At 49.2% G+C, this 57671-nt stretch carries 52 protein-coding genes and 1 other RNA gene (2 of these 53 cut by a window edge); 23 read left to right on the forward strand and 30 right to left on the reverse strand.

Annotated features, from left to right (window positions below; genetic code table 11):
* The 4 genes from ABXJ76_RS13905 to ABXJ76_RS13920 form a co-directional block, all read left to right on the forward strand.
* A protein-coding gene (locus ABXJ76_RS13905) for an efflux transporter outer membrane subunit (protein WP_432741329.1) crosses the window boundary here: on the forward strand, window positions 1-390 show its 3' portion. 1083 nt of this gene lie to the left of the window's left edge; 390 of the gene's 1473 nt are visible here — the last part of the coding sequence; its start codon lies off the left edge, out of view; the stop codon is at window positions 388-390.
* A gap of 81 nt (window positions 391-471) precedes the next feature.
* Window positions 472-1026 carry a cytochrome b/b6 domain-containing protein gene (locus ABXJ76_RS13910; protein WP_432741330.1) on the forward strand — a complete coding sequence of 185 codons (555 nt, stop codon included), beginning with the start codon at window positions 472-474 and terminating at the stop codon, window positions 1024-1026.
* 2 nt (window positions 1027-1028) lie between these two features.
* Window positions 1029-2387 (forward strand): deoxyguanosinetriphosphate triphosphohydrolase, encoded by a 1359-nt coding sequence (locus ABXJ76_RS13915; RefSeq protein ID WP_432741331.1) that lies wholly within the window; start codon window positions 1029-1031, stop codon window positions 2385-2387.
* Window positions 2388-2838: 451 nt separating this feature from the next.
* Window positions 2839-3018, forward strand: coding sequence for a hypothetical protein (locus ABXJ76_RS13920; RefSeq protein ID WP_432741332.1), 180 nt, complete (start codon window positions 2839-2841; stop codon window positions 3016-3018).
* A gap of 44 nt (window positions 3019-3062) precedes the next feature.
* On the opposite strand, the gene ABXJ76_RS13925 is transcribed toward ABXJ76_RS13920, so the two are convergent.
* The 8 genes from ABXJ76_RS13925 to ABXJ76_RS13960 form a co-directional block, all read right to left on the reverse strand.
* Window positions 3063-3368 (reverse strand): hypothetical protein, encoded by a 306-nt coding sequence (locus tag ABXJ76_RS13925; protein WP_432741333.1) that lies wholly within the window; start codon window positions 3366-3368, stop codon window positions 3063-3065.
* A gap of 46 nt (window positions 3369-3414) precedes the next feature.
* Window positions 3415-4278, reverse strand: a complete 864-nt coding sequence (locus ABXJ76_RS13930) for a multicopper oxidase domain-containing protein (RefSeq protein ID WP_432741334.1) — start codon at window positions 4276-4278, stop codon at window positions 3415-3417.
* A 61-nt stretch (window positions 4279-4339) separates the two neighbouring features.
* Window positions 4340-5017, reverse strand: coding sequence for a respiratory nitrate reductase subunit gamma (gene narI, locus ABXJ76_RS13935; RefSeq protein ID WP_432741335.1), 678 nt, complete (start codon window positions 5015-5017; stop codon window positions 4340-4342).
* A gap of 13 nt (window positions 5018-5030) precedes the next feature.
* A complete protein-coding gene (gene narJ / locus ABXJ76_RS13940) occupies window positions 5031-5750 on the reverse strand; it encodes a nitrate reductase molybdenum cofactor assembly chaperone (protein ID WP_432741336.1) in 720 nt (239 codons plus the stop codon).
* Window positions 5751-5759: 9 nt separating this feature from the next.
* Window positions 5760-7394 (reverse strand): nitrate reductase subunit beta, encoded by a 1635-nt coding sequence (gene narH, locus ABXJ76_RS13945; protein WP_432741337.1) that lies wholly within the window; start codon window positions 7392-7394, stop codon window positions 5760-5762.
* On the reverse strand, window positions 7395-11144 hold the full coding sequence (locus tag ABXJ76_RS13950; RefSeq protein WP_432741338.1) for a nitrate reductase subunit alpha: 3750 nt from the start codon (window positions 11142-11144) through the stop codon (window positions 7395-7397). It lies immediately after the preceding gene.
* A gap of 120 nt (window positions 11145-11264) precedes the next feature.
* On the reverse strand, window positions 11265-11579 hold the full coding sequence (locus tag ABXJ76_RS13955; RefSeq protein ID WP_432741339.1) for a hypothetical protein: 315 nt from the start codon (window positions 11577-11579) through the stop codon (window positions 11265-11267).
* 73 nt (window positions 11580-11652) lie between these two features.
* The gene (locus ABXJ76_RS13960; RefSeq protein WP_432746526.1) at window positions 11653-14319 is read right to left on the reverse strand and encodes a nitrate/nitrite transporter; all 2667 of its coding nucleotides are present in this window, start codon (window positions 14317-14319) and stop codon (window positions 11653-11655) included.
* A 186-nt stretch (window positions 14320-14505) separates the two neighbouring features.
* On the opposite strand from ABXJ76_RS13960, the gene ABXJ76_RS13965 reads away from it, so the two are divergent.
* From ABXJ76_RS13965 to ABXJ76_RS13985, 5 genes are all read left to right on the forward strand, one after another.
* Complete coding sequence (locus tag ABXJ76_RS13965) at window positions 14506-15750, forward strand: alginate export family protein (protein ID WP_432741340.1); 1245 nt, start codon at window positions 14506-14508, stop codon at window positions 15748-15750.
* Window positions 15751-15951: 201 nt separating this feature from the next.
* On the forward strand, window positions 15952-16335 hold the full coding sequence (locus ABXJ76_RS13970; protein WP_432741341.1) for a response regulator transcription factor: 384 nt from the start codon (window positions 15952-15954) through the stop codon (window positions 16333-16335).
* Window positions 16332-16946 (forward strand): chemotaxis protein CheC, encoded by a 615-nt coding sequence (locus ABXJ76_RS13975; RefSeq protein WP_432741342.1) that lies wholly within the window; start codon window positions 16332-16334, stop codon window positions 16944-16946. Before ABXJ76_RS13970 ends, ABXJ76_RS13975 begins: the two co-directional genes overlap by 4 nt.
* A complete protein-coding gene (locus ABXJ76_RS13980; RefSeq protein ID WP_432741343.1) occupies window positions 16943-17920 on the forward strand; it encodes a diguanylate cyclase in 978 nt (325 codons plus the stop codon). The genes ABXJ76_RS13975 and ABXJ76_RS13980 overlap by 4 nt, the downstream gene beginning before the upstream one ends.
* A 114-nt stretch (window positions 17921-18034) precedes the next feature.
* Complete coding sequence (locus ABXJ76_RS13985) at window positions 18035-19492, forward strand: M48 family metalloprotease (RefSeq protein WP_432741344.1); 1458 nt, start codon at window positions 18035-18037, stop codon at window positions 19490-19492.
* Between the two features lie 546 nt (window positions 19493-20038).
* Here ABXJ76_RS13985 and ABXJ76_RS13990 read toward each other — a convergent pair.
* The gene (locus tag ABXJ76_RS13990) at window positions 20039-22366 is read right to left on the reverse strand and encodes a TonB-dependent receptor (RefSeq protein ID WP_432741345.1); all 2328 of its coding nucleotides are present in this window, start codon (window positions 22364-22366) and stop codon (window positions 20039-20041) included.
* A 233-nt stretch (window positions 22367-22599) separates the two neighbouring features.
* Here ABXJ76_RS13990 and ABXJ76_RS13995 point away from each other — a divergent pair, with 233 nt between their 5' ends.
* Together ABXJ76_RS13995 and ABXJ76_RS14000 are read left to right on the forward strand one after the other, a co-directional pair.
* On the forward strand, window positions 22600-23553 hold the full coding sequence (locus ABXJ76_RS13995; protein WP_432741346.1) for a ZIP family metal transporter: 954 nt from the start codon (window positions 22600-22602) through the stop codon (window positions 23551-23553).
* 69 nt (window positions 23554-23622) lie between these two features.
* On the forward strand, window positions 23623-24330 hold the full coding sequence (locus ABXJ76_RS14000) for a TMEM165/GDT1 family protein (protein WP_432741347.1): 708 nt from the start codon (window positions 23623-23625) through the stop codon (window positions 24328-24330).
* Window positions 24331-24535: 205 nt separating this feature from the next.
* On the opposite strand, the gene leuB is transcribed toward ABXJ76_RS14000, so the two are convergent.
* Window positions 24536-25645 (reverse strand): 3-isopropylmalate dehydrogenase, encoded by a 1110-nt coding sequence (gene leuB, locus ABXJ76_RS14005; protein ID WP_432741348.1) that lies wholly within the window; start codon window positions 25643-25645, stop codon window positions 24536-24538.
* Between the two features lie 441 nt (window positions 25646-26086).
* On the opposite strand from leuB, the gene ABXJ76_RS14010 reads away from it, so the two are divergent.
* On the forward strand, window positions 26087-26512 hold the full coding sequence (locus ABXJ76_RS14010; RefSeq protein WP_432741349.1) for a hypothetical protein: 426 nt from the start codon (window positions 26087-26089) through the stop codon (window positions 26510-26512).
* Window positions 26513-26539: 27 nt separating this feature from the next.
* Here ABXJ76_RS14010 and ABXJ76_RS14015 read toward each other — a convergent pair whose 3' ends face one another.
* From ABXJ76_RS14015 to ABXJ76_RS14065, 11 genes are all read right to left on the reverse strand, one after another.
* Entirely contained in the window at window positions 26540-27223 is a 684-nt protein-coding gene (locus tag ABXJ76_RS14015) for an esterase/lipase family protein (RefSeq protein ID WP_432741350.1), read from the reverse strand.
* Window positions 27186-30284, reverse strand: a complete 3099-nt coding sequence (locus ABXJ76_RS14020; protein WP_432741351.1) for an efflux RND transporter permease subunit — start codon at window positions 30282-30284, stop codon at window positions 27186-27188. Before ABXJ76_RS14020 ends, ABXJ76_RS14015 begins: the two co-directional genes overlap by 38 nt.
* Window positions 30285-30491: 207 nt before the next feature.
* Window positions 30492-30953 (reverse strand): hypothetical protein, encoded by a 462-nt coding sequence (locus ABXJ76_RS14025; RefSeq protein WP_432741352.1) that lies wholly within the window; start codon window positions 30951-30953, stop codon window positions 30492-30494.
* Window positions 30938-31378 carry a type II toxin-antitoxin system HicB family antitoxin gene (locus ABXJ76_RS14030; protein ID WP_432741353.1) on the reverse strand — a complete coding sequence of 147 codons (441 nt, stop codon included), beginning with the start codon at window positions 31376-31378 and terminating at the stop codon, window positions 30938-30940. Before ABXJ76_RS14030 ends, ABXJ76_RS14025 begins: the two co-directional genes overlap by 16 nt.
* Window positions 31375-31623: a type II toxin-antitoxin system HicA family toxin gene (locus tag ABXJ76_RS14035; protein WP_432741354.1), complete on the reverse strand. Its 249-nt coding sequence runs from the start codon at window positions 31621-31623 to the stop codon at window positions 31375-31377. The genes ABXJ76_RS14030 and ABXJ76_RS14035 overlap by 4 nt, the downstream gene beginning before the upstream one ends.
* Before the next feature lie 213 nt (window positions 31624-31836).
* Entirely contained in the window at window positions 31837-32061 is a 225-nt protein-coding gene (locus ABXJ76_RS14040) for a helix-turn-helix domain-containing protein (RefSeq protein WP_432741355.1), read from the reverse strand.
* 275 nt (window positions 32062-32336) lie between these two features.
* Window positions 32337-32642, reverse strand: a complete 306-nt coding sequence (locus ABXJ76_RS14045; RefSeq protein WP_432741356.1) for a helix-turn-helix domain-containing protein — start codon at window positions 32640-32642, stop codon at window positions 32337-32339.
* A gap of 1 nt (window position 32643) precedes the next feature.
* The gene (locus tag ABXJ76_RS14050) at window positions 32644-32940 is read right to left on the reverse strand and encodes a transcriptional regulator (RefSeq protein ID WP_432741357.1); all 297 of its coding nucleotides are present in this window, start codon (window positions 32938-32940) and stop codon (window positions 32644-32646) included.
* Between the two features lie 80 nt (window positions 32941-33020).
* Entirely contained in the window at window positions 33021-33437 is a 417-nt protein-coding gene (locus tag ABXJ76_RS14055) for a type II toxin-antitoxin system VapC family toxin (protein ID WP_432741358.1), read from the reverse strand.
* A complete protein-coding gene (locus ABXJ76_RS14060; protein ID WP_432741359.1) occupies window positions 33434-33667 on the reverse strand; it encodes a hypothetical protein in 234 nt (77 codons plus the stop codon). Before ABXJ76_RS14060 ends, ABXJ76_RS14055 begins: the two co-directional genes overlap by 4 nt.
* Window positions 33668-33823: 156 nt before the next feature.
* Window positions 33824-35305, reverse strand: a complete 1482-nt coding sequence (locus tag ABXJ76_RS14065) for a RimK family protein (RefSeq protein ID WP_432741360.1) — start codon at window positions 35303-35305, stop codon at window positions 33824-33826.
* Between the two features lie 308 nt (window positions 35306-35613).
* Here ABXJ76_RS14065 and ABXJ76_RS14070 point away from each other — a divergent pair, with 308 nt between their 5' ends.
* The 7 genes from ABXJ76_RS14070 (at window position 35614) to ABXJ76_RS14100 (ending at window position 41317) form a co-directional block, all read left to right on the forward strand.
* The gene (locus ABXJ76_RS14070; RefSeq protein ID WP_432741361.1) at window positions 35614-36711 is read left to right on the forward strand and encodes a DUF2817 domain-containing protein; all 1098 of its coding nucleotides are present in this window, start codon (window positions 35614-35616) and stop codon (window positions 36709-36711) included.
* Window positions 36708-38006, forward strand: coding sequence for a GNAT family N-acetyltransferase/peptidase C39 family protein (locus ABXJ76_RS14075; RefSeq protein WP_432741362.1), 1299 nt, complete (start codon window positions 36708-36710; stop codon window positions 38004-38006). The genes ABXJ76_RS14070 and ABXJ76_RS14075 overlap by 4 nt, the downstream gene beginning before the upstream one ends.
* Window positions 38007-38216: 210 nt before the next feature.
* Window positions 38217-38313: signal recognition particle sRNA small type (gene ffs / locus ABXJ76_RS14080), an RNA gene on the forward strand.
* Between the two features lie 36 nt (window positions 38314-38349).
* Window positions 38350-39978, forward strand: coding sequence for a DNA polymerase III subunit gamma/tau (dnaX, locus tag ABXJ76_RS14085; protein WP_432741363.1), 1629 nt, complete (start codon window positions 38350-38352; stop codon window positions 39976-39978).
* A gap of 33 nt (window positions 39979-40011) precedes the next feature.
* Window positions 40012-40335 carry a YbaB/EbfC family nucleoid-associated protein gene (locus ABXJ76_RS14090; RefSeq protein WP_432741364.1) on the forward strand — a complete coding sequence of 108 codons (324 nt, stop codon included), beginning with the start codon at window positions 40012-40014 and terminating at the stop codon, window positions 40333-40335.
* Window position 40336: 1 nt separating this feature from the next.
* Window positions 40337-40933: a recombination mediator RecR gene (gene recR, locus ABXJ76_RS14095; protein WP_432741365.1), complete on the forward strand. Its 597-nt coding sequence runs from the start codon at window positions 40337-40339 to the stop codon at window positions 40931-40933.
* 45 nt (window positions 40934-40978) lie between these two features.
* A complete protein-coding gene (locus ABXJ76_RS14100) occupies window positions 40979-41317 on the forward strand; it encodes a histidine triad nucleotide-binding protein (protein ID WP_432741366.1) in 339 nt (112 codons plus the stop codon).
* 124 nt (window positions 41318-41441) lie between these two features.
* Here ABXJ76_RS14100 and ABXJ76_RS14105 read toward each other — a convergent pair whose 3' ends face one another.
* The 4 genes from ABXJ76_RS14105 to ABXJ76_RS14120 all read right to left on the reverse strand — a co-directional run bounded on the left by ABXJ76_RS14105 (window position 41442) and on the right by ABXJ76_RS14120 (window position 46962).
* Window positions 41442-42611, reverse strand: coding sequence for an ExeA family protein (locus ABXJ76_RS14105; RefSeq protein WP_432741367.1), 1170 nt, complete (start codon window positions 42609-42611; stop codon window positions 41442-41444).
* Entirely contained in the window at window positions 42611-43261 is a 651-nt protein-coding gene (locus ABXJ76_RS14110; RefSeq protein ID WP_432741368.1) for an OmpA family protein, read from the reverse strand. The genes ABXJ76_RS14105 and ABXJ76_RS14110 overlap by 1 nt, the downstream gene beginning before the upstream one ends.
* A gap of 770 nt (window positions 43262-44031) precedes the next feature.
* Window positions 44032-44628: an exosortase system-associated protein, TIGR04073 family gene (locus ABXJ76_RS14115; RefSeq protein ID WP_432741369.1), complete on the reverse strand. Its 597-nt coding sequence runs from the start codon at window positions 44626-44628 to the stop codon at window positions 44032-44034.
* A gap of 51 nt (window positions 44629-44679) precedes the next feature.
* Window positions 44680-46962 (reverse strand): Tex family protein, encoded by a 2283-nt coding sequence (locus ABXJ76_RS14120; RefSeq protein WP_432741370.1) that lies wholly within the window; start codon window positions 46960-46962, stop codon window positions 44680-44682.
* 187 nt (window positions 46963-47149) lie between these two features.
* Here ABXJ76_RS14120 and ABXJ76_RS14125 point away from each other — a divergent pair, with 187 nt between their 5' ends.
* The 4 genes from ABXJ76_RS14125 to ABXJ76_RS14140 are packed head-to-tail and all read left to right on the forward strand — an operon-like array spanning window position 47150 to window position 51542.
* Entirely contained in the window at window positions 47150-48181 is a 1032-nt protein-coding gene (locus tag ABXJ76_RS14125; protein WP_432741371.1) for a hypothetical protein, read from the forward strand.
* A complete protein-coding gene (locus ABXJ76_RS14130) occupies window positions 48181-48606 on the forward strand; it encodes a hypothetical protein (RefSeq protein ID WP_432741372.1) in 426 nt (141 codons plus the stop codon). The genes ABXJ76_RS14125 and ABXJ76_RS14130 overlap by 1 nt, the downstream gene beginning before the upstream one ends.
* 12 nt (window positions 48607-48618) lie before the next feature.
* Window positions 48619-50547, forward strand: a complete 1929-nt coding sequence (locus ABXJ76_RS14135) for an ATP-binding protein (protein WP_432741373.1) — start codon at window positions 48619-48621, stop codon at window positions 50545-50547.
* 2 nt (window positions 50548-50549) lie between these two features.
* Window positions 50550-51542: an HD domain-containing phosphohydrolase gene (locus tag ABXJ76_RS14140; RefSeq protein ID WP_432741374.1), complete on the forward strand. Its 993-nt coding sequence runs from the start codon at window positions 50550-50552 to the stop codon at window positions 51540-51542.
* Window positions 51543-51756: 214 nt separating this feature from the next.
* Here ABXJ76_RS14140 and ABXJ76_RS14145 read toward each other — a convergent pair whose 3' ends face one another.
* The 5 genes from ABXJ76_RS14145 to ABXJ76_RS14165 all read right to left on the reverse strand — a co-directional run.
* On the reverse strand, window positions 51757-52875 hold the full coding sequence (locus ABXJ76_RS14145) for a glycoside hydrolase family 5 protein (RefSeq protein WP_432741375.1): 1119 nt from the start codon (window positions 52873-52875) through the stop codon (window positions 51757-51759).
* A 27-nt stretch (window positions 52876-52902) separates the two neighbouring features.
* Window positions 52903-54591 carry an ABC transporter ATP-binding protein/permease gene (locus ABXJ76_RS14150; protein ID WP_432741376.1) on the reverse strand — a complete coding sequence of 563 codons (1689 nt, stop codon included), beginning with the start codon at window positions 54589-54591 and terminating at the stop codon, window positions 52903-52905.
* A 229-nt stretch (window positions 54592-54820) separates the two neighbouring features.
* Complete coding sequence (locus ABXJ76_RS14155; protein ID WP_432741377.1) at window positions 54821-55717, reverse strand: F0F1 ATP synthase subunit gamma; 897 nt, start codon at window positions 55715-55717, stop codon at window positions 54821-54823.
* Window positions 55704-57242 carry an alternate F1F0 ATPase, F1 subunit alpha gene (locus ABXJ76_RS14160; protein WP_432741378.1) on the reverse strand — a complete coding sequence of 513 codons (1539 nt, stop codon included), beginning with the start codon at window positions 57240-57242 and terminating at the stop codon, window positions 55704-55706. Before ABXJ76_RS14160 ends, ABXJ76_RS14155 begins: the two co-directional genes overlap by 14 nt.
* Window positions 57243-57603: 361 nt before the next feature.
* Window positions 57604-57671 carry the 3' end of a hypothetical protein gene (locus tag ABXJ76_RS14165; RefSeq protein WP_432741379.1) on the reverse strand. 679 nt of this gene lie beyond the right edge of the window, so the window shows 68 of its 747 coding nt (coding positions 680-747); its start codon lies beyond the right edge, outside the window; it ends in the stop codon at window positions 57604-57606.

Raw genomic sequence — 57671 nt, forward strand, 5'->3', positions numbered from 1 at the left:
CTGCCGATCTTTAATTGGGGAAAGCTGAACGCCAATATCAACAGCAAGAAAACGCAATTTGAACAAGCTTTCCTGACTTATCGATCCACGGTTTTATCCGCTTTTAAGGAAGTGGAAGATGCGCTAATCGCCTATAGCAACGAGCAGGCGCGGCACAAAGCGCTGGCAAAAGCCGTTGAAGCCAACCAACTGGCGGTTCAATTAGCCAACGAACGCTATCAAAATGGCTTGACCGCGTTTCTTGATGTACTGACCAGCCAATCGGCGCTTTATCAAGCCCAAAGCTTGCTGGTTGCCAGCGAGTCCCAGCTTTTCAGTAACAGAGTCGCCCTGTACAAATCTCTGGGCGGCGGCTGGCAAACCGAGGCTATCGTAGGTAATGTTAAATAATCGTGTGTCATGCTAAGCTCAACTGCATTTTTTATTTTTCCCAAAAATATGCCAACACTATAATAAATCTGGAGTACAAAAATGGAATCACAAGCATTAATTAAAGTATGGGATCTTCCGCTTAGAATTTTTCACTGGCTGCTGGTTGCCGGATTTTTTATCGCTTACCTGACTGAAGATGACTTATTAACGGTTCACGTTTGGGCCGGTTACCTGGTAAGCGGATTATTGGTGTTCAGATTAATCTGGGGATTTATCGGCAACGACTATGCCCGGTTCTCGAATTTCTTATGCAGTCCCGCCAAGTCGATTGCCTACCTTAAAGATTTGATCGCATTAAAAACCCAGCGTTACCTCGGCCACAACCCAGCGGGTGCGGCGATGATTGTATTATTGCTGGTCAGTTTATTAATGACGGTTATCACCGGCTTTGCGGTGTACGGTGCCGACCAGGCAGCCGGACCGCTGGCGGCTATAGGCTCCGCTAACGAAAAGATGTGGGAAGAAGTGCATGAATTTTTCGCCAACTTCACGCTGATTCTGGTGGTTGTACATGTTATAGGCGTAGCCGTTGAAAGCTATATCCACCATGAAAATCTGGTTCGAGCGATGCTGCATGGGTTTAAGAAAAAATAATTATGGAATGGAACACGCTATTAAACACTGACAAACTGGGTCATACAGCAGCCAAACAAGAGCTTGGGCGCTCGCCTTTTAATTCTGATCACGACAAGATTATATTTTCAGGCGCATTCAGGCGCTTGGCAAAGAAAACGCAAGTCCATCCGCTAGCGACGAATGATCATATACATAATCGTTTGACGCACAGCCTTGAAGTTGCCTGTGTTGGACGCAGCTTAGGCATTAAAGTCGGCCATGCATTACAGGATAAAGGCTGTCTTCCTGAGGCATTTGTACCTACCGATTTGGGAGACATTGTCCAATCTGCCTGCTTGGCACATGATATTGGCAATCCGCCCTTCGGTCACACCGGAGAAGAAGCCATTCGCAATTGGTTTAAATATGATGGCAACCATCATTTGACCGACCTTAGCGTTGAAGAAAAACATGATCTCCTGTTTTTTGAAGGCAATGCCCAGGGATTGCGCTTATTAACTTCATCAGAATATCACCCTGATGACGGTGGTATGAGATTGACCTACTCAACGCTGGCCTCGTTTATCAAATATCCGTGGACGTCACTACCTACTGCCGAAGGAAAGCGTCCAAAGCCAAATAAATATGGTGTTTTTCAGTCAGAATTGGCCATTTTTGATGAAATTGCCTTAGCGGTCGGATTGGAAAAACAGCCAGGCGATAACTGGTATTGTCGGCATCCACTGGTTTACCTCATGGAAGCCGCTGACGATTTTTGTTATGGCATATTGGATCTCGAAGACGGCCTTGAAATGGACATTCTTCGCTGGGATGATATTTTTGATATATTGAAACCGGTATTGAAGCCATCGGAAATCGATAGCCTGGAAGCGGATTTAGCAAAAGCTTCTGATAGGCAAAAACCGGCCCTCATTAGAGGGAAAGTTATTTCGGCGTACATTGACGCGGCAACCGAAGCCTTTATTAAAAATGAACAAGGACTCCTTCAAGGCAAACATAGCGATTTAATTTCTTTATGTCCTGCTAATATCAGAGAGTCTGTAGAGCAGGCTAAAAATACCGCAAAAACTAAAATATTTTCACATCCCCGAAAAATTGAACTGGAAATAGGTTCATACCACATCATTTCGACATTGTTAGATATTATGTGTAGCGCCGCTATAGAGCTGGTCGATAACCCCACTGAAATATCTTTTAGAAGTAAACGGGTAGTCGATTTGATTGGCAGGGATACTTTTGACCGTCAAACCAAAAAAGGCGAAAAATTAACGCCCAAATATCTGGCATTGATGCGGGTTATTGATTATATCAGCGGCATGACCGATAACTATGCGAGCTATTTGGCAAAACAATTTAACGGCATGGGCGAGTCCCGATGAGAAAAGCCAGATAGGATGGATGCAGGAGGCAGAGCACCCAAAGTAGGCGCTTTACGACTGAAATGATCCCGTCATTTCTCTGCATAGCCCACATCCCTGTGGGTTATGCAGAAGGTAGAGCAATGCAGGAGCAATTGCCGAGGCGACGCATGGAGCAGTAGCCGAAACCCATCATAATCCAATATCGCGCCGATGCGATGAGGTTCGCATTGCTCTACCTATTCTACCGCGCTGCATAGCTTGTTAATCTGCCATTAAGGAAACTTGCTCTATCATGAGTCCGATCTAAAATAATACCTAGATTGTGTTAATGAATGAATTAGCGAATTTAGCAATGAATCAGATTCAAATAAGGCCTTAGATCCGTTATTTTTATTGAACAATTAACTCGCGGTAATTTTAGACAACAATTTTTTTATCTTACCAATCTAACCAAATTAAAGGTATAAACATGAATTTAAATATCCTGCTGACAACTGGCATTATTAGCCTTGCTTTACTTAGCGGCTGTGATAAAGGCAGCGAACAACCCACCAACACAGCGGGTGGTGAGATCGCAATTCCAGCACCTACTCCAGCTCCTGAAGCAACCACTGCTCCAGCTGAAACGGCTACTCCTGCTGCCAAATAAATTGCGTAGGTTGGGTTGGAACAACACCAACCCAACCTATATCATTATCGCCCAATCGGCTGATAAAGCGCCGGCTGTGCAGGCTCTTCTATGATCAACTCAGCCAGCGCACCCTTATCAATCGCACGCGTCAGACTGTGATCAACCAACAGGTATGTTCCCGGCACTTCGGCAGTGAACTCAATCATCACCGCAGAACCTGGAGCTATGACGGTAGTCTGTACGTTTTTCAGCGGCGGATTCATGATCGCGCCATATGGATACAAGCTGTCGAATACGCCGCCGATAATATGAAAGTTGGCCGCGATATGTGAGCCGACTCCAACAAATAGACGGATTTTTTCACCCACTTTAGCTTTTAAAGCTCAATCGCCGCTGAGTGAGTTAACCCGGCCATTAAATAGAAAATATTCGGGCTTTTCCGCTAACATCTTTTCCTTGCTGAATGCTTGCAGGCCTTTGTCGCCATAGTTGCCGCTGGTGTAAAAATCGCCCTGCATCACGTAAAACTCGCGGTCGGCTTTTGCCAGGCCCTGTTCCGGTTCGACTAATATCATGCCGTACATGCCGTTGGCGATATGGGTAGGCACATGCGGACGGACTGGCGCAGTGATAAACATAAATCCCAGGATGCGTGGCTTTAAAGCTGAAGCTTTTTGCTTCGCCCTGCTCAACTTGCATTAACGGTGCTCCGCCGCCTGGACCGACCACCGCATGCAAATCGATAGAATGCGCCGAGTGACCCGAGGCATGCTCACTAGGTGCTGCACCCGCCATATTGGGTTTACCGCGACTCAGATGTATTTCTACCTGATCGCCCGCTCCGACACGAATAAACGGCCCCGGCACTTTGCCGTTATAAGTCCAATATTCATAGCTTACACCGGGCATTATTTCGGCGAGGATTTCATCGGTATAAAGATCGACGCTAACCCGCTGCGCTTGGGTTCTGTTCAACGGAGCAGGCAGATCGTCGGCGCGGCGGCCAATTTCGTCCATACCACTTTGATGAGTACCCGCCGGTTCGGCGGACATAATATGTTGCATTTGTCCATCGGCGGGCACCGGCATCGAATGCTGCATTCCGCCAGCTGAATGCCCTTCCATTTCTTCGACAGACATCGGTTTATGTTGTGCCTTCTCGGCCTGAGTAGCGGCGTATTTATCAAGTTGCGCTTTGGTTTGTGCTTCGTCGGTGCAGCCGGTAGTCAAGCCGTCCAATGCTATTGACAGTAATAGCAAACGGGATGATTTGTTCATGATTTTGCCTTTTGAATAATGGGTTTGAGCAGAGAAGGCGTACACAACAAGCCCTGATCTTTTAACGCTTACGTACGACTTGATAAGGTCGCGTGATGTAACCCAACGGCACACTCCAGACATGCACCAAACGACTGAACGGGAAAACCAGAAACAAGGTCTGTCCTAAAAACAAATGCAATTTGAAAATAATGCCGATCTCGCTGACTTGATCCGCTGCGCCGCTGCGAAACGTCACGATGCGTTGCGCCCATTCCGCCAGCAGCAACATATTAGCGCCGTCATAATGATAAAGCGAAATAGGCAGGGTCAGCAGACCCAGCACCAGCTGCACCCCAATCAGCAACAGAATAAAAATATCCATGCGACTGCTGGTGGCCCGAATGCGCGCATCGGTCAGGCGACGGCGTATCAAAATGATAATGCCTTTTAAGCACACGCCGCCGAAAACGCCACCGGCAATAACGGCCAGGATTTGTTTTGCCGACGTCGACAAGCCTAAGGCGTGATAAACCGCAGGCGGCGCCAGTAGGCCGACGAAATGCCCGACGAACAGCAACAGGATGCCGATATGGAATAAATTGCTGCCCAGCCTTAATTCGTCGGCGCGCAGAAATTGGCTGGAACCGGTGCGCCAAGTGTATTGATCGCGGTCGTAACGCGCCAGGCTGCCGATGAAAAATACACTGATCGCGATATAGGGGTAATAACCGAATAACAAGGTATTGAGATAATCCACGATTGACTCCTTCTTAAAGAGAACGATTTTGCAATTTTACGAACTGATCGCGCGGAACTGTAGGGGCGACCGGCCGGTCGCCCCTACAAACAGCGGCTGATTGGCTTTTACACGCATCCCCTGCCCCCATAAAACTGACGACTTCTTCTTCCCAGATTTCATCCATATTTACCACGGTTTCATCCTCGCCTTCGGTGGCGGCTTGTAGGCGGATTTCTTCCAGCGCTTCGGGTTCGCCTGCGAAACCTGCCAGCGCGTCGAAAATTGCGCGAAACTCGCTGCCGCGTTCGGTTAAACGCGCACCCAGCAAACTTAACACGGGCATCGCGTCTTGCAATAACTGCACCGCTTCGGCCTGTTCCTGCTGCGAGAGAAACTCCAGAAATAACGGGATGTAGTCCGGCAGTTCATGCGTGGACATTTCAAAGCCGTGCGCTTCATACATTTGCAGCAGGTTAACCATGGCCTGCCCCCGGTCTCGGGATTCGCCGTGGACATGCTCGAATATATGCAGCGACAAAAACCGTCCCCGGTCGAATAACGCCACATAATCCTCTTGGCTATCCATCAGGTCTGCGCCGCGATATGAGTCGATCAGCGCCAGCACGGATTTTTTATGGTCTTCCAGCAACAGGTTTTCCTGTTCGACGACCGCCGCCATTTCGTCTAATGCTTCAAGCATCTCGGCTTCGGGATAACTCAGCAGTAGCGATAAAACTTTTAATGTTTGCATCATGATTCCTTATTTTGCCGGTTCCACTTTAATCGGAATCTTGATCGGAATACTGCCGCTACGTTGCGGCTTTTTGTTGCCGCCAAACAGGTTGGTGTCATTATTACCCGTAGAACATCCGCTGCCGAAACTGAATCCGCAGCCGCCTTGCTCGCCGTAAGCATCGAAGGTAGAGCTGGCATATTCGCGATGACTGGTTGGAATCACAAAGCGGTCTTCGTAATTGGCAATCGCCATGTAGCGGTACATTTCTTCAACCTGCAACTGGGTCAAACCGACACGCTCCAACACATCGGTATTGACCACGCCATCGACAGTTTTACTGCGCATATAGGCACGCATCGCCAGCATCCGCTCCAGGCTCAACACGATGGGTTCTTCTTTACCCGCCGTCAGCAGATTGGCCAGATACTGCACCGGAATACGCAACGAACGTACATCGGGAATGTCGCCATCCATACCGATCTGGTCGTTTTCCGCCGCCGATTGAATCGGCGATAGCGGCGGCACATACCAAACCATCGGCAGTGTGCGAAATTCAGGATGCAGCGGAAACGCGACTTTCCAGTCTATCGCCATTTTATAAACCGGCGATTCCTGCGCCGCTGTCAGCCATGATTCGGGAATACCGGCCGCACGCGCCTCCGCTATCACTTCCTCATCGAAAGGATCGAGAAAAACATCCAGCTGTTGCTGATACAAATCCTGCTCGTTCTCGCAGCTGGCCGCGGCTTCGATACGGTCGGCGTCGTACAACAACACGCCTAAATAACGAATCCGCCCAACGCAGGTTTCCGAACAAACCGTAGGCTCGCCGGCTTCGATGCGCGGATAACAGAATGTGCATTTCTCCGATTTTCCGGTTTCCCAGTTGTAGTAGATTTTTTTGTAAGGACAGGCTGAAACGCACATCCGCCAACCGCGACATTTATCCTGGTCGATTAAAACAATACCGTCTTCTTCGCGCTTATAGATCGAGCCGCTGGGACAAGCCGCAACACAGGTCGGATTAAGACAGTGTTCGCACAAACGCGGCAAATACATCATGAAGGTGTTTTCAAATTCACCGTACATGTCTTTTTGGATGTTGTCGAAATTGGTGTCGCGCGAACGCGATGAAAATTCCGTGCCCAGAATTTCCTCCCAGTTCGGGCCGCCTTCGATTTTTTCCATGCGCTCGCCGGTAATCAACGAATAAGGACGCGCAGTAGGTGGATTTTTCGATTCCTTGGCGGTATGCAAATGCTGGTAATCGAAATCGAACGGTTCGTAATAATCGTCGATTGCAGGCAAATCGGGATTAGCGAAAATATTCCTTAAACTTTTAAGCTTACCGCCTTGACGCGGCTCTATTTTGCCGTTGATTTTGCGTACCCAGCCGCCGTTCCACTTGTCCTGGTTTTCCCACTGTTGCGGAAAACCTACCCCTGGCTTGGTTTCGACATTATTAAACCACGCATACTCAACCCCTTTACGCGAGGTCCAAACATTTTTGCAGGTAATGGAGCAAGTGTGACAACCGATACACTTGTCCAGGTTTAGCACCATGCCTATTTGTGCGCGAATATTGCGCGGTCCTTTCCTTGACCGCGTTCCTTCGGAACCCGCTTCGCGGTCCAAATTTGTTCCAGACAAATTAGTCATTTAAGCCCCCTGTTGCTGATTGGCATTTTGACTGGTTTCACTGGGTTCATCCAGCCAATCAACTTTGCTCATTTTGCGGATAATCACGAACTCATCCCGATTGGAGCCGACCGTGCCGTAATAGTTAAAGCCGTAACTTAACTGGGCGTAACCGCCGATCATATGCGTGGGTTTAAGCGTCGCTCGGGTAACGGAGTTATGGATGCCGCCACGCATACCGGTAATTTCCGAACCCGGCGTATTAACAATCTTTTCCTGCGCGTGATACATCATGCACATGCCTTCAGGAACACGCTGACTCACGACCGCCCTGGCGACCAGCGCGCCATTGACATTAAAAGCTTCTACCCAGTCATTGTCTTTAATGCCCACTTTCGCCGCATCGACTTCACCCATCCACACGATTGGCCCGCCGCGTGACAAGGTCAGCATCAACAGATTATCGGTATAGGTGCTGTGTATGCCCCATTTTTGATGGGGCGTCAGGAAATTCAAGACCAGCTCGTCATTGCCGTTGGGCTTTTGTCCCAGAATCGGCGCAATGGAGCGGGTATCGACAGGCGGTTTATAAACGCACAAGGTCTCGCCGAACGCCCGCATCCAGCTATGATCCTGATAAAACTGCTGGCGGCCGGTCAGCGTACGCCAGGGAATCCGCTCGTGGACATTGGTGTAACAGGCGTTGTAACAGACTTGCTCGGATTCCAGGCCGCTCCAAGTCGGCGACGAGATAATCTTGCGGGGCTGCGCCTGTACGTCGCGGAAACGGATTTTGTCGTCTTCGCGCGGCAGCGCCAGATGGGTATGATCACGTCCGGTGATTTTGCTTAAGGCTGCCCAGGCTTTAACTGCGACATGACCGTTGGTTTCAGGCGCCAGCATCAAAATGACTTCAGTTGCATCAATATCGGATTCGATACGCGGCAAGCCTTTACTGATACCTTCATCGGTTACCAGTCGATTCAGTTCGCCCAGTTGTTTGACTTCAGTCTCGGTGTTCCAGGCTATGCCTTTGCCGCCGTTGCCGACTTTGCTCATCAACGGCCCTAGCGAGGTAAACATTTTGTAGGTGTTCGGATAATCGCGTTCAACCACCACCAACGTCGGCATGGTTTTACCGGGAACCGGGTCGCATTCCTTTTTCTTCCAATCCTTGACGTCCAGCGGCTGAGCCAGCTCTGCCGGTGTGTCATGCAGGATCGGCACGGCGACTATATCTTTTTCCAGTCCCAAATGGCCTACGGTCAGTTCCGAGAATTTTTTGGCGATGCCTTTGTAAATATCCCAATCGGAACGCGATTCCCAAGCAGGATCAACGGCTTTGGACAACGGGTGGATAAAGGGGTGCATATCCGAAGTGTTCAGGTCGTTTTTCTCATACCAGGTTGCGGTCGGCAAAATAATATCCGAATACAGACAGGTCGTGGACATACGAAAATCCAGCGTGACCAGCAAATCGAGTTTGCCTTCTGCGGCGGTGTCATGCCATTCGACTTCCGAAGGTTTATCGCCGCTATCGCCAAGGTCTTTGCCCTGTAAGCCGTGTTGCGTGCCCAGCAAATACTTCAGGAAATATTCATGCCCTTTGCCTGAAGATCCCAGCAAATTAGAGCGCCAGACAAACATGTTGCGCGGAAAGTTTTGCGGGTTATCCGGATCTTCGCAGGACATTTTCAGCTTACCGCTTTTGAGCGATTTTACGACATATTCTATCGGGTCTTTTTTAGCTTTTTCGGCATCCCTGACCACTTGCAACGGGTTGGTTTGCAATTGCGGCGCGGACGGCAACCAGCCCATGCGCTCGGAACGGACGTTAAAATCGATCAAGCTGCCTTGCCAGTCTTTCGGCTTTGCCAGCGGCGACAAAATCTCGTGAACTTTAAGTTTTTCATAACGCCACTGGCTGGTGTGGTTATAGAAAAACGAAGTGCTGTTCATTTGCCGTGGCGGACGCTTCCAATCCAGGCCGAACGCCAAGGGCAGCCAACCGGTCTGCGGACGCAATTTTTCCTGCCCCACGTAATGCGCCCAACCGCCGCCGGACTGACCGACGCAACCGCACAGCATCAGCATATTCATGATGCCGCGGTAATTCATGTCCATGTGGTACCAGTGGTTGATACCCGCACCCAGAATGACCATTGAACGGCCCTGGGTTTTCTCGGCGTTTCTCGCAAATTCCCTCGCCACCGCAATCACATTTTGCCGTTTAACGCCGGTGATTTTTTCTTGCCAAGCGGGTGTGTACGGAAAATCCTCATCATAAGATGCAGCGACATTACCGCCGCCCAAACCGCGATCTATCCCGTAGTTGGCAACCAGCAAATCGAATACCGTGGTCGCCAACACTTCAGTGCCATCGGCCAAGGTGATTTTTTTAATTGGCACATTGCGCCTTTGAATAGCGTCATGAGCGGAATGGGTAAAATGCGGATGTTCGGAGCCGCCGAAATAAGGAAAGCCGACACTGGCAACATCGTCTTTAATATCAGTCAAACTCAAGCGTAACTTTACTTCCTGATTGTCTGCGGTTTTTTGTTCGATGTTCCAATGGCCGCTTTCGCCCCAGCGGAAACCGATGGAACCGCAAGGCGGGATGATGTGACCATTAATTTCATCATAGGCGACTGTTTTCCAGTCAGGGTTGTTATCCTGGCCCAACTGGCCTAGAAAGTCCGAGGCTCTAAAGAATCGGTCTTGGATGTAGTAGCCGTCCTGTTCTTTTAGCATGACCAGGAACGGCAAATCGGTATTTTCGCGCACATACTGATTGAAATACGGGCTTTGGCGCTCGACATGAAATTCCTTGAGAATCACATGCCCTATCGCCATCGCCAGTGCGGCGTCGGTGCCTTGCTTCGGATGCAGCCATAGGTCGGCGAACTTGCTGGCTTCCGAATAATCGGGGCTCACGACCACGACTTTCGCGCCTTTATAACGCGCCTCAGTCATGAAATGGGCGTCGGGAGTTCGGGTTTGCGGTACGTTCGATCCCCACAACATCAAAAACCCGGCGTTATACCAGTCCGCCGATTCGGGCACGTCGGTTTGCTCGCCCCAGGTTTGCGGCGATGCGGGCGGCAAATCGCAATACCAGTCGTAAAAACTCATGCTGACGCCGCCGATCAGCGACAGATAACGGCTGCCGGCCGCATAAGACACCATCGACATAGCAGGGATAGGCGAAAAACCGATAATCCGGTCGGGGCCGAAAGTTTTAGCCGTGTAAATGTTGGCCGCAGCGATGATTTCGTTGACTTCCTCCCAATTGGCTCTAACCAAACCGCCCAAGCCGCGTACCGATTTATATTCAGTGGTTTTAGCCGGATCTTCGACTATCGACGCCCAAGCGTCAACCGGGTCTAAAGTCAGTCTGGCTTCGCGCCACAATCTGACCAAACGGCCGCGTATCAGCGGGTATTTAAGGCGGTTGGCGCTATATAAATACCAGGAATAACTTGCACCGCGAGGACAGCCGCGCGGCTCATGGTTGGGTAGGTCGGGACGAGTGCGCGGGTAATCGGTTTGCTGGGTTTCCCAGGTCACCAGCCCGTTTTTGACATAGATTTTCCAACTGCAAGAACCCGTGCAATTGACGCCGTGCGTAGAGCGCACGATTTTATCGTGTTGCCAACGCGATCGGTAACTGTTCTCCCAGCTTCGGTCCTCATTGGTCACCACACCGTGATTATCGGAAAAAGTTTCGGTTTTTTTCTTGAAGAACAGTAAACGATCCAGAAAATGACTCATAAGATTTACCTATGTTCGTAGGTCGGGTTAGGCTTGCCGTAACCCGACGCTTTTGTTGTATGGTGTCGGGTTACGCTAACGCTAACCCGACCTACGCGACTAAGCTAGATAATATCGTTTTTAAATATTTATAAACCGCTCTAATATCATTATGTGAGATTGCTTGTTATGTTGTTCGCAATACTCCATTAGCACTAATGCCGCTTCCTTGGCTCTCTGACTATCATAATCCTGTCTAATCCTTTCTAAGATAACGCGATATTGCATACAGCTACCGCTACGATTGTAAGACTTTCTTGTATTTAAGATGCTATCAAGCCAACGCATTGTCATTTTGGCTGAAGTACCATTCATCCCTTTAGGCTCATGGTTAAGGTTACCCGCTCTAAACGCTTCGTAGCACGCTAAAATCATTTCCTCAGTTATTTTGCTCATCTTAATTTCAACTATGTAGGTAATATATCTTTGGCTTGGATAGAAACAAGGTCGGGTTAGCCGACCTATAAAATCAACAAGGCATAGCCGCCGTTTTACGCGCGTAAAACCACCAGGTAATTCCAATACAGGCCAGATAAAAAGCGATAAAACAATACAACGCCGCATCCGGAGTGCCGGTCATGCTGATAGCCGTGCCGTAACTCTTGGGGATAAAGAACGCACCGTAAGCGGCAATTGCAGAGCTAAAGCCCAACACCGCCGCCGCTTCTTTGGCCGCATCTTTTTTGGCTTTGGCAACAGCTTCTTCGCCCTGCCCTTTTGCCGCACATAAGCGTTCAGTCATAAAGATAACCGGAATCATACGGAAGGTGGAACCGTTGCCGATGCCGGTGGTGATAAATAACAGCATGAACATCGCAAGAAAGCCCCAGAAATCACCTGCATTATCGGCCGAAGGCATAAAATGCAACACGCCGAACACCGCGCAAACCATGATCACGAAATTCCACAACGTCACCTGCGCTCCGCCCAGTTTGTCCGCCAGCCACCCGCCGACAGGTCGGATCAGCGCCCCCACCAACGGCCCCAAAAAGGCATATTGAGTCGGGTTAATATCAGGAAACAGGATTTTAATCAACATCGGAAAACCGGCCGCATAGCCGATAAACGAGCCGAATGTGCCGGTATAAAGCCAACACATCAGCCAGTTATGTTTGCGCTTGAAAATAATCGATTGCTCTTTGAATGAGGCCTTGGCGGAGGCAATGTCATTCATGCCGAACCACGCCGCGATACTGGTTGCGATGATAAACGGCACCCAGATAAATCCGGCGTTTTGCAGCCAGATGGATTTGGTGACTCCAGCCTTGACCCACTCTTGCGGATCGCCACCCAGTGAACCGAATACACTCGCGGCGATAACCAGCGGCACCACAAACTGCACGGTACTGACGCCCAAATTGCCTAAACCGGCATTCAAGCCCAAGGCCGTACCTTTTTGAGACTGGGGATAAAAAAAGCTGATATTCGCCATGCTGGAGGCAAAATTACCGCCGCCAAAACCGCATAACAAGGCCAACACCACCATTAATACATAAGGCGTATCAGGATTTTGCACCGCAAAACCTATCCATAAAGACGGCAACAGCAACGAAGCGGTACTGATCGTAGTCCAGCGACGGCCGCCGAAAATCGGCACCATGAACGAATAGAAAATCCGCAAGGTCGCGCCCGATAATCCTGGTAATGCCGCTAACCAGAACAGTTGGTTGGTGGTGTAGCTAAAACCGATGCTGGGCAGATTAATCACCACGACGCTCCACACCATCCACACCGCAAAAGCCAGCAGCAAGGCGGGAATACTGATCCACAGGTTGCGGGTCGCGATACGCTTGCCGGTCTTTTCCCAGAAACTTTTATCTTCAGGATTCCAATCGGTCAGCACCAATGTTGAGGGATGACTCAATTCCGGCAGATCAGTTGAAACTCTAGCCAATTCAGGAACAACCCGGCGTTCCATGCGTACAATGGAAAAATGCATCCAGGTCAGCGCAGTCGCCATCAATACGAACAGCAACATGAAGCAACTGCTCCAGATACCGGTCAAATCATTCAACATACCGAAGGTCAGCGGCAACAAGAACCCGCCCAGACCGCCAATCATGCCGACCGCGCCGCCGACAGCACCGACGTTATCGGGATAATAAACCGGAATATGTTTGTACACCGCCGCCTTGCCGAATGACATAAACAAACCCAGCACCGAGACCAGAAAGATAAAGCCCATAGGTTGAATCGCCAGACTAAAAGCAATATCGCCCTTGCTGCCGTGCACGATATAATCCGTAGGCGGATAGGACAGAAAAAACGTGCAAATGGTAGCGACAATAAACGTCCAATACATCAACAACCGCGCGCCATAACGATCTGACAACCAGCCGCCCAGTGCGCGAAACAGGCTGGCAAAAATGGAATAGGCCGCCGCCAGCATACCCGCCGACTTAATATCGAAACCGTATGCGCCAACCAGATAGCGAGGCAACCATAAAGCCAAGGCGACAAAAGCGCCGAATACGCAAAAGTAATACAGCGAAAACCGCCAGACCCGCATGTCTTTCAGCGGTTCCAGTTGTTTTAGAAAGGGTTCGGGTTTACTGCCGGACTCGCGGCGCTGTTTAAGCATCGGTTCGTCTTCAGTGACAAACCAGAAGATTGCCGCCATCAGCAGCAGAGCTGCCGCCCAGATTTGCGCGACCGCATGCCAACCGAATGCAACCATTATAAAAGGTGCAATGAACTTGGTCACCGCCGCCCCGACGTTGCCGAGCCCAAAAATACCTAACGCCGTGCCTTGCTTCTCTTTAGGATACCAGCGCGAAACATAGGCGATACCCACGGCAAACGAACCGCCGGCAACGCCGATACCGAGCGCCGTCACCAGAAACATCGTATAGGTTTCAACGGTGGTCAACAAGAAAGTCGAAATAGCCGCCGTCACCATCACCAACAAATAAACGATACGGCCGCCGTACTGATCGCTCCAGATACCCAGCATCAGCCGAATTAACGACCCTGAAAGTATTGGCGTGCCAACCAGTAAGCCGAATTCGGTCTCGCTTAGACCCAAGTCTTTTTGAATTTGCAAACCGATGATGGAAAAGATAGTCCAGACCGCAAAGCAAACGGTGAATGCCACGGTACTCGAGGTAAGAGCGCGTTTTTGTTGGGAGAGGCTCATGTCTGCCACGGTATTTCATCCTTTTTTTTAATGTTATTTACGCACACATTACCACAAAATATGTGATATTTAATACGATTAAATACAACCTTACCTTATTTATCATAAGTGCATCATATCCCTATGAAAAATAGACTATATTGATATAATATTTCTCTTTATTATCCTGACATTAAAGAGATCTTCATGCCACAACAACCCATAAAAGCACCATCATGCGCCTTATCTTTAGCGCTGCTATCACTAGCGGCTATCGGTAGCCCGGTAAACGCTGATAGCACACGGGCAATTGAAGATTCGCTTAAATTCGGCAAGGGTGGCGCCGTCAAAATGGATACAACTTATCGTTACGAACACGTCGATCAGGACAGAGGGCCGCAAAAAACCGCCAACGCCAACACCCTACGCACCCGTCTAGGTGTACTTTCACCCGCATTTTACGGCTTACAAGGTTATGTAGAATACGAAGGTACCCATGTATTACAATCGGATTACAACAACGGGCGAAGCAACAAGCCTGGATATTCAACGGTTGCAGACCCGGGTTACAACGAACTTAATCAGCTATGGCTCAGTTATGCCGGCATCCCCGATACTCTTATTAAAGGTGGGCGACAACGCATCAAGCTTGATGACGATCGATTTATCGGCAACGTAGGCTGGAGACAACTGGAAACCACATTTGATTCGGTTCTGATTACCAACAAATCGCTTAAAGACTTGACGGTTAATGTCGGTTATATCGGTAATGTGCAAACATTTACCGCCACGACTGAAAACATCAACGCACCGATACTCAACGCCAATTATAACCTCGGCGACTACGGCAACCTGATCGGCTATGGCTATTGGCTTGATTATACCGAACGCGAGAATTTTGAAAAATCGAGCCAGACTTACGGCCTGCGCTTTATTAACAGCGCTAAGCCGAAAAAATTCTATGACCACTACAGCCTGTTGTACACGGCCGAATGGAGTTATCAGCAGGATTACCTGCACTCCAGCCCTTATCAGGCCAACCGTTTCAATCTGATGGGCGGATTTACCGCCTATAACGTCAGCTTTCAAGGCGCTATGGAGCAACTTAACGGTTCCGGTAAAAACAGGACTTTCGATACGCCACTGGGCACCAATCACGCATTCCAAGGCTGGGCAGACATATTTCTGGCGACGCCTGACAAGGGTATTCGTGATGTGTTCGGCACCGTCAATGCAAACTTTATGGAGAACGATAGCCTACTATTATCAGCGATTTATCACGATTTCACCGACGATACCGGTCGCTCTCACTATGGTAAAGAATGGGATTTTCAAGCGGTTAAAAAATTCGGCAAACATTATTCCTTGCTGGCTAAATATGCCAATTACGATGCCGACGCTTTCTCTACCGATACTCAAAAAGTCTGGGTACAAGGTAACGTCAATTTCTAAGCCAATATCCCTTAACAATTTGCGACTGAAGTAACGATTTTTCTCGTTACTTCAACTTAGCGGCAACATCAGCTCTCAGTGAATATTTTTATCCACTAAAAAATCCTATACATCACGCACCCAATCATAATGAATAGCTAAGCGCACTACCGTCTTTTAATGTAAAATATCGCAAATTTAAATCCAGCAAAAAAACCAATCATGCCTGCAGACAGTTCAACAAAAACACTTTTGATCGTCGATGACAGCAAAGTATCGAGAATGTTAATTCGCACCCATATTCTGAGTCAACGCCCGGAATGGATCATCTCTGAAGCTGCCTGTGGCGAAGACGCTATTGCACTCGTTGCTAATGACCTGCCAGACTACTGTACTATGGACATCAATATGCCGGGCATTTCAGGAACCGAGGCTGCAGAGCAAATACTAACTAATCATCCGTCGGTAAAAATTATTATTTTCTCGGCAAACATTCAAGAAACGCACCAGGAACGCGCGCGCTCACTGGGCACGATATTGGTCGCAAAACCAGTCACAGAAAAATCGATTGCTTTGGCGTTAGACTATTTTGACAATACTCAATGAACAGTCTGAACGAACTTCAACTTGATGCGCTGACGGAGGTATTTAGCATCGGCGCTGGCCGTGCCGCTTTAAGCCTAAGTGAAATTGTCGGCGACGAAGTGCGTATATCCGTGCCCTCTGTACAAGTCATTAGCTCAAATGATATAAGCTCAACAACATTATCACTGAATAGCGGCAGATTCGGCGCGGTAAGCCAGAACTTTAGCGGCCCATTTAATGCTGAAGCCCTGCTTTTATTTACCGAGGGGCAAGCCTTAAAAATCGTTAGCGATATGATGAACTCGCAAATGAGCCTTGAAGAACTTGCCGAGTTTGAGCACGAAGCCATGTGCGAATTAGGCAACATCATTTTGAACGCCTGTCTGTCGGCGATGGCCGACATGCTCAACTTTACGCTGGACAGTTCCTTACCTAATTACACGGTGGCATCAGCCGATGACATATTAACGCGACTCAAGAAGAATACTAATCAACCGTATATTATGATTTTGCATATCGACCTAGCCATTGAAAATCAAAGCACGGCTGGCAATCTGGTCTTCCTATTAAGTTCAGCGTCTTTGACCAATCTTGTTACCCATATCGATCAATTTCTTGACCCTATTTCATGAGTGAACTCGCTATAAAGCATTTTGACATGGAAGACATATCCAATGTCATTAACCTCGGATTGATCGTTATTGATGCCGACAGCCGGATATTGCTCTGGAATAACTGGATCGCCAAACATAGCGGCATTAACGAAGCAGACGCCCTTAATCGGCCACTTGAACAGGTGTTTTCAGAACCTATGTCACCTGCATTCCTGTCCGCACTCAAAAACACCTTGGCACATAGACTGCCCGTCGTTTTGTCTACTGCCCTGCACCGCACACCACTGCCACTGTATAATGCATTCGAGAAAAATCAGCAACAAACCAGAATGTATCAATCGATCAGTATCACGCCCATTCAATCGCGACGGGACGAATCATGCAGCCTCATTCAAGTAACGGATTCCAGCACATCAATCAAGCGCGAAAAAATATTACGCTCTCATTCGGAAATCCTGAAGAAAGAAGCAACAACAGACAGCTTGACTGACATCTGCAATCGCAGATTCTTCGATGCGCATTACAAAATGGCCGTAGCCGATGCAAAAAGACAAAAGCACTGTTTATCCATTTTCATGATCGACATCGATTTTTTTAAAGCCTATAACGATTATTATGGGCACATAGCTGGCGATAATGCAATAAGGCTAGTTGCAGAGACATTAAAATTGCAAATCTCACGCGCCACCGACATCGTTGCCCGTTATGGAGGAGAAGAATTCGTTCTGGTAATGCCCTATTTACCCCAAAAAATCGCCGAGCAATTTGCAGAAAAACTAAGGAAAGCCGTTTTTAATTTGGCAATACCGCATATAAACTCAGACCCATTTCATCGGATAACCATCAGCGTCGGCGTTTGCACTGGCATTCCGAAAAATGGCGACAACCTGCTAAACAAAGCTGATGCAGCACTCTATCAAGCCAAACAAAAAGGTCGCAACCAGTTTATTTTCCTCCCGCTTTGCGAAACCGAAGAATATCTGGAACAATAGACTTATCTTGCATCACATCCGCCAGATAAAACTCAAGATCATAAATCGGACGATATGATCATTGAGCAACCGACAATCCGCTTGAAAACCCGCTAATAAATTTAGTCCTATTGCATGAAATTCAAATCCTTCGCTATTACCCTGGCTTTAAGTTTGGCTCTATTCCCTGCTCCGCAGCAGGCTGACCCGATCAGCAAAATCGAATTGCCTGACATGGGCGATTCTTCCGGCACCCTGATTTCGCCCGCCGAAGAAAAAGAATTCGGCGAAGCATTTTTCCGCAGCCTGCACTCGCAGATCGCCATCAATCAGGATGCCGAAATCCAGCAATACATTCAGACGATTGGCGAAAGACTGGTCGTCAATAGCGACGCGCCGGGCAACCCGTTCCATTTTTTTGTGGTCATGGAGAACAACATTAACGCTTTTGCGGGGCCGGGCGGTTATATTGGCGTAAATTCCGGATTAATTTTAATCACCGAAGCCGAAAGTGAATTAGCCTCAGTGATGGCGCACGAAATTGCTCACGTTACCCAACGCCATTTGTATCGTGCTTATGAGGCCGCCAGTCGCTTATCGATCCCTACCGCCGCAGCGACCTTGGCCGCAATTTTATTGGGCACTCAATCCCCGGCACTAGGCCAGGCAGCCATAATCGCGATTCAAGCCGGCAACGTTCAATTTCAAATTGATTTTACTCGCGAAAACGAAGCAGAGGCCGATCGAGTCGGCATGCAAACCTTGGCCGGTTCGCAATTCGATCCGCGTAGCATGCCCATTTTTTTCGAGCGCTTGCAGCAATCCAGTCGCTATTACGGCCAGAATATTCCCGAGTTTTTAAGAACTCACCCGGTTACCGCCTCGCGTATTTCCGACACCCGCGGACGTGCCGAAACTTATCCCTACAAACAATATCCCGACTCACTCGGCTATCAGTTAACCAAAGCAAAAATTCGGGTTTTAACCAGCACTGACGATGCCGATACGCTTAGCTATTTGCAATCCAGATTGAATCAAGGAACGACAGAACAACGCGCCGTTACTCGCTATGGACTTGGGATGAGCGCACTTAAGTCGCAAAAATTTAATGCAGCAGAAAGCATTTTTCAGCAACTGAGCAAAGAATACCCCAACCAGCCGCAATACGTAACCGCACTTGCCCACACAGCACTGGACTCCAAAAACTACAGCATAGCGCTGGCCCGATATAAAAAACTGACCGAGCAATTCCCCAATAACGAAGCCATTAAACTCGAATACATTACCGCTCTACTCAAAGCCGGTAATGCCGAATTGGCACGGAAAAATTTATTTCAGTTACAGTCTAAAACCCAGCGCCTGCCGATTTATTCGCAACTTCTGGCCCAAGTTTATAGCGATTTAAATCAACCGGCCGAATCGCATCGTTATCTTGCAGAATACTACTATGCGACCGGGCAAACCAAAGATGCAATCCTGCAAATAAAGCTGGCACAAAAATCGAAAGGCCTTAATTTCCAACTCTCCTCCATCCTTAATGAACGCCTTAACTTCTTTATTAACCAGGAAGAAGAAGCCAGACGTGAGCGGTAAAAACCTGAATACCACCTGAACAAAAAGGTACTGCCTGCCTGCGATTTCGAGCATTAGCATCATCTAAAATACTATAATTAACTGTATTTATTGGGTATTTTATAAAATAATATATTTTTCCCGACAAACATTAGTTTTAAATAGACAAGGAAGATGCATTTGCATAAAATGCCTCCAGCTTAACGGAATGAGCCCGGTTTAATTACCGACTAAGAGGGGGAAATTAGTCTTGTAGACTAGCTGATAATAATAATAAAATAAGTGTCACTGCTTGAGTCAAGTTGCAAAATAACAACTGAATAATAATAATAACAGCACTCAACACGCCCGCTTCATGCGGGCTTTTTATTGCCTACAGGAATGTCGGTAAGTGTAGGGGCGATCCGGCAGGTCGCCCTTGTGGTAGTGCGAAAATATCAAAGCTAACTGATTTTTTTAGGTTAATGGGAATTGCTGCAATATACCTGTGACTCTTGTGATTATAAAGGGCGACCTGCCGGATCGCCACCTACATTGTAAAAGGCAACCAACCGCCCCCTACAAAACTTACATACTCAAGCGCACTCCAATCCAGCCTGCCCTTGGCGCACCGGGCGACACAAACCGGTTATTGTCAAATTGCGGAAATACCTCATTGGCCTGCCCATAAACACCAAAAGAGTTATAGTTCTTGTCGAAAATATTATCGACCTTGCCGAATACCGCAAAATTCTTGGTCACCTTGTATTCCGCCTTGGCATTAAATACCCAGTAACCGGCCAGCGGCGCAGTCACATTGGCCTCGTCGCCCCTGAAAACCTTGTTGCCGCTGTAGATGCCGTCAATACCCAACGATACGCGCTGCCATAAATCGACACCCACAGCAGCCTTATAGATATGCTCGGGGATGCCTGGAATTCTGTCGCCCTTGCCAACAGCAATAGCCTCGTCAGTATTCAGCGGGTTCTGGATATCAAAACCATCCATAAACCGGGCATTCAAATAGGTATAGTTGGTCGAAAAATGCCAGTCATCAATGCTGCTGAACAGCTGCGGATAATTAACAGTCGTCCCCGCTTCTATGCCGTAGCGGCGGGTCTTGCCCACATTATCGAAATAACCCTGGCTGATAAGACCGCTGGAGGCATCGCGGCGAAAAATAATATCGTTGTGATTGATGGTGTTGAAATAACCCAGGTTCCATTTCAAATCCCCGTTGCCTAACAGCTCATCCAGATCGCCTCTGACCCCGCCTTCCCAGGTTTTGGCAACCACCTGTTCCAGCGGCGGATCGGCCACAAACGAGTTGGGCAATTTACACGGAGCCGTCGGATCGGCACAGCTTAATTCCATCGGCGAAGGCGCACGGGCCGACTCGCTGTAGCTGCCGTACACGTTCAGATTATCCCTGATTTGATAAGTCAATCCGGCAGAAGGATTAAGCCGGTCAAAGGTATGCGAACCGTCCAGGGTTTTTGCAGGATCTTTTATATACTTATCCTCCATATTGATATGACTGTAGTTATAACGCCCGGCGATAGTCGCCGTTAGCTCATCGGTAATGGAAAAACTGTCGGTCAGAAATACGCCCACCGTTGAGGTATTGGTATGTAAACGAACCCTGGATTCGTCGATAAGAATTCCGCTTTGCGTGGTGCCCCGGGTATCGGTCAGCGAACCGAGCTCGGTGTCCGAAGCGAAATGGGTCTCGGCATAATCGTAACTGGTGCCCACCGTCAGATTGTTCTTATGCTTGAACAAATCCCGGGCAAACACCGTCTGCAAGGTGCCGCCACGGCTGCGCATCTGAGTTTGACTGGTGTTGTTGGTTGCGCCTTCAACCGCGTCGCTGGCAAACACATTATTACCGCTCACATCGACAGCAATTTCTTCATCATCAGCGCCCGAGTTTTCGCACAAGAATCCCGCATTTCCAGACAGTTGGCAGTCATCAAAATCACTGTTATCGCCATTAAAAGTCCTGATGCGGTTCTGCCTGAAATAGCCATTACCACTGACTTCAATATCATCAGCCAGATCATAACTGCCTGCCAATTCGGAAAAGAACATTCGGGTGACGGTCTGGTCGGGGTGGGTGAATACCGCCGCCCGGTCTTGTTGCTGCAACTGGACAGGCACGGCGCCGTTGCCGCGCATGTTATTATCATTGCCGCCCAAGGTTAGGTCTAACGAGCCCTTATCGCCGCGCCAGCTCAAGGTGCCGAACGCCTGATCGGCCTTGGTCGGCGAAAAATCCCGCCAGCCGTCCTCCTCAAAGTGATGCAGGTCTAGAAAATAGCCCCAGGTACCGTTATTCCAGCCGCTGCTTAATTCTTCCGAATGTCTGCCCCAGGAACCGCCGTAAGCTTCCAGTTCATGCTTGGGCGCCGAAAACCCGGTTTTGGTCTTGATCGATATGGCTCCGCCCAAACTGTTCAGGCCGTAAACCGGGTTAGATCCCGGATATAAAGCCATCGACTCAATCGCCCCTTCGGGGATCAAATCCCAATTGACCGTGTCGCCGAACGGTTCGTTAAAGCGGACACCGTTAACATAGGTCGATAAGCCTTGCGGCAAGCCCAACAGCGGCGAAGCAACAAAGCCGCGATAAGAAATATCCGGCTGCAGCGGGTTATTCTGCGCTTCATTAATATGCACGCTGCCCAAATAGCGGTTGATATAATCCGCCAAGCTGATACTTTGGGCTTTTTCCAGCTGCTCGGCAGTAACGGTTTGAATATTGGCCGGTATTTTATTGACCGCTACTCCACTACCCTGTAACGGAGTAACGCCGACTACGTCGATAATGCCCAAATCCTGCGGCTTATCTTTGGCCGATACGGCGCTGGCCGCCGCCAGACTTAACCCAAGTATTGTGTAGATCAGTTTTTTCATGGTCACTCTTAAATTAGCCGGGTTAGATTTTCAATTTTTGAAACGCATCATAGTCAAATCAACACACACGCGCCAGAGAGTCGACGATAAAAGGAAATATTCCCAAACAATAAGCTCACTGAGTGCATCGTCACTAAACCTCTGGGCTCACTACAAACAAACCCAGGTTATGGGGTATTTGGTTATAATGCCTCGCGCACATCCCAAAACAAAAGCCGATACAGGTAAATCTTATGACATTAACCACAAAGACTGTAAATCAATGGCAACGCTATGTTGAAAATCAAGTAGCCGCGATAAAATCCAGCGAAAACTATCAAAAACTGCTGGCTATGCCGCCGCTAAAACGTTGGGCGACATTGGCCGGGTTGTTCCTGTTATCACAACTAATCGTATTTGGCAGCTTGTATGTGATTTTTGGCAAGGTTGTGGTTATCGGCTTTTTTGCCAGTATTCTGGCCGGACTGGCTACCGGCCTTGGCGCCTTACCGGCCCTGTTTTTCAAAGACATCTCCAAAAACCTGTTCAACAGCATGCTCGGTGCCGCCGCCGGCGTGATGCTGGCAGCGACCGCATTTTCCCTGCTGGTGCCAGGCATGGATTACGGCAATCAAATCTGGCCAGGCAAAGGTATTTACATCGTCTCCATAGGGATGATGATCGGCGCCCTATTTTTGCATTATGCCGACCGCCAACTGCCGCATGTGCATTTCAATTCCGTTTCCGATGTTCATCTGAGTTCCCTAAAAAAAGTCTGGCTGTTCATCATTGCGATTACCATCCATAACTTTCCTGAAGGCATGTCTGTCGGTGTTAGTTTCGGATCCGGAGAAATGAAAAACGGCGTGGTTCTGGCTATTGCGATAGCCCTGCAAAATATACCCGAAGGTTTGGCCGTTGCCCTGCCTTTGGTCGGACTAGGTTACAACAAGTGGCGAGCAGTGGGTATTGCCACGCTAACCGGTCTGGTCGAACCGGTGGGCGGCCTGCTGGGCGTCACCATGGTCACTATCTTCGAACCTATCCTGCCGATAGCCATGGGCTTTGCCGCCGGCGCCATGCTTTTTGTGATCAGCGAAGAGATTATTCCCGAAACCCATTCCAACGGTCGTTCGCGTTATGCTACCTTTGCCTTAATGATCGGCTTCATTATTATGATGGCCCTGGATAACATGCTGGGCTACTAATACCTATCTTTCCACGCCGTTGTAGGGCGCTCTATAGGTGCCTTACTAACGGCGGACACAGGAAACAAAATGGATCAACTTCAAAGCTACGTACAACATTTCCTAACAGCACTGAGTACAGCAAATATTTTTCAAAGCCTTCAAGACTCCTTCCACCAAGTTTTATCATTGCTGAGCGCCGATAACTTTGGCGAAATCTCAGCCACAGCAGCGACCAGTTTTGTGCTGATTGCAGCCGCCGAAATCGGTGATAAAAGCCAATTAGTATGCATGACGCTAGCATCACGGCACAGAGCCATGCCGGTTTTACTGGGCGCTATTTCGGCTTTTGCCTTTTTAAACACCCTAGCCGTTGTTTTTGGCGTCGCCATTGCCAATTGGTTACCGGAATATATCGTCGCGACTATCGTCGCCGTCCTGTTTGCCGCGTTCGGCATTCATTCCTTACGCCTGGAAATGGAAGATGAAAATGAGGATATTAAGGAAAAAAGCGGCCACGGTATTTTCTTTACCACTTTTTTACTGATTACCGTGGCTGAATTCGGCGACAAAACCCAGCTGGCGGTTGTCGGCTTAAGCAGCACCGCAGCGCCTATTGCCGTATGGTTCGGTTCGACAGCCGCACTGGCCTCAACCTCCGCCTTGGGCATTATGGCCGGGCGCACTATTTTGAAAAAAGTCCCGCTCATATTGCTGCACAAGATCAGCGGAGCTATCTTTCTGATGCTGTCCGTTATTGCGGCTTACCGGGCTTATGTTGGTTACATAGCGCTGTAGATTGTAGGCGGGAAAGCCAACTCATGGCGTAGCGCGTGGGAACGAGAGCAAATTATTTACCACAGAGAACACGAAGGACACGGAGAATACAACAGCATTAATTCAAGGTATTAAAAACTTCGTGCTCTCCGTGTTCTTCGTGGTTATTTTCTAAATATGAATACTTTCACCGTCTCTCTCGCATGGGAACGCATACGTTGCCTGTTTACAGTACTTTTGGCATCTGCCTCAGCTTTTCAACAACCTTGTCGCCGAACTGTTCGGTGCTGATCATCGTAACACCGCTGCCCGGCTTGGACAGGTCGGCGGTTGAGTAGCCGTCGCCGAATACGCCTTGCATCGCATCCCAGACATTCTTAGCTTCTGCGGCCATATCGAAGCTGTTTTCCAGCATCATCGCAACCGAACCGATCATCGAATAAGGATTGGCGATATTTTTTCCGGCGATGTCCGGTGCGGAGCCATGCGACGGCTCATAGTAGGCTTTTTCATCGCCAATACAGGCAGACGGCATCAAGCCCAGAGAACCTAACAGACCGCCGCCCTGATCGCTGAGGATGTCGCCAAACATGTTTTCCATGACCATTACGTCATACTGGGTCGGCTTCAGACACAGGTTGGTCGCGGCAGAATCCACCAGCTGATGAATCACTTCCACCTCGGGATAGTCTTTAGCCACTTCATCGAGTATTTCATTCCACAAAACGCTGGATTTGAGTACATTGCTTTTATGAATGTTGTGCAGCACTTTCTTGCGTTTTTGGGCGAGTTTAAATGCCTGATGCAAGATTTGGCTGATTTGCTGTTCATCGTATTCCAGGGTTTCTTTGACATAACGCAAGCCCCGTTCGTTAATGCCGGTTTCCTTATTACCAAAATACAGACCGCCGACCAGCTCCCTAACTATCATTATATCAATGCCCTCGCCGATAATTTCCGGCTTTAGCGGCGAAAAATGCGCTAAGGCTTTAGGCAGAAAAACCGGCCGAAAGTTTGCGTAGGTGTTGTAACGACGACGTAGCGGCAGCAGCGCGCCGCGTTCAGGCTGCTTGTCAATAGGAATAGTTTTAGATTGCTCATGGCTCAAACCAATCGGGCCTTTAAGAATGGCATCGGCCTGGTCGCAAATATCGATGGTCGATTGCGGAAAGGCATCGCCAAATTCGAAATAGGCGCAGGCACCGAAAGCGGCCGGCATCAGTTCGAACGAAACATCGTTACGCTCTTCAACAAGCTTAAGAACTTTGATGGCTTCCCGAGTAATTTCCGGGCCGATACCGTCACCGGCTAGCACTGCGATTTTATAATTCTTCATGTATACCTTTGCTGTCTGCGTATTTCTACGGAGTAATATTTTAAAAAGCGGTTATTTTACTTTATTTCTAACGGCTCAGCAGTTAGAAAATCAGAACACGGTAGCACCGATTTGGCTGATAAACACCGATACGCATATTCCCACATCAACGTTAATGGCGCTCCAGCACCGTGCCGGAGTATGGGAAAACCGTTTCGAGTTAGATTTTTTGGTTATTGCCTACACCTAGTTGACCTAAATCGATATACCTGCGGCGATGCTTTTCTGCCCTAGCTCATCCTAGGTAATCGCGCTTATTGATTACAGAAGCTAAGCTCTCTATCCTACAGACAGCCGCACAATACCGACCGAACTTTTTAGGTTAATGCACTTTCGTCTATGTAAAAATAAATGCCTCCTATGTTTAATTTCACTAAAAAACATGACAACGCTCTGGTTGATATGAAAGAACAATACGCCGGAGTGAGCGAAAAATATAACGCCGCGATAAAAAAAATCGAATGGCTTGAGGGCGAGCTAAACCAAAAAAAACAGGCATTAAACCAAATTGGCAAAGCCCAATCTATAATGAGCGAAGGTATAAAAAGTTGCGCTGCCTCCCTTTACACAACACAAGCTCAACTTCAAGCTATAGCAGCCCATTTAAACCATTCAAACAAACGTATTTTTGAGCTAATACAAAAAAACAAAGCACTTAAATCATCAGGCGATGAGTGGCTCAGACGCTCCATCAAACTTGAATTTGAAGTTTTAATGGCTAAAGATACGCTTAGAAAAGTCGAAAATGAACGTGATTCGGCAGTACAAATGTATGATCATCTTCAAGCCGGACTCATGTCGAATAACCAAAGCAGAAAGCAGGGCTAACACCTGCGCATCAACTTAAGACGCAACTCATCTCGTAAAATAGCCCCGCTGAATAAAATGCAGCGCCTGCTCTATGACCGCCACCCGTCGCATGATAAACGGATGGGAATAAGGCATCACGATGAAATCTTGCATGCCCGCCACCTGCGCCCTGCTTACCGACACCTTGCCGTCATTGATACCGGGAATCAGCCTTGATAATAGAGGGTTGATGGATTTACTCCCGGCAATTATCCCAAGCTGAAAGTTTACCGGCCCAAGCCGATTCGGCATGCTGTCTTTACCTGTGCCCAACTGCAATCCGGCCGGGCCGTTTAAAGTGTAAAACAGCCTCCATCCACCGAGTTTATCCACGACTTCGCTGCCTTGATTCGGCGGGGCCAGCATCACCACCCGCCCAAGCTTATCGATAGTTTGACTAGCCAAATAATCGCGCAGCAAAATGCCGCCCATCGAATGCGTCAGGAAATGGATTTTTTTAATGCCTTCCGTATTGCATTGTTTCAATGCCTGAACGATGTATGTTTGCGCCAAGGCACTGATGTCTGCGGATCGCGAAGGATAATCGACATTGATGATTTTATAGCCGTAAGCGGCCAGCAGCCTGCCCGCCTTATTCATGCTACGGCTGGTTCTTGCCAAGCCATGCAGCAGAATAATCGCCTCCGAGTCTTTATCTATCGATATCAGTTTGGCTGTTAAATTTTCCATAGCGCAGCAAAATGGCGGGCAATAATAATAAGTTCAGCAACGTTGAAGAGGCCAGCCCGCCGATGATAATCGCCGCCATAGGCCCCATAATTTCACGCCCCGGATTATCGCTGTTGAACGCAATCGGGAACATGGCTAACGCGGTGACCAGCGCCGTCATTAAGATCGACGGCAAGCGTTCCTGCGCGCCCTGGATGGCGGTGTTCAGATTCCAGCTCTTGCCTTCGACTTCGACCAGATAACGGTAGTGCGACAGCAGCATGATGCTGTTGCGCACGGTAATGCCGAACAAAGTCACAAAGCCCACGACCGAACCGACCGACAAGGTTGCGCCGGTCAATACCACGGCGGCAACCCCGCCGATCAGCGCAAATGGAAGATTGGCGAGGGTCAGCAACATATGACGGATACTGCCGATCGCGATATAAATGAAAATCAGCACCCCGGCTCCGGCCAGCAGTGAATGCAGGATCAACTCTTTCCGCGCCTGCGCCTGCTCAATCGCCGCGCCGGTAAATTCTGGATAAATATCCGCAGAGAAAGGAATCTCTTTTAATACCCGCGCTTTAAGTTCCTCGATAAAATCATCCAGATCCCGGTCGATCACGTTGCCGGTCACGGTCTGCCGCCGCTGCGAGCCTTGATGAAGGATGTTGTAGCGGCTGGCCGCATGCCTGATTTCCGCGACCTGCTCCAGCGTGATCATCGTCCCGTCCTGGGTCCTGATCGGCAACTTGGCTATCGATTCGGGTTGCGCTCTTAATTCCGGCGTCAAGGTCACCGCGACGTTATAGATTTTATTGCCCTGAATATTTTTGCCGACTACCCGTGTTTCGTAAGCGGCCTGCAAAGTATCGACAACCTGGGCAGGCAATACGCCCCAGAAGCCCATCTGGTCGAGATTCAGCACAATTTGCAGCAACGGCGTGCCGGGCGGCGAGCGCAACTGCACATCGGCAGCGCCGTCTATATCGCGCATAATATCGGCAACCGCCTGCGCTTTGGCGTCCAGCTTATTCAGGTCATTGCCGTAAATATTAACCACCACCGGCGAAGTGTAGCCGGAAATGGTCTCATCGACCCGCTCCGTCAAGAAGGTGTTGGCTTCAAATAAAATGCCGGGGAAACCAACCAGAATCGCCCGCAGCCTATCCTTTATCTGCTGTTGCCCAGCGCCCGACATCGGCTCCAGATGCACTTCATACTCGCTGTAATGGCTGCCGTAAGTATCGGCGCCCCGCTCTGCCCGCCCCGCCCATTGCGACACCGATTGGATGCCGGGAATCGCCATAAACTGTTCGGTCAGCTTGCTGCCGATCCGTATCGATTCCTGCAACGCCGTGCCGGGAATGCTGGTGGTGTGGACGATATAATGCCCTTCCCGCAATTCAGGCAGGAATTTACTGTCAAGGCTGAAAAAAGCCAGCAAGCCTGACAGGCAAACGATAATGCTGCCGATGACCACCGGTTTAAAATATCTGGAAACCGTGCTTAGCAAATCCTTGTAATGCGGCTTGATGCGCTTGATCAGCGGCGGATCGTCATTAGCGATAACCGAGTTGCCCAGCAACGCATAACACAGAGCCGGCGTTAAAGTCAGCGCCACCAGCAGCGACATTAAAATCGCCAGAATGTAGGAATAGCCCAGCGGCGCAAACAAGCGCCCGGCGACGCCGTTCAAGGTCAACAGCGGCACAAACACCAGCGCGACGATGAAGCTGGCGTAAACCACGGAGCTGCGCACCTCCAGCGAGGCGCTATAAACCACGCCAGCAACTGGCAACGGCTGGGCTAACAAGCGATTCTCGCGCAAGCGCCGGAAAATGTTTTCGGTATCGATAATCGCATCATCGACCACTTCGCCCAATGCGATAGCCAGGCCGCCAAGCACCATGATATTGAGATTGACCCCGCTTTCCAGCAGCACAATCACCGCGCCGATCAACGACACAGGAATAGCCAGCGCCGAAATAAACGCGGTGCGTAAATTAAACAAAAACAGGTACAGGATAATCAGCACGAATAAGCCGCCGATCAGCAAATGCCCGGACAAATTGGACAATGACCGTTCAATATAATCGGCAGGACGAAACAGGTGCGAGTAAAAATTAATCGCCTGTTTGTTGAATATAGGCTCGAACTCTTTTAGCGTCTGCTCGACTTGTTTTGACACCGACAAGGTATTGGCCCCGTATTGCCCGATCACCATCATCACGATGCCGGGCTTGCCCATGATTTGCGCCGCGCCTATCGGCGGTTCCGGCGCATATTGAATCGTGGTGACTTCGCCCAAGGTAACGCTGCGCCCCTGATCCCGCTTGACCAGAATTTTGCCGAATTGTTCCGGCGTGACCGGTTGCCCTGTTACCTGCAAGGTGAAGCGCTGGTTATTGTTTTCGATAAAACCGCCGCCCTGAATATTTCCGGCCTTTGAGGCGGCCTGGATAATGTCCTCCAGTGTCAGATTAAAACGATGCAATTGCAGCGGATCGACCTGAATTTGCAATTGCTGAATATCCCCGCCGAACACGTTAACATCGGCAACCCCCGGCACAGCCTTCAAGCGCGGCACAATCGTCCAGTCAACCAGACTGCGCAAAGCCATTAAATCGGTCTGATCGTCCTTGTTTAAACCGATGGTTAAAACCGTCGCGGAAGACGAGGACAACGGTATCGCAACCGGCGTAATGCCCAGCGGCAGCTGTCCCGCCAGCGTGGTCAAGCGCTCGCTGATCAGCTGGCGATTGCGGTACACATCGCTGTTTTCGACAAAGGTCGCGATAATAATCGACAGGCCCTGGATGGATTCGGAGCGCACCGACTTCATGCCGATCAAGCCGCTGATCGACGTTTCGATTTGCTGGGTCACCAGCACCTCAACCTGCTCCGAAGAAAGGCCTGGCGATTCGGTTTGAATGATGACCTGTTTGGGCGAGAATTCAGGAAAAATATCCAGCCCCGCCGTGGCGAAGCGATAACTGCCGTAGAGCAAGATCAATACCGCAAGCGCGATAACGATGCCGTAAAAACGGATGGAGAAGCGGACGAGTGTGGCTAGCATGGGTTAGTGGGGTTGATCACGGAGTTTATGCTCTATTAATAACTAATTAAGCAATGCCAGCAATGTTTGCCACATCAAAACACCCAAAAGCCTGGAATGCTTTCACCCGTCATGCAAAACTACAGATCAGCAACTACCTAAAACCAACGGTAGTCTTTCATTGTCTATTGATAAATCGCTGGCTCATATGGGTCACCACAGCCGCCGTTACTGACGCTTGGTTTTAGTTGGTCGTTTTACTTTAGGTCGTTTAGTTTCTTCGAGTGCACAGCTTTCTTCTAGTGAACTGTAAAAAAATTCTTGCTTAATAGAAATTGAACCTATATCCAATCTTGTAAGGAGATCATTAGTATGCAAATGAACTAGCGGAACCAATGGAAGTAAATATTTATACTTGTTCTTCTCGATAGCTTCCATGTCAGGCTTAGCTTTTGATTCATATTCTCCTGCCATAATTATATTCAAATCAAAAATATCATCGACAATATCAACCTGTTTGCCAATAATTGTTATTTCAAGTTGAGCATTAAACAATTTATCGTTTTCAAGATTCTGTTTCATGTCAAACGAAAAAGAAACATTCAATTGCCCTTTAGAATTTTTGACAGGTGACTGGCTAAAATTACATAGTGACTTTAAAAGTCTTACTCTAACTAATTTACTGTCCATAACTCTTCTTTTTTGCCAAATGTAACATCTTCAACCATTTCAGTAGTGTGATAGTGAATATGATTGTGGATATGTTTTTTGTCTTCTATCTTTTCTTGTACAGCTATTTTCACAAAATCATTAATACTTGTACCTAAAAGTAATGAATGCATTGCTACTTGCCTATGAAGTTCTGCGCCAATTCGCACATTAAATGTGCCACTGTATGGTTTTTGTGGATCACGCTTTAATTCTTTGCATGTCTGCAAATAATCGTCTACTGAGGCTTCAAACTCTTTCTGAAGATCTTCAAGTGACTTGGCCTCGTAAGTAATAAGGTCGTTAATAAAGAGCAACTCACCGAACATAAAAAATTCATCTAAGTCCATTTCAATGGATCCTAAAAAACCTTTGTATTGTAACGTCTTATTATTTGAAGCCATCATAAGAACCCCGCTTCTTCAAGTTTATTAACTATTGCTTTAACCATATATTGTTTTAGAATCGAGCTTGGATGAGGTTTATGTAACGCTATTAAAGAATCTTTTTTGTTGTTATAAAACTTAACCCTTGAACCATTACCTTGTATCTCCGCGTAACCCATCTTGCTTAATAAACTCGTTAACTCACCCCATTTATAATCAGTTGGCTTTGATTTTATTCTGGCTTTTTGCTTGCTCAAATCAGACATTATGGACAACCGGCTCCTTGCAACTAATAACTAGTTGCATCGCGACTTAGTATAGATGAAACTTTCTTTTCCGTCATTGTTTAATGTTTTCATGTAACGACTCTACCTAATCTATAAGCCTCGCAGGGTGCGATGCAGTGAAAGAATCCAACGCCAACCCAGACATTTAACGCGATAAGGCGCCATTGTACCCTACAATGCTCACTCCATGATTCAAGCAGCCAGCTCATCCTTTAATTCTGGATGATCGTGCATCAGTTTTAACAAACATATTACGCCGCCCGGCGGATTAAACCGACCCTGTTCCCAGTCGCGCAATGTCGCCACCGGGGTTTTAATCAAATCAGCAAAGGCTTGTTGCGATAAGCCGGTTTGCTGCCGAACCGAACGCAATAAGATTTGCTCAGGGCTATGCATCTGCCCGATACCGTCTTGCATTTCGGCTAACCCTTGCCGTAAATCAGCCCGTAGGTTGGGTTAGGCGCTAGCCGTAACCCAACGCATTAACGCGGCAAATGTTGGGTTACGCTACCGCTAACCCAACCTACTGTACTCAGCAGCTGAATACATCCCATCGTTTCAGCTTTGCGGTAGTATTTTTCATCAGCAGCTCGTAGGATGCGCTAAACGCAGTGAAGCGCATCGTTCGCGAATGATGCGCCTCGTTCCTCGGCACATCCTACTGTAATTTAAACAGCTATTTTCAGACAGCGTCAAGCTGCCAGCTCATCCTTTAATTCAGGATGGTCGTGCATCAGTTTCAACAAACATATTACGCCGCCCGGCGGATTAAACCGGCCTTGCTCCCAGTCGCGTAATGTCGCTACCGGGGTTTTAATCAAATCAGCAAAGGCTTGTTGCGATAAACCGGTTTGTTGTCGAACCGAACGCAATAAAATTTGCTCAGGGCTATGCACCTGCCCGATACCGTCTTGCATTTCGGCTAAGCCTTGCCGTAAATCTGTCAACACCATCCCGGCATCCGTTTCAATTGCTTGAGCTATTTTTTCAATATCCACCTTACACCGCCTTTTTTATATCACCGGCCTGAATGTTGGCCTGATTGGATTTTTGATACAGAGTGATTAACACAATCACGTCTTGTTCTACCAAATTAAAGTAAATCACCCGCACACCGCCTCGCTTACCTTTACCCGCTACTGACCAGCGCACTTTTCGAGCGCCATCTGCACCTGGAATCACATCGCCTGCCAATGGATTTTGAGAAATCCAACTGATAAATGCCAGACGCTCATCTTCCGTCCAAATGATCTCGGCTTGTTTTTGAAAAGTTGGTGTTTCGATGACTGTTTTCATTTCTCTCGATTGTACGGGATATCGGTATAAACTCAAATAATTCTAAAGTTTAACAGGACATACTGACAAAGGAAGCGCCCCTACCGCCAATTACTCAGCAACTGAATACATCCCATCGTTTCAGCTTTGCGGTAATATTTTTCATCAGCGGTTACAAACACGGCATTCAGATGAATAGCCAAGGCGTGATAAAGCGTATCGAATAAGTGATGAGAAAATTGCTGGGAGAGACGAGCAGCAGTTTTTAAAATGTCTGCATCCTGCTGTACTTTTATTTCCATAGCGCTCAAATAATCAATGGCTAGCTCTGCGATTTCCGGGCGAATGCGCGTAATGACGGCGACCACTTCCGGCAGCCAGTGTGCGGGTTGCACCAGTGTCACCTGACCGGATTGAACTTGCAGAAGCACAGAAACAGCCTGATCGGTGTCCTGTTCTTGTGCTGATGCTGGAAAAAACCATTTAATGCTGACGCTGGCATCAACCACTACAATCATCTGCGCAATTCTTCCCTTGCCTGTTCAATATCCGCCGCTGAAACAGGCGCTTGCGTAGCTCTTAATTGCAGGATCTTATCAATGGCCAACAGGCGACGTTGCTGTTGTTTTTTTTCTTCAATCGCCTGTTGCATCAATCGGGTTAAGATTGCGCTTTTGTTTTCTTTTTCAAACAGCTGGTTGAATTCCTGCCTAATGTCATCGGGTACGCTAAAGTTTACAGTAGCCATGATGTCGCTCGGTTGTTGAAATATTCAACAAGAGTATAGCATTATTGAAAACGCGGTAAGGCGCAATCTGTAGAAGATTGCGCGTCATCAATCGAGAAAAATACGCTTCTTTCCTCGACACGTCCTTCTGCTGAGGAGTCATTTTAAATTCAGAGCCTACAGCGTCAATATCCCTTTACTGCGATTTTCCATGCGCCGCAGCAGTTCGGTCATAATCAACCGGTACAGTTCATCGCCCAGATATTTGTCCTCGACGCCGCTGTCGATGTTGGGGTTGTCGTTGACTTCTATCACATAGCCTTTACCGTCTTTTTCTTTAACATCCACGCCGTATAAGCCGTTGCCTATAGGTAGGGTCGCTTTTAATGCGGCGTCCAGCACGGCTTTGGGCACTTCAAAAGTCGGCAAGGTGGCGAAACTGCCGGTATCTATTCGGCTTTCGCCGTGACGGTATATCTGCCAATGATTCTTAACCATGTAATAGCGGCACGCATATAAAGCCTTGTTGTTGAAAATACCGATGCGCCAGTCGAAATCGGTATAAAGGAATTCCTGCGCCAACAACAATGCGGATTTTTGAAACAGCTCTTCGACTTTGAGTTCCAGCTCTTTGCGGTCATGCACTTTAACGATGCCGCGAGAAAAAGAGCCGTCCGGGATTTTTACTACCACCGGAAAACCGGCTTCCGCTTCCACTCTATCCAAGTGCGCGGCATTGCCTTTGTGCAATAGCCAGGTTTTGGGCGTAGGCACACGATGGGTGCGAAATAAATCAGCCAGATAGACTTTATTGGTACATCGCAGCATCGACGTCGGATCGTCGATAACGACCAAGCCCTCGGCCTCGGCCTTTTTGGCGAACCGGTAGGTGTGGTGATCTATGTTGGTGGTTTCGCGGATGAACAAGCCGTCAAACTCGGGTAGACGCACGTAATGTTGCTGCGTTATCAGTTCTACTTCGATGCCCAGTTCCCTGCCGATTTTAATAAACTTTTTTATCGCCCCCATGTTGCTGGGCGGCAATTTTTCTTCGGGGTTAATCAGTATCGCCAAATCGAATCGCGCCGCTTTACGAGCGCGGCCTTTGCGCCAGACTTTCTTGCTGAATTTATCCAGCGCGTCGGCAAAAACGCTTTGCTGTTCATCATCCAGATGCCTGTGCGACACCGCCTTTAAGCCAATGATTTCCCATTGCTGCCGGTAGCGTAACGTCACTGCCAGAATCGGACAGGAAAAGCGCTCAAACAGCAGCCGGGCAAAGTCCTGAAAAGCCGGATCGGGCGTGGTGCCGAAATAACTCAACAGGGTGATTTCCTTATCCTTGTCGGTGGTCTTAAATGCCCGCGCCAAGGTCTGCGACAAGTCTTCAAGCTGTAGCCTGTACAGCGCCTTTTTGTCCAGGTCATTTAGCACTTTAACCGACGGAATAACGTGATGGCCTCTGGCTTCGGCCAGCAAGGAGCAATAATAACCATCGGACAGATAGCGGTAGCTGCCGCACAGGTTGATGATACGGACACGCTGCAAAGAGTCACCCTGCGCGGTCGCAAGATAGGTTTCAAAGGTGATAACCTGGTCGCTGGGGTAATAGGGATTCCAGTCGGAAAGATCATCAACCACCAAAAGGGTACGCGCCATAACGATTAAATCCTAGAGTAAGGTAAGGCTTAATTCTGGAACCAGTCAGTTGTTTGCACAAGGAGTTTTTTTAGGATTGAAAAATATTTCATTCAATTTCCTTGATGGTCTGAAAGCTATTCATTCAGGAATATCATTTACGTTTGACATCGATGCACTTGCGTCGCTATCCTTTTCAGTAACCTCTTTGTTCACAGGGAGGAACAATCCGCCGACCTCTATCCGTCAGAGAATATCACTCGACGGATGAGGTCCGGTGTGGATTGAAACACTGGGGCTATGCTAAAGAAAAATTTCAGGTGACCATCATGTCTTATTGTCTTCCTCTTGCCGCTATCGATACCGCCGTTTTTCCCGGCAGTTATGCCGCTGCTCGGCAGCGCTGGCTGGCGCACACCACAAAACTATCCTGCCAGACACATGACTTGCCTTATCCTTGTGACGAAGTCGGGCCTGAAGGCGAACAACTGGTCACCGATACCGTCTGGATCGGCTCGGAAAATGCGTCACGCGTGCTGGTTTTACTCGGCGGAACGCACGGCATTGAGGGCTTTACCGGCAGTGCCGTACAGATCGATATGCTGGCTTTAATTGCCGAGGGCCTAGTCGTTATTCCGGCCGATACGGCGGTGTTGATGATCCATGCGCTGACGCCATGGGGCTATGCCTGGCAGCGGCGTTGCGATGCAGACGGCGTTGACCTTAACCGCAATAGCGTCGATTTTTCCAAGCCTTTACCTGAGAATAAAGACTACGACTTACTCAAAGGCGCGCTGTACTTGCCGGATGCCGCTCAACGGAAAATCGCCTTTGCCGAATTCGAACGGCAGCATGGCCGCGTGGCGCTGGAAAAAGCGATCAGCGCCGGACAATACAGCGATCCATCCGGGCCTTTTTATGGCGGCAAAGCGCCCGCACACGGCAGCTTGGTCTGCGAAGACCTGATGCGCCAATATGCCCTGCAACAGCGGGACTTGGCCGTCATCGACCTGCACACCGGCCTGGGTTCTTACGGCTACGGAGAAATCATTTGCGACCATCAGCCGGACAGTGGCGGAACGCGTAGCGCCAAAATCTGGTATGGCGATTCGGTCGCATTGCCGTTTTTGGGCACGTCCAGCTCGGTGCCGAAAACAGGACTGCTGGATTATGCCTGGCACGCGATCATGAATGACCGCAGTTGCTACATCACCTTGGAATTCGGCACCTTCAGCACCGATCAACTGTTCGAAATCTTGCTACGGGATCATCAACTGTGGGCCCAACCCGATAACGAGCAAGCCCGTCTGCAGCACAGTAACATCATGCGCCGTCATTTTTGCCCTGATGATCGAGCCTGGCAGGAAATGGTGTTGTTCCGCGCCAGACAGGTGATTGCACAAGGCTTGCACGGGGCATCTTGTTGAGCATTTCAATCCGCCCTGCCCTGTTAACCGATCTCGATCAGCTGGTAGCACTGGAAAAAACCTGTTTTGACTCCGACCAGTTAAGTCGGCGCAGTTTCAAGCACTGGATAAGCGCAGAACATCGCGCCTTGCTGGTCGCGGAGGAGACAATCGAGAGCGGTCGCACCGGTTCCCTCGGCAACCGCTCCATGCGTTGCTCTACCTCGGCAACCGCTCCCTGCGTTGCTCTACCTCCTGCATCCTTGCAGTCGTCCTGCATCCCTGCAGTCGTACCGGTTGCGACACTTCTGACCTCCAAGGATGGAGGAAATGCCGACGACTACCGGGAGCAGTCGCGGCCGCCATCCCTGGCGGTCGTCGGTTATGTGCTTATTATTTACCATCCCGGAACCCGGCTGGCTAGAATCTATTCACTAGCCGTTGCGTCCGAGCAAAGAGGCACAGGCATCGCCAAATTATTGATGTCGGCCGGAGAACAGGCCGCCACCGATGCCGGCAGGCTATATCTTCGTCTTGAAGTCAGTGTCGACAACACCCCTGCGATTAAACTTTACGAAACGCTGGGCTACAAAAAATTCGGCCTCTACCGCGATTACTATGAAGACCACAAAGACGCATTGCGTTACCAAAAACGCATCCGCCGTTATCGCGATACCTTGCAACACCGGTCGGTACATTGGTTAAGACAAACCACGCCGTTTACCTGCGGCCCCGCCTCGCTGATGATGGCTATGCACGGCTTAAACCGAGATTACCATCCTTCACAGGAAGAAGAAATCAACCTGTGGCGCGAAGCCACGACCATCTTCATGACCTCGGGGCATGGCGGCTGCCACCCGATAGGCCTTGCGCTGGCAGCAAAGCGACGACAATTTACGGTTGAAGTCTGGGTCAACCAAACCGGAACCCTGTTTATAGACGGCGTGCGCAATGAGGAAAAAAAACAGGTCGTCGAATTGGTCGATAACTGCTTTAAGCGCGAAGCAGAAGAACAAGGCATAAAAATACATTACGCCAATATCAGCCAGAATGAGCTGATCAGCGCCTTCAAATCCGGGGCGATACCGTTGATCTTGATCAGCACTTTTCAAATGGATAGAAAAAAAGCGCCGCATTGGGTGGTCATGAGCGGCTTCGACGATGACTGCCTGTACATGCACGATCCGGATCCAGAAGAAGGACGGCAAAACGAAATTGATTGCCAGTTTATTCCTATTGCCTGTGAAGATTTCGACCGAATGTCCAGTTTCGGCAAGAACCGGCTCAGGACGGCGGTGATTATTTGGCCGAGGTAGCATTGACAGGATATTCTCATTGTTGTGGGTGCGAATTTATTCGCGCAATAGGCATTAAAAAGCGCGAATAAATTCGCGCCCACAGTATCCGATCATAGTGTAAAGTTTTGGCTTTTTAAAAAACATAGTCATTCCTGCTTGTGTTATTAAACCGATTCAACGATAATAGCCGTCCTTTAGCCAGTACGGCTGATGTTTTAATGGTGACCATGTCGGTCCTCTCGCAACGATACGCTGTAAACTCCGCCAGGCCCGGAAGGGAGCAACGGTAGCAGCAGATTCGTGTGCCGGGATGTGGCTGGCATGGTCGCCGCCCAAATCATACTTACCTTTCGAGCCTGCCATGAATTATCAGGTTCTCGCCAGAAAATGGCGTCCCCATAATTTCACCGAAGTTGTCGGACAAGAACATGTCGTCAAATCGTTAATGAACGCTTTGCAACATGATCGACTGCATCACGCCTATTTATTTACCGGAACGCGCGGCGTAGGCAAAACCACAATCGCCCGAATCTTAGCCAAAGCCATTAATTGCGAAAATCTCCAGGATTTCAATCCTTGCGGCGTATGCAGCGTGTGCCGCGATCTGGATGAAGGCCGGTTTCTGGATTTAATCGAGGTCGATGCGGCATCGCGCACCAAGGTCGAAGACACCCGCGATTTGCTGGACAACGCCCAATATGCGCCCAATCACGGCCGCTACAAGGTCTACCTGATCGACGAAGTCCACATGCTGTCCGGGCACAGCTTCAATGCCTTGTTGAAGACGCTTGAAGAGCCGCCCCCGCATGTAAAATTCCTGCTGGCAACAACAGATCCCCATAAAATCCCTGTTACCGTACTGTCCCGCTGTTTGCAGTTTAATCTCAAGCGGTTACTGCCCAGCCAGATTTTCACCCAGATGGAATTTATCCTTCGACAGGAACATATTGAAGCCGAATCCGGCGCATTAAAACTATTATCCCGCGCCGCCGACGGCAGTATGCGCGACGGCTTAAGTTTGCTGGATCAGGCCATTGTTTACGGCAACGGCAAAGTTGACACCGAAGATGTCAACGCGATGCTGGGCACGGTGGCGCAGCAACCTGTCGAGGACCTATTAACGGCTCTGGCCGAGGGCGATGCGGCGGCGATACTCGATAAGATAAACGAGATAGCCAATTTAACGCCGGACTTTAGCGATGTGCTGCAACAGATTTTGCAAGTCCTGCATCGCATCGCCTTGCTGCAACAAATACCGGGAGCCATTGATCACGATTTTGATATGGAGATGATTGCGGCCTTGGCGGCCAAACTGACCCCGGAAGATGTGCAGCTTTATTACCAGATAGGCCTGGTAGGACAACGCGACCTGGATTTAGCGCCCGACCCGCGCAGCGGCTTTGAAATGGTCATGTTGCGGATGCTGACTTTCAGGCCGGTCGACATAGCATCGGCGCAGGCTAAACCAGTTCAAGTTCATCAACCTATTAACAAACCTCAGGCGCAGCCTGTTTATAACCAAGCGCAGCCTGAGCCTGCTTATAAACCGACAGTAACGCAACAACCCGCCGTTGCCTCCGAAAATAGCGCTCCGGAAACCATTAGGCAAAACCACGACGCCAATTGGGCGGAAATGGTTGCCGCGATGAAGATTAACGGCTTAACCCGGGAACTGGCCCATAATTGCGTACTGGAAAATATTGACGATGCCGTCTGCACCTTGATCCTGGATCCCGGACATAAACAACTGCGCAGCAGCCGTACCGAAGAAAACCTGCAAAAAGCGTTACAAGCTTATCGCAAAGCACCATTGAAACTGGTGATTACGACCGAAAAAACCATGGTCGCCACACCCGCCATACAATTGACCAAGGCGCGCGAAGACAAACAACAGGCGGCAGTTGACGCGATTAATTCAGACGACAATGTTCAGGCATTAAAAGAACACTTGGGAGCCAGGATCATGCCCGGCACCATAGAGCCAATCTAAGCAGTCCCCTATAACGATAATAGAGAAAAATACATGAAAAACGCACTCGGCAACATCATGCAGCAAGCCCAAAAAATGCAGGAAGACCTAAAGAAAGCGCAGGAAGAGCTAAACGCGATGCAAGTCATGGGCGAGTCCGGCGGCGGACTGGTGACCATTCTGATGACCGGTAAACGCGAAGCCCGAAAGGTAACCATCGATCCGTCCTTGCTGGGCGATGACAAGGACATGCTGGAAGACTTGATTGCATCCGCCATCAACGACGCGGTCAATAAAGTCGCAAAAATGAAGAAGGAAAAAATGGCGGATGTCACCGCCGGAATACCGCTGCCTCCCGGATTCCAACTGCCTTTTTAAGATGAAAAAATCCGGCTTACTGGGGCAATTAATACAGAATTTGTGCTGCTTGCCCGGTGTCGGCCCCAAAACCGCCCAACGCATGGCGTTCCATCTGCTCCAGCGCGACCGTAACGGCGCAACAATGCTGGCCCAAACGCTGCTGCGAGCGATTGAAAAAATGGGCCACTGCAGTCAATGTCGCACTTTGACTGAAGGTGATATCTGCTCAATATGCGCTGACAAATCAAGGGACGATGCCATCATCTGCATCGTCGAAAGCCCCGCCGACGTCTGGATTATCGATCAGGCCACCGCATTCAAGGGGCGCTATTTTGTACTGCATGGCCGGTTATCGCCATTGGACGGCATAGGACCGGACGAACTCGGCCTGGATCAACTGGAACGACAGCTGGCAACAGGCCATATCAAGGAACTGATACTGGCGACCAACTCCACGGTCGAAGGCGAAGCGACCGCTTATTTTATCGGCGAACTGGCCCGGAAACATCAGGTACCGGCCAGCAGAATTGCCCACGGCGTACCGATGGGCGGCGAACTGGAGTTTATCGACAGCGGCACCTTATCGCATGCGTTTAATGGTCGCGTAGGCCTATAAAAACGCCCGGCTGATCCGTTCACCAATCCACAAAAGGTAAAAGCCATGACCGATTGTTTATTTTGTAAAATGGTTGCTGGTGTTATCAAACCGGATATAGTTTTTGAAGATGAAAATATCCTGGCTTTCAGGGACATTAAGCCCCAAGCGCCAGTACATATCCTGATTATCCCCAAACGCCACATCGCAACCCTGAATGACCTGGATGACACTCTGTTGGCAGGACAAATATTACAGACGGCGGCAAAGCTGGCAAAACAGGAAGACATAGCTGAAACAGGTTATAGAACCGTATTTAACTGCAACAAGCATGGCGGACAGGACGTTTATCACCTGCACTTACATTTGCTGGGTGCCAGGCAAATGACTTGGCCGCCGGGTTAAGTGAACGCCTGCTTTATAACAAAACAGTCCGCAGGGCAATAGCGATTTTATCGGGTATTGCATCGCATGATAATCTTGCCATGCGATGCAATAGGCTATTTTATTGCGTCCTACAGATTACGCCTTATACAGCGTTGAATAAGGCCATGAGACAGCCCAGAAAACCCGTGGATTCGGTCCGCTCGCAAAAGAACAAAACGCTTAACGTGAATGCGATTATTGATAATAACAGCCATATAGCAGGCGCTTTTATGCCTTTTGGATCTGCAGGGAACAATTCAGCCACCCCCATCCCTATTCCGGAAATGTCAGGCGCTTCGTTTATCGTCCCTCTGTTTACCTGTTCGGCTTTCCTGGTAATAGACGGCGAGAGTTGTTCTGCCGTTTCCGGAACAGGTTTATCTGCTGTTGGCGGTAATTCCTGACTTTTTATGTCTCTTTCTCTAGTATTTAGCAAACAGATGTAATGAAAGACGTCTGTTATCAATCCCATTCTCTGCGTTGCTTCATAGATATCCCGCGCGTCAACGACTGGTTTTTCCCGTTCAAAAGCAACGTTGAATGACTTGTCACACAATGAGTTGACCGTACGCGGCGTCCCACCGGCACTAAAGGCAATGGAGAGCGCCTCCCGCCCTGTATCTGCAATGAGGTCGGGACTGCCGCCGGCCACCTGAATGCGATGCGAGATATATTTAAGCATGGTATCGACACTCATCTTCCCCAGAATTTCGAGTGTAGCAATTCGCTGTTTAAAGGGTTCCATTTCAGGCTGGTTTATTTTTTCCATCAATTCTTCCTGACCGAGAAGCAGCATCTGAATAAGTTTAATTGATCCTTCTTCAAGATTGTTCAGCAAACGGATGCCGTTGATAACATCGTCTGACATCAGATGCGCCTCATCCATGATGACCATACATTTCTTCCCTGCAGAATTGAGCTTTAAAAGAGCATTTCTGATGTCCCTCATCACAAAGGTCTTCTCAGACGATGACGGCTGTAATCCGAGTTCCTGGGCAAGAAACATATAGAGGTTAGCGCTGTTTGCAGGTGGCTCACCCATCCATATTAATTTGATGTTTTCAGGAAAATCAAATTTTATCATCTGGCTTAGCGTCGTCTTACCGGAACCGATCGGCCCCATTACAACGATTAAACCCCGGCCACTCTGTAAAGATCCGGATATCTGTTTACGTATAAGGGCATGGTCCCCATAGTCATAAAAAAACAGCGGATCCGGTACATTCTCGAATGGGAGTAACTTGAGGTTAAAGTGCTCTGTGTACATATGCATTAGTTCTTTCCTTCTTTAGGTATAAGCTTTACCTCGACCCTGCGATTTTTTGCTCGGCCCTCTTCTGTATCGTTGGAGCCTATCGGCTGGGCCTCACCATAACCGATTACCGATATCCGGTCGGACGATACACCATGAGAAACCAATACGTTCGCTATGGCTCTTGCCCTCTGTAATGACAGGCCCATATTATCAATATGTAGCTTACCGGTTGGTATATTGTCGGTATGACCTTCTATAATGACGCGACTGCCTTGAGAGGCTGATATTTCCCCGACAAAATGCTCAATCGTAGACAAAGCAGCGTCATTTATCCTAATCTTGCCAGAAGAAAACGTCTCGCCGTCAAAGATCGCCAGGGTCCGCGGCCTGTTTTCGGCATCTGTAGTTTTAATACTTTCAAGCACATTTTCTTTTGTTTTGAGCTTGTCCTCAAGCTGGGTAATTGTAGCCTGTAGGTTTGCAACAACAGCCCTGTTGGCGTCCTGATCTGCAGTCATTTTTTTTATGACGCTATTTGATTCAGACGTTACGTATTTCGGCTTGTCCTGATAAGAAGCTTTGTGAACCGGGAGTTCCAGTGCCTTAAACGTGATAATCCCTGATAAGGTAAAAAATACAATAGACAGTCCAATAATAATTAAACGCATAATAAAGTACTCGATTTAAGATAAGGCTGAGCCGCAATGTATAACTGCATGCCGATTAAGTTCTGTTACTCTTTTATTCTTGACACCTATCAGTTTATCAAAAAATGCAAAAATCAATTTTCAGTTACTCATAAAATCAACAGACTACGATTCTATTCGTCGGTTAAATCCAGCGTTTTTATAAAACCGACAGGTGATAAGTTTCTTTATTTTTCTATACCAAGAATAATAAATGATTTCAGGCGCCACTTATCCCCCCAACCAAACGATATAAGACTTGAGGCAATAAATCCGTTAGCGATAACAAGGAGTTCCAGTGTAACCCTAGCCTCGATTCAAGCACCATCTCTTTTTTAAGAATATCCAACTGGGTTCCTCCCTATCTTGACCGGTAACCAACGGCCAGGAGCAGCCGTTCGTGAATTATCCGCCCCTATATCCATCTTTCACATTACTTTAATCGATCAAGAAACTTTCCTTTCAAGCCGATGTTACGCAAGCTTTCAGAGAAAGCAACAGGCGTAGCAAGTTTCTAAGCAACTCGTTTGTATTGTGCTGCATAAGACGATGGCACAATGCCGTCATGTATATGCGTTGGTATTAGCATATAAAGCCAAGAGCATCCTTATATCCCACACCTGAAGGCAAGGGATTTATGGACATTTTGTTAAAACCCGACATTTCGCACCGCTCCTCGACAATCTTAATTGATAATAAAAAAGCCCGGCCGGCTTCCACCTCCGGTTTTTTTTGCTTTAAGCCGCCACGCTTTATTTCATCATTTCTTTTTTGAATATCGTATCCAGTTTCTGATTGGTTTCCTGGCGGTACTGCTTTGAATTATCAATCGGCTCTGGTTTGGGTGCAATTACAGCTGGTGCGTCAACAACCGACTCTGCGACTGGCGCTTGATCGATGGGGGACTCTTCTTGACATTTGTCCAGACGAAATACCGGTCCATAACTGGTGTCCACATCAAAATCTTCCCAGATATATTCAGGTTGAGCGATAGGCATGGTAGGAAGCGGTATAGTCACTAAATCAGCAATGCCGACACCTATGCGTCCAGCAGTATGAATCAAACCTTTAAATAAGCCGCCGACCGCCCCATAAACAATATTGCTTTGATTGGTGGTGTTAATGATATTTTTGGGAATTTCCAACACGCCGGTGGTCAGATTGGCAAAAGCATTCAACGCCTTGTTACCGACCTTGCCGCCATAACTCCGGCATTGCGATTGCTCCGTTTGCATGACGGGTACAGTAATCGTATTGCCATAATGCATTTCTGCCTGAGTCAGGGGCGCATAAGCCGTAAACAGGCCGACAAATAAAAGAGGAACGAAAAAACGACTGAGTTTACGCATATCAAATCCTGGTGGTGTACTAATACTGGAATCAGTATAGCAGGGCTAAAATTATTTACTGATCCGCGCCTTGGCAAAGGCGCTAGCCATTGAGCCTTGGATCGGCGCCTGTTGTTTGGGCTTATATGTCGCCTGCTTTTGATTATTGCGCTCGGGTCTGGCATCAGTCGCTTCAGGATTAGTTTTCATCGATAACGAAATGCGCTTGCGCGCGACATCGACTTCCATGACTTGCACTTTGACCATGTCGCCGGTCTTGATCGCATCCCTGGGATCTTTGACAAAGGTATCGGACAAATGGGAGATATGCACCAGGCCGTCCTGATGCACGCCGATGTCGACAAATGCACCGAAGTTGGCGACGTTGGTGACCACGCCGTTCAGCCGCATGCCGACTTCAAGGTCGGTGATTTTCTCGATGCCGGCCTTGAACTCGACGCTTTTGAATTCCGGCCTCGGATCGCGGCCGGGTTTTTCCAGTTCCTGCAAAATGTCGGTTACCGTCGGCAAACCGAAATGTTCATTGGTGTAAGTGGTCGGGTTCAGGCTGCGCAAAAACTGGCTCTGGCCGATTAAATCGCGGATCGATTTCCCGGTATCCGCGATAATCGCCTTAACGACAGGATAGGCTTCAGGATGTACCGAAGACGCATCCAGCGGGTTGTCGCCATTCATAATGCGCAGGAATCCGGCCGCCTGTTCATAAGCCTTGTCACCCAAGCGCGGCACTTTTTTCAATTGCTTGCGATTAGTAAACGGGCCGTTTTCGTTGCGGAAAGCCACGATGTTTTCGCTGATGCTGGCCGACAAGCCCGATACCTGTTTAAGCAAAGAGACTGAGGCGGTGTTCACGTCAACGCCGACCGCATTGACGCAATCTTCAACTACGGTATCGAGTCCTTTGGCTAACTGCACCTGATTGATGTCGTGCTGATACTGACCCACGCCGATCGATTTCGGGTCGATTTTAACCAGTTCCGCCAGCGGGTCCTGCAAGCGTCTGGCGATCGAAACCGCGCCGCGCAAGGTCACGTCCAGCTCGGGAAATTCCTTGGCCGCCAGTTCAGACGCCGAATAAACCGACGCCCCCGCCTCCGACACGGTGATCTTGGTAAACTTCAGTTCGCTGTGCCGCTTCATCACATCCGCCACCAGCTGGTCGGTTTCCCGGGAACCGGTGCCGTTGCCTATGCTGACCAAATCGACGGCGTGCTTTTGGATCAGTTTTGCCAGCGTGTCTATCGATTCGTCCCACGCCTTGCGCGGCGGGTGCGGGTAAATGGTGTCCGTAGCCAGCACTTTTCCTGTAGGATCGACAATGGCAACCTTAACGCCGGTGCGGATGCCGGGATCCAGGCCCATCGTCGCTTTAGGACCGGCCGGTGCCGCCAGCAGCAAGTCCCTTAAATTGCTGGCGAACACCCGGATGGCTTCCAGTTCGGCGGCTTCGCGCAGCCTGAGCTTCAAGTCCAGGTCGATACGGGTGTACAGCTTGATTTTCCAGGCGAAACGCGCGGTTTCAGCCAGCCAGGCATCGGCCGGTTTTGAGCTGTCGGTAATATTGAGGCGTCGGGCCACAAACTGGGCGCAAAGGTCGTGCTCGGCTTTATCGTCAGCGCCGGGTTTCAGCGTTATGTTTAACATATCCTCGTTGCGGCCGCGAAATAAGGCCAACGCCCGGTGCGACGGGATTTTGTTGATAGCTTCCTCGTAGTCGAAATAATCCTTGAATTTTTCAGCAGCCTGTTCTTTGCCGGTCGCAACCGTGGCGTGAACAATGCCTTTTTGCCAGATGCGTTCGCGCAGTTCGCTCAACAATTCGGCATCTTCAGATATGCGTTCCATGATAATTTGCCGCGCGCCATCCAAAGCGGCAGAGGTATCGGGTACGCCTTTTTCCGCATTGATATAGCCAGCGGCGACTTGCTCGGGAATCAGCCTGCGATCATCCAGTAAAGCATCGGCAAGCGGCTCGAGCCCCGCCTCGCGGGCAATCTGCGCTTTAGTGCGGCGCTTGGGCTTGTAGGGTAAATACAAATCTTCGAGCAGTGTTTTGGTGTCGGCAGCGTTAATGGCCTTTTCCAGTTCCGGCGTCAGCTTTTCCTGAGAACGGATACTGTCCAGAATGGTTTTTCGCCGCGCATTAAGTTCGCGCAAATAGCCCAAACGCTCTTCCAGCATTCTTAATTGCGTATCGTCCAAACCGCCGGTCACTTCCTTGCGGTAGCGGGAAATAAACGGGACAGTCGCGCCTTCGTCCAGCAAATTGACAGCGGCGCTGACCTGCTTGATGTTAACGGCTAATTCTTCGGCAATGCGTTGGATGACATCCATTTGTTCGATTCTTGTGCAGTTTACGATGGGCGCATTGTAGCAGCAAGGCATGGAGTTGGATAAAAAAGTCTTTTGGGGAACCCCGGAAAATCAAGCTCAATCAACTTAAGGCATAACACCGCGAAGAATATAAGGTTTTTAGAAGGTATAATACCGCCATGCTGCTTATCTACTGAATTCTACCGTTATGCCGTTTTTGCTACATTCCAATCGTCGCGCGCTTGTCTGTGCGTTCAGTTTAGCGATGATTTGCTTCACGCCGCCGCTATATGCCGACCAAACGGCATCATGGCTGGATGCCGTCACCGTTTCGGGGTATGCCAAACTGGCGACCAGTTCGCCCAATCGCGGCCCCACTGCCGTTGAATTAGATGACTTAAGCTTGTTCGTCTCGGGCAAATTTAATCGCTGGCTCAACCCCTTTTTGGAGGCCGAAGCCTACAAAATTCCGCTTTGGGAAGAAGGTAAAGGCGCACAATTCAATAGCGCACAACTGGTCGTTGAACGACTGTATAACGATATTCACGTCACCGAAAACGACACTTTACGCACGGGTAAATTCCTGGCACCGATCAATCATTGGAATATTGTGCATGCCGCACCGTTGGTATGGACAACCAATCGCCCGGTCACGTCATCCTATTCCCGCGCCAACTACGTGACAGGTATTAACGTGCGCCACGATTTCGATGCGTTAACCGGTCATGCGCTGGAAGTTTATTGGCAACCGGTCGAAGAATTTAGTCCTAAACCGTTAACTGAACATGAACGCCATTATCAAACCGTTGTCGGCGCCCGATGGATTGCGCACGAAGATTTGGATTATTACTTGGGCGTATCCTTTCAACATGCCGACGTTGCAAAAAGCAATGAAATTCGCAATTCCATCAGCGTAGACGGCAATTGGCAACACAAGTGGTTTGAGCTGGAAAGCGAATTACTGTTCACGCAGGTTGATACCGATCAACTCCATTATCGCAATCATGACTGGGGCGGTTATGTGCAAATGGCAGTACCCTTGGTCGAGCATTTCAACCTGATTACTCGCTACGAACATTTTGAATTTGCCAGCAAACTGGCCTCGACCGATACCGCGTTAGGCGGCATTGTCTATCGTCCTGTGCCGCGCTTATCGTTTAAACTTGAATGGCAACAAACGCAAGGCAGTGTTTTCCATAATCAAACCGGTCTTTATAGCTCGATTGCGGTGTTATTCTGATGAAACGATTGCTTGTTTTAGGACTGACTGCCGCGTTAATGCCGTTTTCAATCGCGTCGGCGGATTTATACATCATTGCCAATAAAGATTTACCCGCCGCTCAACTGGATAAAAGCGATATTGCGGCGATTTACTTGCTTAAGAAAAAACATTGGGAAAACGGCGAAGACATCATGCCGATTAACTTGCCCGCACAAGCGGATGCCCGTACCCGTTTTACTGCGGAAATTTTTGACAGCACGCCGGATAAATTGGGCAGTTACTGGGACCAAATGCTGTTCAAAGGCGAGACTCCGCCGGTCACCCAAAATTCCGAGCAGGCCGTTATTTTGTTTGTGGAACGGATTAAAGGGGCAATCGGTTATGTGGAAACCAAGCCGCAAAGTCCGCAAATCAAAATCCTGCAACAATTTTCCAGCAAGTAACCGGGTAAGTTTATGTCTCGCTTTTCGCTTTCAGTTCGTTTAACGCTGTTTTTCAGTTTTATCGTGTTATTGGTAACCACAACCTTGAGTGCGGTGGTGTTCTACCAATTCGGCGAAAAAATCAATCAGCAGATTGAGCACAATCTCACCGGTATTGCCGACCATAAAGCCGCTGAAATCAGTAATGTGTTGCTGTTCGAGCGCACCAACTTATTGTCATGGCGAGCCTCGTCGGTGATGCTGGATGTGGTGGTGGACGATTTGGATAAGCGCATTACCACCGAGCTCAAAAACCTTAAGCAATATTATCAGTTACAAGGGGATCTCTATGTGTTCAACGCGGCAGGCGTGCTGATCGCTTCCACCCAGCAGGATGTGCTAAAAACCCAATTGCCCCAAGCTTGGCAAACGCAACAGGATTACGCGCTGGTATTCAAGCATGAGGTGCCTTTTATTAACGGCAGCGTCATCGCTCATGTGACGGCGTTAAAACCGCCGCAATTAAAAATGCAGGGCTATTTGGTTATGACCCATTCGTGGGAGGATATTAGCCGGCTACTTGAGCCGACAGACAGCAGTTTTGCGCTGCATAAAGCACATGAAGGCAACCACGGCAGCGCAGATCTTTTTACCGCTAACGGTGTAAAAACAATCGAGATAAATGATGACTTTTCGGAACGGCCCTTATGGATTTTTGACGGTATCAGCTATTTGGGCTCGATTTCAAAACCCGTAACAGTCGGCGATTTCAGCTTCCAAATTGCGGCGTTCATGCCTGAAAAACTCGCGCTGGAGCCGTTGCTTGAATTGACCAAAAATTTGTTACTTGCCGCCGCTTTGGTCGGCGTACCGATGATTGTGCTGGTCAGCTTGCTCAGTCGTCTGCTGGTCACGCCGATCAAAAAATTGACCGCCACCATCCGCACGATTGAAGATTCCAACGATTTGTCGATCAAGGTGCCGGTTTCGGGGCGCGATGAAGTGGCCGATTTAGGCAATGCGTTTAACCGCATGACCACGCGCTTAGGCGAGCTGTTTCACAAATTCTTAGTAGTGGAAAAAGAACTGGAAGACTTGAATATCAGCCTGGAACGCCAAGTTATAGACCGCACCCAGCAATTGCAGGATGCGCTGCTAAAGCTGCAATCCGCCCAAGCGCAATTGGTGCAATCCGAGAAAATGGCCTCATTGGGACAATTGGTTGCCGGTATCGCTCATGAAATCAACAACCCCATCGGCGCTATTTATGCCAATATGCCGCCATTGGAAGAATACATTGACGATATTAAAGGCACGGTCGAATTTGCTCAAAGCTGTATGAATGAGCCGAACGCACAAAAATTAAACGCCCACATGGCGCAAATTGACTACACGTTTGTCACCGACGACTTGGCTAAATTGCTGAACAGCCAAAAGCAGGCGGCCGACCGCATCCGCAATATCGTGTTGTCGCTACGTAATTTTTCCCGTCTCGATCAAGGCGAAGTTAAAGCGGTGCGGCTCGAAGAAGGCCTGGATTCGACCTTGCAGATGCTGCATCACCATTACAAGGATCGTATTACCGTCGAGAAAGATTACTCGCTCAATGAATCCGTCGAATGTTATGCGGGCGAACTCAACCAAGTGTTTATGAACATTCTCGCCAATGCGATTCAGGCCATTCCCGACAAAGGCAGTATTTTCATCACCACTGCTAAAGTGGCTGATCAGGCAGTCGTTACTATCGCCGACACCGGCACCGGAATGCATGAAGAAGTCAGAAAGAAAATATTCGACCCGTTTTTTACCACTAAAGATGTGGGCGAAGGCACCGGGCTTGGCTTATCGATTTCTTACGGTATTATTGAAAAACACCAAGGCACACTCACGGTTGAATCCGAATTGAATCGCGGCACCCGCTTTATCATTGCTATTCCCCTTCGTTTAATTAAGGACGCTTAAAGATGCATACGCTATTACTGGTTGATGATGATCCCGATGTGTTGGCGACGTTAACGCGCAGCTTTCGCAAAGGCTACAAAACGCTATCGGCCAGTGGCGGCGCAGAAGGGATTGCGTTTTTGAATGAACATCCGGTCGATTTGATTATTTGCGATCAACGCATGCCCAATATCAGCGGCGATCAAGTATTAAGCCATGCGTTGCAAGCCCGACCCCACGCCATTCGGATTTTACTGACGGGTTATGCCGATGTTGAATCGCTGCTGACCTGCGTCAATGAAGCGCATATTTACAAATACGTCACCAAACCGTGGGATCCGGCCGAACTCAATTTAACCGTGGTGCGGGCGTTGGAATCGCTGGTTTTAAAACGCGATTTGGAGACGGCGCGCGATCAATTGGAAACTGCCTACAAGGACGCAGTGGTGATGTTATGTTTGGCAGCCGAAGGTAAAGATCAGGATACGGCCAGTCATTTATACCGCGTGCAGCATTACACCGAAGCATTAGCCATCGCCATGGGCGTTGACGCTGCGGAAGCCGCGCACATGGGCTTCATGAGTATGCTGCACGACATCGGCAAACTTGCCACGCCCGATGCCATTTTGAAAAAACCGGATAAATTAACCGCTGAGGAATGGGACATTATGCGAGAGCATCCACTCGCTGGCGTACGTATTTTAGGCAACAATCCGTTTTATGAATGCGCGCGGGAAATTTCTGCGGGCCATCATGAAAACTATGACGGCAGCGGTTACCCGCACGGCTTAATCGGCGAAAATATTCCGCTATCAGCGCGCATTGTAAAAATTGCCGATGTGTTCGACGCACTGACGACAAAACGCCCCTATAAAGAGCCCTGGTCGATGGAAACAGCCATAACCCATATCGAAGCGCATGCAAGCATCATGTTTGATCCGGCGATGGTGGAAGCGCTAAAAAAACTGTTTGCCGACGGGACACTGCTGCGCATTATGACTGCAGATTATGTGTGATAAAGAGCGGAACAAAAACGAATGTTGAAGAGTTAACAGATGTGATTTGATGCCACTAATAATCGACGAGAGCATCTCTATTCAAAACGACGAATGCGTAAAAGAAGCGACACACGCCAGCCTGCCTTACTTGGTTTTCGCCTTGGCTCTATATGGATTGCCAAGGTCTTTTTGTCAAACTAAGCTGATGGAAAATGTACTTATTGCTGATGCTTCAATCGAACTTAGCCGGAAACCACCCCCTGTCCACACAATCGCGGAAACTCCAGGCCGCAGCTGTTTCGGTCTTGTAGCTCCAAAAAAACCAGCCGAGATATTTTTCAAAGGTAGCCAGTTGGGCGGCGGCGTAGCCCCGATACGCGACATCCATTTGGAAGTCGTCCATTTCCTGCAAAGCGTGGTTGAACGGTCCCTCTGCCCACAGCGACACCATTTTTAAATCCAGCCCCAGGCTCCATTCGCCGACATAGGTCCAGCCGAATTCGTTGATGATGTCGTCGGCTTCATTTTTCCATTCGATGCAGGCCTTTTGCATATGCCCGTATATATCGGTATCGATGTCTTCGCGGGCAAAACACTGGTAACGATGGATGTCGAGCACCACGTTGCTGAACTGCGGTTCGGCCAAGAATCCGGTGTATTCGCGAAACGACCGAAAACCGTCGTGATAAACCACGGCAACGTCTTCGGAGCGACAGTATTTGCGGATGCGGCGATAGGCATCGGTGTTGTATTTTTTCAATAGTGCGGTGTCTATATCCCAACGCGGCTCGTTCAATACTTCAATGGCATGCAAGGCGGGGCGACTATGGTAACGCTCGGCCAGTCGCTCCAGTACGCTTAGCGAGTGCTCGATATATTCCGGCTTGGTGTGCCACTCGCAAACATCCTTGATGCCGCCGTTATCGAAGCCGTTTTGGCAACCGGGCGCGGCGTGCAAATCCAGCACGATAAGCAAGCCCAGCTCTTCTGCCCAAGCGAAAGCGCGATCAAGAACGGCTATGCCGCCAGGCACAAAGGGATGGGTAACTTCGCCATAGCTGGCATGATAGGGATAATCGGGGCCGAATATCCAGTGGCCTACCGGTATCCGCACCGCGTTGATGCCGACATTGGCCAGCCAGGCGAAATCTTCGCGAATGATAAAACTGTCCCAGTGTTTTTTAAGCGCCTGCTCGGCCTTGACTCCCAGTTCGACACAGTAGCTGGTTTCGTCCACCGCGTTCAAACCTTCGAAGACGCTGGGCGTCATCCATTTTTCAAGCACCAGCCAGCCGCCCAGATTAACGCCGCGCACTTTTTTGCCGTATTTATTATCAAAGTCATGCTTCATTTTATTATTCCTTAAAGACAGCAGCCGTTACAGCACAATCCGCCGTTGATGAAACCCCTCTGCAAGAGGCTCGTTGGTAATTGTCAGTATCGCGGCATCAGGCAGTTTTTGGGCTATCAACTTCAGCATTTTCATTTCACGCAAGGAATCCAGCGAGTCCAGCGACTCTTGCAACAAGATCCACTTGGGTTGCTGCAACAGCAGGCGAACCACGCCCAGGCGCTGTTGTTGTTCGCGGGAAAGTGCGCCGTCCCAATTATCGACGTGATCAAATTGCTCCTGCAATTCGCCCAACCCTACCAGTTCAAGCGCCTCTGCAAGCGCAGACTCGGTATATTTTTCTTTGGTTGACGGATAACAGATTGCCGCCCGCAAAGTTCCTGTGGGTAAATAAGGTCGTGGCGGCATAAAAAACACCGGATCGCTGGGTAACTCAATGACCCCTTCTCCCCACGGCCAGAGGCCGACTATCGCCTTGAACAACTTGGAGCATGTAAAGGCATTGCCGGTAACCAGTACGCGCTCCCCCGGTCTGATTTCATAATCCATAGTCGGTACACACATCATGCCGTCAAGCCGGGTAATAGACAAATCGCAGAAACGCAAAACATCCTTTTCGGTTTTTTTCAGATGAATCCGGTGCGGATCATGACGGGCGATTTCCTGCTCCAGCTGACCCAGCCCATTAACCAATCCCAATACCCGTTCAACCGAAGCCCGCCATTCTGCGACTTTGGCCATATTATCAACCGGCCAGGACAAGGCTCCAGCCATTTGCTGAAATGCCTGGGCTGATTGCATCAAGGCGCCGAGCGTGATATTCCCCATAATATAGCGAGGCGCAGACACCAGAATAGGGAACGCCATCGACAACACCGAATAACCGGAAGTCAGCATGAACAGATGCGCCCAGGTTTGGGTTTGTCGCTGCCAAGCGTGGACAATATCCTTAAAAAGCGCGACGAAACGGGTTTGCTCGTTGGCTTCGCCATGAACCAGCGCAATCGCCAGGGAATTTTCTCGTGCAGTGACCAAACCGAACCTGAAATTGGCTTCTACGGTTTGCCGTACATCAGTCGCCTGAGTAAAAGGTCGGCCTAACCACCAACCCAATGAGGAAGCGCAAGCCGCATAGATCATAGCCAGCCAGACCAAATATCCGTAAATAGGTATTTCAACAAATCCCAGATTCAGTATAACGATACCGGAAAGTGCCCAAAGAATTTTGGTAAAACTAATAAGTAACAATAAGGAATAGATTAAGGAGTGACAAAGATCGATAGCCGCTTCAGTCGCAATACGAATATCTTCAGCAATTCGTCCATCGGGATTATCGTGTGCTCCCTGAATATGTGTGACCAGATAATGACGACCATCGGCCATCCATAGGCCGATTAAACGGTGTGTTAACCAGCTTCGCCAATCGAGTTGCAAACGGCGCTTAACTTTAAAATGAGCGGTGGTAACCGCTATATTAGCGGCAAAAATCAGCACGATAAGGCCGATCTGCATGAATAACCCGGTCATCGAACGCTGTTCAAGCGCATTAAAAAGATCGGCACTCCACACCGTGATGACGACGGCAATACCGATTTGTAGCAGGGTGAGCATGAATAAAGCCAGCGCAAGACTGCGGATAGTGGACTTGTTTTCAGAGTGCCAAAAAGGCCCCGCTAAGCGAATAAATTGAATGAAAAATCCGTTTGAAAATTGCAAAGGAAAGCTCCTCGTGAGGGTGAAATAGATGACACATCAAGACCAGGCTTTTTATTGTTCTCGTATGCCCGGTCTTTTTCCAGACACGATTCTAATGGAATTTTTACGATTGTCACAACTTTGTCATCTCATGTGGCGGCGACTTTAGTCGCCGATTAAGCAAGTTTGACTGGCCGACTAAAGTCGCCCCACAATCATTAAATACTGTGTAATCTACTTGACCAAGCCATTAACCTGACTCATCGGCTTTACCTTCCAATGCTTCAAATCCCGCGACCACATCCAGCAATTCCTCGGTAATCTGATTCTGGCGCTGCTGACGATATAGCGCCGTCAGTAACTCCAGTCGCTCCTTGATGTTTTTTTCCGCAACCTGCATCGATGCCAGTCGGCTGGCGTGTTCGCCGGCCAATGATTCGGCACAGGCGCTAAACAATAAGATAAACAGATGCTGACGAATCAGCGAGCTTAACAGCTTCTCGCTGTCCATCGTAAATGTGGGCAAGGATCTGGACGGCCAGGGTTTGGCATTCAGGCGATTAAAGCTAAAAAGATCAATCGGCAACAACGCCAATGCTTGCGGGACATAAGTCTTCCGTTGCCGATTCGCGTTATGAAACAGCAGCACCCGCTCAATGCCTTGCTGTTGCCAGCTGTCGATATGCAACAGTATTTGCTGAACTGTTTCAGTAATCCCCGCCACCGAACCGGGAACAAAAAAAAGCGCCTCAACGGCCTGCCCCATTCCCCTTAAAGAGGCGTCGACCCTGGCACCCACTGCCAGAATACGACGATCCCGGCGTTCGCATCCGGCTTTATCCAGTTCGTTCGCCGCAAAGGCGGCAATGCTTTCATTGTAGCGTCCGCACAAGCCATGATCGGAACCGAACACGATAGCGCCGGTCCACAACGGCTGTTTTTTTTGCTGTCCGGTTAACACGGCCTGGCGATCTTGCAACACCACCTGCAAGCCCATTTCAACGGTCAGTTTGTAATCGGTCAGCGATTCCAGTGCGCGTTCATATTGCCTGATGCTGACGGCGGCCAGCGCCTTCATGGTGCGGACGATGGCTTGCAAATCGGCGGCGGTATCCATATCCCGCTGCAAGACATCAAGCGTCTGCATGATGACTCATTGGCTCAGGTGCCAGTACAGCGCGGGCAAAATCCAGCACCAGCGCCTTATCTTCGTCGCTAAGCCGCTTTCCGACCCGGATTTTTTCCCGTTGTACAGCCAGCTGATTAAGCAGCGCATCGCCCAACCGAGAGCCCAGCTTTTTCACCTCGGCAACCGGCAGGCTATCGAACAGGCCTTCATTCACCGCGATCAACACCACGATTTGCTCGAACGCCGACAGCGGTTTGTTTTCATCCTGCTTCAGAATTTCCCTGACCCTGCGGCCGCGTTCGATACTCTGCCGGGTAGCGTCATCCAGACGGGTGCCGAAACGGGCAAATGCTTCCAGTTCTTCAAACTGCGAATAGGCCAGGCGCAACTGGCCGGACACCTTCAGATAACCCGGAAGCTGCGCCTTGCCGCCGACGCGGGACACCGATTTGCCGACATCGACCGCAGGCAACTCGCCTTTTTGAAACAGCGTCGGCGACAGGTAAACCTGACCGTCGGTAATCGAAATCAGGTTGGTCGGGATATAAGCGGAAAGATTCTGCGCCTGGGTTTCGATAATCGGCAAGGCCGTCAAACTGCCGCCGCCGAACTCAGGCTTTACATGCGTCGCCCGCTCCAGCAACCGTGAATGCAGATAAAAAATATCGCCCGGATAAGCCTCGCGTCCCGGCGGTCTGCGCAACAATAAAGACAACTCGCGATAAGCATGGGCATGACGGGTAAGGTCATCATAAATCACCAGCACATCCTCGCCCCGAGCCATAAACCACTCGGCAATACTGGTCGCCGCATAAGGCGCTATATATTGGAGACCGGGCGTCGACTCTCCGGAGGCGACCAGCACCACGCTGTTTTTCAGTACGTCGGCTTTACGCAGGCAATCAATGACCTTGGCCACCGCCGACCCGCGTTGCCCGATGGCGCAATAAACAGTAATGACATTTTTGTCGTGCTGATTGAGCACCGTATCAATCGCGATGGCGGTTTTTCCGGTTTGGCGATCCCCCAAAATCAACTGCCGCTGTCCCCGACCTATCGGGATCAGCGCATCAATAACCTTAATCCCGGTTTGCAAGGGTTCGGTAACCGGAGCCCGCTCAATAATCGGCTGCGCTTCCCGTTCTATCGGCCAGCGTAAGTCAGTGTTGATGGCGCCGGCATTATCCAGCGGCTGTCCCAGCGCATCGAGCACTCGGCCCAACAGTGCTTTGCCGACCGGCACATCGACGACCCGGCCGGTACGTTCGACGCGACTACCCGCACTCAGGTCGGTTTTTTCGCCCAGCAGAACAACGCCGATTTCGTCAGGATCGAGATTAAAAGCGATGCCCATCACGCCGTTCTCAAAGCGCAACAACTCCATGGCTTTGGCACCCGGCAAACCCTTGACCCGCACCACGCCGGTACTGACCTGCATGACGCGCCCGACTTCCCGCGCCCGCAACGCAAAGCTGTCGTTTTGCAACACGTCGTCTAGGCGTTCCGTGGCCTGCAGCAAAGATTGCTCAAAATAATGGTTCATTAGTCACGCTAACCGTTGTTTCCTGCACTGAATCGAATTTATCGCAATTGTAGGAACGGCTTTAGCCGCGCCACAAGTTATTCTATCGCCATGAGGTAAAAGATAGACAAGGTTGTGGGGACGACTTTAGTCGCCCAGTCAGTCACCTACTGTTCACCCCTTTGTTTCTCGTAGGGGCGATCCGGCAGGCCGCCCGCATTGTAGCGGTCATGGGCGACCTGCCGGATCGCCCCTACGGACTACTAAGCTAACAAGCATCTAAGTGGGACGGAATTTACGACCCTGTCACCATCGTCTTTTCGTGGTCGTAGATATAACGGCTTTAGCCGCGATTATCGCGGCTAAAGCCGTTCCCATATAATTACTCAAGCGGCTTTAGCAGCTCGACTTCAAGCTCTGCCAGATAGCGATCAATATTCCATTCCCAGC

Origin of the sequence: Methylobacter arcticus (genome assembly GCF_050917435.1) — a bacterium.
Lineage (GTDB): Bacteria > Pseudomonadota > Gammaproteobacteria > Methylococcales > Methylomonadaceae > Methylobacter_A > Methylobacter_A titanis.

Bases quoted from the DNA above. Each gene is read 5' to 3' on its own strand.
- ABXJ76_RS13910 (WP_432741330.1), top strand. From the start codon at position 472: ATGGAATCACAAGCATTAATTAAAGTATGGGATCTTCCGCTTAGAATT.
- ABXJ76_RS13915 (WP_432741331.1), top strand. From the start codon at position 1,029: ATGGAATGGAACACGCTATTAAACACTGACAAACTGGGTCATACAGCA.
- ABXJ76_RS13920 (WP_432741332.1), top strand. From the start codon at position 2,839: ATGAATTTAAATATCCTGCTGACAACTGGCATTATTAGCCTTGCTTTA.
- ABXJ76_RS13930 (WP_432741334.1), bottom strand. From the start codon at position 4,278: ATGAACAAATCATCCCGTTTGCTATTACTGTCAATAGCATTGGACGGC.
- narJ (WP_432741336.1), bottom strand. From the start codon at position 5,750: ATGCAAACATTAAAAGTTTTATCGCTACTGCTGAGTTATCCCGAAGCC.
- narH (WP_432741337.1), bottom strand. From the start codon at position 7,394: ATGACTAATTTGTCTGGAACAAATTTGGACCGCGAAGCGGGTTCCGAA.
- ABXJ76_RS13950 (WP_432741338.1), bottom strand. From the start codon at position 11,144: ATGAGTCATTTTCTGGATCGTTTACTGTTCTTCAAGAAAAAAACCGAA.
- ABXJ76_RS13955 (WP_432741339.1), bottom strand. From the start codon at position 11,579: ATGAGCAAAATAACTGAGGAAATGATTTTAGCGTGCTACGAAGCGTTT.
- ABXJ76_RS13960 (WP_432746526.1), bottom strand. From the start codon at position 14,319: ATGAGCCTCTCCCAACAAAAACGCGCTCTTACCTCGAGTACCGTGGCA.
- ABXJ76_RS13965 (WP_432741340.1), top strand. From the start codon at position 14,506: ATGCCACAACAACCCATAAAAGCACCATCATGCGCCTTATCTTTAGCG.
- ABXJ76_RS13970 (WP_432741341.1), top strand. From the start codon at position 15,952: ATGCCTGCAGACAGTTCAACAAAAACACTTTTGATCGTCGATGACAGC.
- ABXJ76_RS13975 (WP_432741342.1), top strand. From the start codon at position 16,332: ATGAACAGTCTGAACGAACTTCAACTTGATGCGCTGACGGAGGTATTT.
- ABXJ76_RS13980 (WP_432741343.1), top strand. From the start codon at position 16,943: ATGAGTGAACTCGCTATAAAGCATTTTGACATGGAAGACATATCCAAT.
- ABXJ76_RS13985 (WP_432741344.1), top strand. From the start codon at position 18,035: ATGAAATTCAAATCCTTCGCTATTACCCTGGCTTTAAGTTTGGCTCTA.
- ABXJ76_RS13990 (WP_432741345.1), bottom strand. From the start codon at position 22,366: ATGAAAAAACTGATCTACACAATACTTGGGTTAAGTCTGGCGGCGGCC.
- ABXJ76_RS13995 (WP_432741346.1), top strand. From the start codon at position 22,600: ATGACATTAACCACAAAGACTGTAAATCAATGGCAACGCTATGTTGAA.
- ABXJ76_RS14000 (WP_432741347.1), top strand. From the start codon at position 23,623: ATGGATCAACTTCAAAGCTACGTACAACATTTCCTAACAGCACTGAGT.
- leuB (WP_432741348.1), bottom strand. From the start codon at position 25,645: ATGAAGAATTATAAAATCGCAGTGCTAGCCGGTGACGGTATCGGCCCG.
- ABXJ76_RS14010 (WP_432741349.1), top strand. From the start codon at position 26,087: ATGAAAGAACAATACGCCGGAGTGAGCGAAAAATATAACGCCGCGATA.
- ABXJ76_RS14015 (WP_432741350.1), bottom strand. From the start codon at position 27,223: ATGGAAAATTTAACAGCCAAACTGATATCGATAGATAAAGACTCGGAG.
- ABXJ76_RS14020 (WP_432741351.1), bottom strand. From the start codon at position 30,284: ATGCTAGCCACACTCGTCCGCTTCTCCATCCGTTTTTACGGCATCGTT.
- ABXJ76_RS14025 (WP_432741352.1), bottom strand. From the start codon at position 30,953: ATGGACAGTAAATTAGTTAGAGTAAGACTTTTAAAGTCACTATGTAAT.
- ABXJ76_RS14030 (WP_432741353.1), bottom strand. From the start codon at position 31,378: ATGATGGCTTCAAATAATAAGACGTTACAATACAAAGGTTTTTTAGGA.
- ABXJ76_RS14035 (WP_432741354.1), bottom strand. From the start codon at position 31,623: ATGTCTGATTTGAGCAAGCAAAAAGCCAGAATAAAATCAAAGCCAACT.
- ABXJ76_RS14040 (WP_432741355.1), bottom strand. From the start codon at position 32,061: ATGCAAGACGGTATCGGGCAGATGCATAGCCCTGAGCAAATCTTATTG.
- ABXJ76_RS14050 (WP_432741357.1), bottom strand. From the start codon at position 32,940: ATGAAAACAGTCATCGAAACACCAACTTTTCAAAAACAAGCCGAGATC.
- ABXJ76_RS14055 (WP_432741358.1), bottom strand. From the start codon at position 33,437: ATGATTGTAGTGGTTGATGCCAGCGTCAGCATTAAATGGTTTTTTCCA.
- ABXJ76_RS14060 (WP_432741359.1), bottom strand. From the start codon at position 33,667: ATGGCTACTGTAAACTTTAGCGTACCCGATGACATTAGGCAGGAATTC.
- ABXJ76_RS14065 (WP_432741360.1), bottom strand. From the start codon at position 35,305: ATGGCGCGTACCCTTTTGGTGGTTGATGATCTTTCCGACTGGAATCCC.
- ABXJ76_RS14070 (WP_432741361.1), top strand. From the start codon at position 35,614: ATGTCTTATTGTCTTCCTCTTGCCGCTATCGATACCGCCGTTTTTCCC.
- dnaX (WP_432741363.1), top strand. From the start codon at position 38,350: ATGAATTATCAGGTTCTCGCCAGAAAATGGCGTCCCCATAATTTCACC.
- ABXJ76_RS14090 (WP_432741364.1), top strand. From the start codon at position 40,012: ATGAAAAACGCACTCGGCAACATCATGCAGCAAGCCCAAAAAATGCAG.
- recR (WP_432741365.1), top strand. From the start codon at position 40,337: ATGAAAAAATCCGGCTTACTGGGGCAATTAATACAGAATTTGTGCTGC.
- ABXJ76_RS14100 (WP_432741366.1), top strand. From the start codon at position 40,979: ATGACCGATTGTTTATTTTGTAAAATGGTTGCTGGTGTTATCAAACCG.
- ABXJ76_RS14105 (WP_432741367.1), bottom strand. From the start codon at position 42,611: ATGCATATGTACACAGAGCACTTTAACCTCAAGTTACTCCCATTCGAG.
- ABXJ76_RS14110 (WP_432741368.1), bottom strand. From the start codon at position 43,261: ATGCGTTTAATTATTATTGGACTGTCTATTGTATTTTTTACCTTATCA.
- ABXJ76_RS14115 (WP_432741369.1), bottom strand. From the start codon at position 44,628: ATGCGTAAACTCAGTCGTTTTTTCGTTCCTCTTTTATTTGTCGGCCTG.
- ABXJ76_RS14120 (WP_432741370.1), bottom strand. From the start codon at position 46,962: ATGGATGTCATCCAACGCATTGCCGAAGAATTAGCCGTTAACATCAAG.
- ABXJ76_RS14125 (WP_432741371.1), top strand. From the start codon at position 47,150: ATGCCGTTTTTGCTACATTCCAATCGTCGCGCGCTTGTCTGTGCGTTC.
- ABXJ76_RS14130 (WP_432741372.1), top strand. From the start codon at position 48,181: ATGAAACGATTGCTTGTTTTAGGACTGACTGCCGCGTTAATGCCGTTT.
- ABXJ76_RS14135 (WP_432741373.1), top strand. From the start codon at position 48,619: ATGTCTCGCTTTTCGCTTTCAGTTCGTTTAACGCTGTTTTTCAGTTTT.
- ABXJ76_RS14140 (WP_432741374.1), top strand. From the start codon at position 50,550: ATGCATACGCTATTACTGGTTGATGATGATCCCGATGTGTTGGCGACG.
- ABXJ76_RS14145 (WP_432741375.1), bottom strand. From the start codon at position 52,875: ATGAAGCATGACTTTGATAATAAATACGGCAAAAAAGTGCGCGGCGTT.
- ABXJ76_RS14155 (WP_432741377.1), bottom strand. From the start codon at position 55,717: ATGCAGACGCTTGATGTCTTGCAGCGGGATATGGATACCGCCGCCGAT.
- ABXJ76_RS14160 (WP_432741378.1), bottom strand. From the start codon at position 57,242: ATGAACCATTATTTTGAGCAATCTTTGCTGCAGGCCACGGAACGCCTA.